This is a genomic window from Streptomyces aurantiogriseus, from assembly GCF_014649375.1.
GTDB classification, from domain to species: domain Bacteria; phylum Actinomycetota; class Actinomycetes; order Streptomycetales; family Streptomycetaceae; genus Streptomyces; species Streptomyces aurantiogriseus.
Genome location: NZ_BMSX01000026.1, coordinates 1 through 55,165 on the forward strand (window position 1 = coordinate 1; position 55,165 = coordinate 55,165).

Consider the following 55,165-nt stretch of genomic DNA (forward strand, 5'->3'; position numbering starts at 1 on the left):
GCCCACCGCTGCCACTACCGAAGAAGAACCAGCTCAGGACACGATTTCTGACTGGAGTATTAGCACGCTAGGTTGCCACTCTGGGCATCACAGTTGCTGCTCTCGGTTGCTGGGTCTGTGGCCTGACATGATCGTCTTTATGGACGTAGAGATCACATCAGCCGAGATAGGCGACATCCATCAGGTCCTAGGGGATCACCAGCGCTACTGGGGAGAGCGCGACCTCCGGTCTCTGCACCTGTTTTCCTTGGTGCACGAGTTCGGTTCAACGTGCCTGGTGGCCCGTGCCGGGGACGGGATCCGCGGGTACGTCATCGGTTTCGTCACGCCCACCGGCACGGGGTACGTGCATTTGATCGCCACGCGGGAGGATGCCCGGGGCACTGGGCTCGGTCGGCGTCTCTATGCGGCGTTCGCACAGGCCGCGCGTCGCCAGGGCGCGCAACGGCTGAAGGCGATCACGTCCGTTGGGAACACCGGCTCGATCGCCTTCCACCGCAGCCTCGGCTTCGACACGCAGATCGCCGAGGACTACGACGGCCCCGGCCGCCCCATGGTCGTCTTCGGCCGGCCGCTGCCGCCGGAAGGCGCGGCCTGGTGAGGAGTTCAACGACTTCGGGTGAGCGCGCGAGCGCTGGTCAGGTTCCGGCGCCGAGTTCGTCGATGACGGAGCGGAGGTGCTGTTCGTCGAGTTCGTAGACGGTCTCGCCGGCCTGCGGGTCGCGGGCGTGGAGGGTGTGGAACAGCGGGCCGTGCGCGCCGAGTTGAACCAGGGTGGCGGAGGCTCCGCGCACGGCCCGTTCGGTGCGGGGGGCGGCGGTGAGGTCGACGCGGCTGACGACGCCTGGGGTGACCCACACCGGCACTGTTTCCAGAAAGCCGAAGATCTGCAGGTGGAAGTGGCCACACAGGATGAGGCGGACGTCGCTGCCACGGATCGTGTCGACCAGCTCTGACGGGTTCTGCAGTCCCAGGGCCTGCTGGACTTCCACGTCCAGGGTGATCGGTGGGTGGTGGAAGACCAGGACGGTGCCGTGGGGTGCTGGTGTGCCCAGTACGTCGCGGAGCCAGTCGAGCTGGGTCCGGCTGAGGTGCCCGTACCCCTTGCCGGGCACGAGTGAGTCGAGCGTGATGAAGCGGTGGCCGTCGACCAGGCTCACGGCGGCCCGCTCTGCCTCATCGGAGGCGATCAGGGTGTCGGCTCGGTCGCTGCCGTCCGGATCGAGATGACCGCTGCCCAGCACCTTGGCGAACGCCTGGCGCTCATCGTGGTTGCCGGTGCTGTAGATCACCGGGACGTTCCGCTCCGCCGCGAACTCACGCACGATGTCGCGGGCAGCGACGTATGCCTCCGGGGAGCCGTCGTCGGCGATGTCACCGCTGACCACGATGGTGTCGACCGCGCGCAGATGCCGTAGATCGGCGAGCATCCGGCGCAGGGACTGGGTCGCGTTGACGCCGTGCTTGTTCGGTGCGTCACGGCGATCGAGGTGGGTGTCCGACAGGTGCAAGACCCGCATTCGCCAGACGCTATCGAGGCCGGCTCTGCAGGGCCAGGCGTTTGTGCGCCGGAATCTGCGGGACCGAAACGCCCTGCCCGAGAGCCATAGTGTTCAGTCGCGCACGGGCAGGCCCCCCAGAGCCGAGGCCCACCGCCGCCACCCTGCATGCGTCGCACTCTCGGCATAACGCTCGAACAATTCCTGACACCGCTGTCGAAGGACACCGCCGACGACTGTCGGTACTTGGGAGAACTCCTCCCCGGGTTGCTGCGGCCGCCACACACTGCCGACACCACCCGCCCCGTCGCTCGGGGATTCGAGCCCGTACCAGATCTCCGACACCCCCATCGTCATGGCGGCTCCCAGGCACATCAGGCACGGTTCGAGAGTCACGGCGAGAATCATCGGCTCCGGACGTTGCCCCCAGCCCAACCCCTGATCGGCCTCTGTCATTGCCAGCAACTCGGCATGCACCAGCCGCCGGTTCAGCGCCCGCTCCTGCGTATATGCGCGACCAACGACCTCGTCACCCGTGGCCACAACCGCACCGATCGGCAACTCGCCCGCCGCCAAGGCTTCCTCGGCAACGTCAATCGCCAAACCGAGTAACTGATGAGGGGTCATACGGTCGGCCTCCATGACTGTGTCAGCGCCCAGCTGGGCATTCTCCCTCGCCCCGCCCCGGCGGAGCCAGGTGCTCCGGCGGCCAGCCACGTTGGGCCGCCAGCTCGGCGGTGGGTCCTGGCAGCGTCGCACACGTCCTGCTCAGGCCCCTCCAGGCATTGCTGATCAACCGATTCACGGACCGCACAGCCGACGCACTCACTTTCTCGCGCACCTCCGGAGTGGCAGCCCTCAGCAGGTCATCAGTCTTCACGTACAGCGCAGTCGGGGGGGAGTCCAACTCTGTATGCGCACCCTGAGTTGGATCCCTCCCGTCACATTCGCAGCGGTCCGTTGATTTCGATCACTTAGTAGGCCGGCCGCTGTCCCGCCCGCAATGGTCGGACTGCCGCGCCTGGTTGGTGGGTGTGGGCTCGCGCGGCCGTGACCACTACAGCGGTGTAGTGCATCGTGAAGGTGCCGCCCAGCGCGTCGATGGCGGCCCCGATGCCCTCCAGTAGTTCTTCGAGCGTGGTAGGCGGAATCTGGCTGGCGTCACCACCCGTGCGCAGCTGGTCGAGCCACTCGTCCCGGAGGTAGGGCCGCTCCCAGTTGAACTGCCATCGTTGTGGATCGCCAAAAGCGCTGGTCTGTCGTATCCCGTCGGCTGCGTTGGTGAACAGCACTGAGTACCCCTCGATGGCGGGCTTGGCCCATGGATTGCGTTGCGAGTCGGGCATGACTCGGCGGTGGACCTCTGAGAAGGTTTTCGCTATCTCGGGGGACGGCCGGAAGACGTTCCAGAACACGGCCAGTCGGCCGCCCGGCCGCAGCACCTCGGCCGCCTTGGCCGCTCCCGCGACCGGGTCGATCCAGTGCCAGGTCTGCCCGGCTGTCACGGCGTCGAAGGTGCGGCCGGCCGGGTCCCAGGCTTCGAAGGTGGCCACCTCGGCGTCGAGTCCGCTGTGGCGTGCAAAGGCGGCCATGCGGGGGTCGACGTCGACACCCAGCACCTTGCAGCCAGCCGCTTGGAACGGCCGGGCCGATATGCCGGTGCCCATGCCGACGTCCAGGAGGTCAGGGCCGGGGCTTGCGGCGATGATCGCCTCCACCATGGCGTCGGGATAGCGGGGCCGGGCGCGATCGTAGAGTTCGGCATCCGAGCCGAACGACTCCGCTGCCTGGCGATGTTGATGTGACTCACTCTCGGAGAACGGTAAAGTGGGCATGTGCCCACTATGGGTGGGCACATGCCCACTCGTCAATCGCGTGAGTCCTTGCGGACAGAAGGAGGCGAGGCGCTGTGCCGACAGGGGTAGCCATCCGCGACGTGCGAGAGCGACTCTTCGACGCCGCCGAGTGCGTCCTGCTCCGGGACGGCCCGAGTGCGCTGACCAGCCGAGCGGTCACTACGGAGGCAGGCTGCGCCAAGGGCGTCTTGCACCGGCACTTCGCAGACTTCGACGCCTTCCTCGCCGAACTCGTCCTGGACCGCATCGCCCGGATCGACAGCCGGGCTGCTACCCTCTGCGGCCTGGCCGGGACCAGCACCGTCGCCGATAACCTCACCAGCGCGCTGACCGACCTGTTCGGCTCGGTCGCTGTCGCGATCGTCAGCCTTGTCACGTCCCGGGACGAACTGCGCGCCCGACTGCGCCTGGCCAGGCCGACCGGCGTTCCCGTTCTGACGGACGCTGCAACCGTGATCGCCACCTACCTCACCACCGAGCGCGAACTGGGCCGCATCCCAGCGGAAACCGATGTCGACACGCTCGCCCCCACACTGATCGGGGCCACGCACATGCTGTTCGCCGATCGGAAAGGCACCCCGCCAGAGATCGGAGCCGTCCGCAAAGTGGTGACCACGGTCATTGCAAGGGCTGTTTAGAGCTCGTATCTGATTCGTGTCGCTCGGGCATGGAGTGCCTGTTCAGACGTGTGATCAACTCGCGGTTGGTGGCGCGAGCGGGATGGAGCTAACGCAGTGCCTACGCGGGGCGGTTGTGAGAATCTGTGCAGCGCCCGACCGCCCACTGGCCTCAGGAAAGAGGTAGTCATGCCCCGTCGGTCCGAGCCGTCGCCTTCCCCACTGCCGTCGATCACGCTCCGAGGGCATGGCGAGAGCATCTGGCTCGAGGCCAGGGCCGTCTGGCTGCAACAGAAGGGGACGCGTCGGCGGATACCGATCGCGGCCGTCGAGGGTGCCCGGGTGACGGGTCGCGGCGGCCGGTCGGTCGAGGTGGCGCTGTGGGGCAGTGACGGTGCGCCGGGGCCGGTGTTCGTGGTGGAGGGCAGGGACGCCTCAGCGGCGGCGCGCCTCGTCGAGGTGATCAACCGCGAGCGGTCGGAGACGGCACCACCACAGGGCGGGACGCCTCTCGTCGACGTTCTGCCGACGGGGACATCGGAAGCCGTCCGGCGCAGGAAACGGCGCACGGGTGCGGAGACGTTCGCCGTCCTGGCGGTCTACCTTGGCGGTATCGCCGGACTGGCCCTGGCGGGCAGACCGTTTCAGGCGTTGTTGTGGGCGGCGGGGGTCATGCCCCTCGCCCTTGGTCTCCTTCTCGTCGGGCCCGCGGCCGTGGCGGCGCGCCAGCGGTGGGTGCTGCGGAAGCAGGGGGTCGCGGTCGTGGCTCTATTCGCCCACGGGAATGGTCAGCGTAAGTACTTCCGGTACACCGACCTGGAGGGAGGCGTGCATGAGATCCGGGCCGACTACGCGGCGCCGGGGATCGGCGGAGACCCGCAGCGCATCGAGGTCGTCTACGACCCGGAAGACCCGAACAAGGCCGTCTGCACACTGGCCGTGCGGACCCTGGTCTGGAGGACGGCAGGAGTCGTCCTCTTCGGGGTGCCGGTCCTGCTGCTCGGGGTCGGCATGACGGTGGGCCAGGCAGTGAGCCTGTTCTTTTGACAGCCCCTGGGGTGCTTCGGCGTCCGATTCCTCCGCTCGCCGGGAGACTTTGCGTCGTTGCGTCGGGCCCCACGCGCGACCTGGTCGGAGACGCCGAACCCCGAGACTTCAAGCCTGGCGCGTGGGTGGTCAACCTGGCCCGCGGCGGTGTGAACTGTGTCCCACCGGCTGAACTTCGCTCTCCGGGATGAGGCCTGCCGGGCTACGCCCTCGCGCTGATTCGCAGTCCGGTCGCAGCGTCCCGCGCCCCGGACGCGTCCACCAGCTCCAGGACCGCTGCCGGGTCGAGGACGTCGACCAAACGTCCAGACCGGACGCAGGGCGGATCTCGCCCAGCGCGGCCCGGAAGGCGGACCTTCTCTGCGTCCGGGCCGGGTCCCGGCATGGGCAACCGGGCGGCAGATCAGATCAGGCACGGGCGAGCTCCGGCAGCGTCCACGTCACGCACCATGCCTTCCACAGCGGTCGGCCACGCCCCGTCCGAGTGCTATGACCTGAGCACCGCCTCCGGCGCGGCGAAGCTATCTTCCCGTGTGACACTGCTCGCCGATCTCTTTCAGCTGAAGCAGGCCAACCGTCGGGGGCCGGCGCCTGGCAGCAGTGGCCGTCGGGCTGCTTGGGGCTTTGCACGTTGCAGTCCGGCCGCCTGGGCCAGTGATACCCGCTCGTCCTCGTCCAGATGAAGGCTGGCCAGCAGTTCGTCGTCGGCCAGTAGACGCCGCACCCATGCCGCGTCGGCAACGAATGCCGCTCGACAGAGGGCCCGTTCAGGGTGGTCGTTCTCGGGGCCGCTGACCGCCAGGTCCCACGCGTTGTCGGGGTCGGTCGGTGCGGACAGGGCGGCGGCTACGAGCACGAGCCCGAACAACTCGTTCCGGCGTGGGACCGATGGATCGGCAGCCAGTCTCAGCAGGTACGGGACGACCGCTGGCATCGTGGCGCTAATGGACATCGGCCCTGACATCACAAGCCAGTCCAGTGCTCGTTCGGCCGTCTCAGCCGCGTCGGGATCGAGCAGCCCGCGCAGGATGGCCGGGGCCATGAAGTAACCGTTGCCTGCGCACCGGGCACCCACCGTATGCTGCGCCTCCCGAGATCAGGTCGGCTGCGGCGTCGGATTCTTTGTGGAGAAGAAGTAGCCGCTGCCATCGCACCGGGAGGTGCGCTGTCGTGATCTCACTGTAGGAGGCGCAACACGGGGGGTGCGAGCCAATTAATCAGCCGCGCTTCTGCCGCTTCCAGGGCCCGGTGATGGCCAGCAGAATGCCCGGGGTCTGGATGTTGGCGAACAGGGTCTTTCCGTCGGGAGAGAAGGTGACGCCGGCGAATTCGCTGTACTCGGGCTCCTCCTCGGTGCCGATGTTCAGGTCGTTGCGGGCGATCGGGTAGGTGCGGCCGCTGTCGGTGGCACCGAACAGGTGGGAGACGCCCTCGCCGTCCTCGGCCAGGACCAGGCCGCCGTACGGGGAGACGGTGATGTTGTCGGGGCCGTCGAAGGCGCCGTCGACGGACGGGTCGGGGTTGACGCCGAGGAGGACCTTCAGGGTGAGGGTGCGGCGCTTGGGGTCGTAGAACCAGACCTGGCCGTCGTGCGCGGCGCCGGGGCTCTCCTCACGGGCGTAGGAGGAGACGATGTACGCGCCGCCGTCGCCCCACCACATGCCCTCCAGCTTGCGGGCGCGGGTGACCTCGCCGGCGCCGAACTGCTTGCGCACGGCGACTGTCTTCGCGTCGCGGTCGGGGACGTCGACCCAGTCCACGCCGTACACCGTGCCGATCTTCGTGGCGCGGGAGAGGTCGTCGACGAACTGGCCGCCGGAGTCGTAGCACTTGGGGGCCTGGAGGACGCCGGCGTCGTCGGCGAGGGCGCGGAACTTGCCGCGGCCGTACTCGAAGCCCTGCGGCGGGGTCCAGCGGAAGAAGAGGCCGTTGGGGTTCGCGGCGTCCTCGGTGAGGTAGGCGTGGCCGCGCCTGGGGTCGATGACGACGGCCTCGTGGTCGTAGCGGCCGAAGAACTTCAGCGGCTTGGGGTCGCGGTTGGCGCGGCGGTCGATGGGATCGACCTCGAAGACGTAGCCGTGGTCCTTGGTCATGCCGTTGACGCCGGCCTTGTCGGAGTTCTCCTCGCAGGTGAGCCAGGTGCCCCAGGGGGTGCTGCCGCCCGCGCAGTTGGTGGAGGTGCCCGCGATGCCGACCCACTCGGCGACCTGTCCGCCGGGGCGCACCTCGACGACCGTGCAGCCGCCGGAGGCGGCCGGGTCGTAGACCAGGCCCTCGGTGAGCGGGACGGGGTACTTCCAGTTGGCGCGCGGGCCCTTCAACTCGTGGTTGTTGACGAGGAGGGTGGTGCCGCGCGGGCCGGCGAAGGTGGCCGTGCCGTCGTGGTTGGAGGGGGTGAACTCGCCCGACTCCAGCTTGGTCTTCCCGCTGTAGGTGATGACGCGGTACGTGAATCCGGCGGGCAGCGCGAGGATGCCCTTCGGGTCGGGGATCAGCGGTCCGTAGCCGACCCCGCCGGAGGTGTCCGCCGACTCCTCCCCCGCGCTGTCGGTGTCGTAGGACGCCAGAGCGCCCGGAGCGGTGGCGAGGGCGCCGACGCTGCCCGCCAGCGCGACACCGGCGCCGGTGATCGCGGATTTTCTGGCGAAGTCCCTGCGGGTGAGCGACATGGTGTCTCCTGTGACGGTGGGTATGCCAGTGGAGGGTGGCGGACCTCGGTCGGCGACACCGTCCCGCCCATGTCTGAACGGGGGTTGAACGGCAGAGGACGGCAGGGCGCCTGCTTGCGTGAATGCGTGCCGCAGTGGTTACGGACCGATTCCGGGCAGCCGAAGAGCCGCACCGGAGAGTTGCTCAACCGCCTTGCTGCGACCGCGCTTTGAACGCGGCCTTGCGGGCCTCCTTGGCGATCCGCTTGTCCGGGTGCAGGCGTCCCATCGCCTCCAGGACGTCGGCCGTGGCCGGGTGCTCGACGCGCCAGGCCGCCGCGAAGAAGCCGCTGTGCTGCTGGGCGAGCCCCTCGACGAGGGCGCGCAGTTCCTCGGAGTTGCCCTCGGCGGCCAGCTGTGCGGCCAGGGTGTCGATGGTGAGCCAGAAGACCAGGTCCTCGGAGGGGGCCGGTACGTCGGAGGCGCCCAGCTCGGTCAGCCAGACCCGGGCGAGGCCGCCCAGCTCGGGGTCGTCGAGGACCTCCCGGACGGCCGGTTCGGCCTGCGGGCCGACCAGGGAGAGGGCCTGCTGGCAGCGGAGCCGGCGCAGCGGTGCGCCCTCGTCGGAGCCGCGGGCGGCGGCGAGCAACTCGCGGGCACCGTCGACGGGTTCGCGGCGGGCGAGCCACTGCTCGGTCTCGGCGCGGGCGGCGCGCGGCCCGTAGGAGGCGCTGCCGTCGAGGAGGGCGTCGGCGCCCTTGTCGGCGAGGTCGCCGACGGCGGGCGCCTCGAAGCCGGCCGCCAGCAGGCGCGCCCGCAGCCCGTACACGCCGAGCCGGGTCAGGCGGACCATGCCGTAGCGGGAGACGTCGGTCTCGTCGACGGCGGCCGGCTCCTCGGCAGCCTCTTCGGCGTCTCCCATGAGGGCCTCGTCGACGGGCTGGTAGGCGACGAGGCCGATCGGTTCCAGGAGCCGGAACTGGTCGTCGAGGCGCATCATCGCGTCGGAGACCTGCTCCAGTATGTCGTTGGTGGGTTCGCCCATGTCGCCGGGGACGATCACGGAGGCGGCGAGCGCGGGCAGCGGGACGGGTCCGTCGCCGGGGCCGTCCTCGCCGGCGGTGAGCAGGTAGAGGTTGCCGAGCACGCCGTCGAGGAAGGCGGCCTCGCCCTCGGGGTCCCAGCCGAGCTGGGAGAGGTCGACCTCGCCTCCCTCGTCCATCGCCTCGATCAGGTCGTCGAGGTCGGGCACGCTCGCGTCGGCGAGGACCGCCTCCAGGGCGCCGAGCCAGAGGGAGAGCACGTCGTGCGGGGAGCCGCCGGTCAGCAGGGCGAGGTCCTCGCCGGCGGTGACGGTGCCGGTCTCCTCGTCGGTGACCTCGACGAGCCCGGCGTCCACGGCGATCCGCCAGGCCTCGCTCGCGTACGCGGCGGCCTCGTCGCCGGTCAGTCCGAGCACCTCGGCGGCGGCCGGCAGCTGCTCGTCGACGAGCCCGCCGCCGGCGTCGACGCGGGTGTCGGGGCCGGCCCAGCGGGCGAGGCGGGCGGCACGGGAGAACAACGGGGTCGACAGCGCGTCGCGCGCCAGCTCCGCTTCGGGGTGCAGCCGTACGGGCGGCAGGGGGGAGCTGTCTGACATCGGCTGGTTCTCCTAGGACGTGTCGTGCCACTCAGCCACTCAGCCTAGACGGATTTCCACCTATGCCACCCGGTTCATCTCCCGGTCAGGAGTCGTACATGGCCGAAACCTTGACAACTGGCGTGACCAGGCAGGAGATTGACGCGCGTAGAAGTTGGGGGGACAGGTGTTCACTGTTTTTCTCCGCGCGTCCGTCCGCGTCCCACGCCTCACCCTCGTCCCGGCGCTCATGCACGTCCCCGGAGGGAACCCGTTGCCTAGCAGGTCTTCCGCGCGCCTCGCCGCGCTCACCGTCGCCGCCGTCTGCTCCGCGGCGTCCACCGTCGTCATCGCCGCGCCCGCGCACGCGGACTCGGTGCGCATCCACGACATCCAGGGCACCACCCGCACCTCGCCGTACGCCGGCCAGCAGGTCACGGACGTGACCGGAATCGTCACCGGCGTGCGCACCTACGGCTCCTCCAGAGGCTTCTGGATCCAGGACCCGAAGCCGGACGCCGACCCGGCCACCAGTGAGGGCGTCTTCGTCTTCACCAGCTCCACCCCGAAGGTCGCCGTCGGCGACGCCGTCACCGTCTCCGGCACGGTCTCGGAGTTCGTCCCGGGCGGCACCTCGTCCGGCAACCAGGCGCTGACGGAGATCGTCCGGCCGACGGTGACCGTCGTCTCCAGCGGCAACGCGGTCCCGGCCGCGACCGTCGTGAACGCGTGGTCGGTGCCGACGGCGTACGCCCCGGCCGGGGACCCCGCCGCGAACAACTCGATCAACGGCCTCACCCTGCGGCCCGGCAAGTACGCCCTGGACTACTACGAGTCCCTGGAGGGCATGAACGTCCAGGTCTCCGACGTCCGCGTGGTCGGCGCCACCGACCCGTTCACCGAGCTGTGGGTCACGGTGAAGCCGTGGGAGAACCGCAACCGCCGCGGCGGCACGGTCTACGGCTCCTACGACTCCCAGAACACCGGCCGGCTGCAGATCCAGTCGCTCGGCAAGGTCGCCGACTTCCCGACCGCGAACGTCGGTGACAAGCTCACCGGCGCCACCGCGGGCCCGCTGGACTACAACCAGTTCGGCGGCTACACCCTGGTCGCCAACCAGCTCGGCACACTGCAGAGCGCCGGCCTGGAGCGGGAGACGACGCAGAAGCAGAAGAACGGCGAGCTGGCGGTCGCGACGTACAACGTCGAGAACCTGGACCCGGCCGACGCCACGTTCGAGGAGCACGCCTCCGCGATCGTGAACAACCTGCAGTCGCCCGACATCGTGTCCCTGGAGGAGATCCAGGACAACAACGGCGCGAAGAACGACGGCACGGTCTCCGCCGACCAGACGGTGCAGAAGCTGATCGACGCGATAGTCGCCGCGGGCGGCCCGCGCTACGACTGGCGCGCGATCGACCCGGCGAACAACACCGACGGCGGCGAGCCGGGCGGCAACATCCGCCAGGTGTTCCTGTTCAATCCGGAGCGGGTCTCCTTCACCGACCGCGCGGGCGGCGACGCCACGACCGCCGCGGGTGTCACCGAGGTCCGCGGCAAGGCGGCCCTGACGGTCTCCCCCGGCCGGATCGACCCGGCGAACGCGGCCTTCACGAACAGCCGCAAGCCGCTGGCCGGCGAGTTCAGCTTCCGTGGCCGCACGGTCTTCGTGATCGCCAACCACTTCAACTCCAAGGGCGGCGACCAGGCCCTGACCTCGCAGTACCAGCCGGTGGCGCGCAGCTCGGAGACCCAGCGCCACCAGCAGGCCGCGCTCGTCAACGCCTTCGTCAAGGACATCCTCGACACCCAGAAGAACGCGGACGTCATCGCCCTCGGCGACATCAACGACTTCGAGTTCTCCGACACCGCCGAGATCCTCGAGGGCGACGGCGAGCTGTGGTCGGCGATCAAGTCGCTGCCGCGCAGCGAGCGTTACTCCTACGTCTACCAGGGCAACAGCCAGGTCCTCGACCAGATCCTGGTCAGCCCGTCGATCCGGCGCGGCTGCGACTTCGAGTACGACAGCGTGCACATCAACTCGGAGTTCAACGACCAGATCAGCGACCACGACCCGCAGGTGCTGCGTTTCAAGCCGTAGGGTGCGTCAACTGGGCTGGCTGAACACGCCGTTCAGCCAGCCCTTCCACGCGGCTTCGTCCGCCTCCGCGTCGGCACCGGGCGCGAAGTCGTGGACGCTGATCCCGACCGGGTATCCCCAGTGGTTGCGCCCGAAGAATCGGACCAGGGCGTGCTCGGTGCGCAGCCCGATGAAGCAGTCGTTGCGGAAGTCCACCACGGCGTCGAGGACCTGGCCCTCGGGTCCGCGGGCCTTGACGCGCGCGCCCTCGGCCGTGTCGCCCGCGAGGCCGAGGGCCCGGGCGACGGCGGTGAAGGCGTCGGGCGCCTTGGACGCGTCGGGCCCGTCGAACGTGGTGAACGCGGCCGGAAGGCCGTCGAAGCGCGTCAGGTACTGGCGCAGGGTGTGCAGATAGAAGTCGGTGTGCCGGCCCGCCGCGTCGTACTGGTTGTCCCAGTCGTCGACGAAGATGCCGCTGTGCACATAGCGCACCCAGGCGCGCCGGCCCTCGTCGCGCGGCTCGATCGTGTAGTCGAGCTGGTTGAGGGTCTGCTCGGAGATGCCCTCGACATCCTCGACGCGGTTGGTGTAGCGGTGCGGCGGGTCCCAGGCGGTGACCGTGGAGCCGAAGGGGCCCCGGCCGCCCTCGCGCGGCTCGGGTGCCTCCATCGGCCACAGCCAGCCTCCGGTCCCGGAGGTGACGGCGTCCCACACCTGCTCGGGCGTGGCGTCGACCTCGAACTCGCGGGCGATCTCGAATTCCTTGCTCGTGTCCTGCGACATGGGTGGCTCCTGAGTACTACTGGTCCAGTTCGGGGGCGGGCTCGGGCCGGTCCTTGACCGTGGGATGGACGGCGACGACGATCCGGTGGTCACGGCCGCCCTCGGCGTCGGGGGCGTCGTACTTGCGGATCAGCGCGCTCACGCCGGCCGTCAGTTCCTGGACGAAGGCCGCCCGGTCGGCGGCGGAGGCGAAGCGGACCTCGCCGTCCAGCGCGTACGTCGCCAGCCGTTTGCGGGCCTTCGCGGCGCCGGTGATCAGCGAGCCGACGTCCCGCACCAGGCGGGCGCCGAGCGCGAGCAGCCAGCGTGCGGAGAGCTGGTCGCGGAAGCGGTCCGGGTCCGGTTGCACCTCGGCGAGGGCGAGCGGCGAGATGACGTACGAAGCGGCGGTGGCGCGCATCAGCCGCTCGGTGACGTTGCCCTTGCGGCGCTCACCGGCCAGCTCGACCAGGCCGTGCCGCTCCAGGGCCTTGAGGTGGTAGTTCACCTTCTGCCGGGGCAGTCCGACCTTGCCGGCCAGCATCGCGGCCGACGCGGGGCCGGCCGCGAGCTCGGCCAGCAGCCGGGCCCTGGTGGGGTCCAGGGAGACGGCTGCGGCCTCGGGATCCTCGATCACGGTGACGTCCAGCATGCGTCCACACTCTCACCGAAAACTTTTTTTGTCCAGGGCAGCGGAGTTTTCGGTGCGAGGCCCGTCAGGTCAGTCGGGGACGAGGCCCGCCGCATGCGTGAACCGGCTGCCGGTGAAGCCCCTCACCCCGGGGTACGTCCGCACGCGCTCCCACGGCTCCTTCTCCGGTGCGGCCACCGCCTCGTCGTAGGCCTGCACGCTCTCCCACTCGGCGTAGTTGAGGACATGGGAGCCGTCGGTGCTGAGGTGGAAGTGGGCGGAGATCAGGCCGCGGTGACCGACCGGGTCGTCGGCGACGGCATCCAGCACGAGGTCGGCCCAGTCGGCGCGGTGCTCGGTGGCGGACGGTTCGAAGTCGATCCGCACGGTCACGATCAGGCCCGGGACGCGTACGTCCCCGGTGGCCCGCTCGCGGCTGCGGTGCCGCCGGTAGCGGCCGAGCCACAGCCGCTCGATGCCGGGTACGGCGGTGTCGATCTCGTCGTTGCGTTCCTGGCGGTGGGTCCGGACGAAGGCCTCGTAGGCCTGCTCGGTCCCCCACTGGGAATGGTGCAGCAGGGTTGAGCCGTCGTGGCCGGTGTAGAGGTGATAGCCGAGGAGGCCGGCCGAGGGCCAGGAGCGCCGCTCCCAGACGTGCGTGACGGCCTCGACGGCCCGGGCCTGGCGCTCGGGCGTGCCGACGCGCCAGGTGCTGAAGAAGGGGGCGCCGGTGCGCGGGTCGGCGACATCGGGATGAGTCTGCGTACGACGAGTCATGTACGCCAGGCTCCGACCTCAACCAAGATTCAGGTCAAGTGCGCGGTCTACGGCCTTCTTTCGGGAAACCGGCAGGTCGACTCCTCCCTCTGTAGCCGGACTTACGGCACCCTCGCCGGTGCTGTCGGCGGTCGCCCGCGGTGGGCGGGCGGTGCGGGAAGAGCCGTATGCCGAGGAAGGGCCCGGCACCCGCAGTGGGGGTGCCGGGCCCGGTTCCTCTCGTGTCTGCCGGGGCCTCTCGGCTACTGAGCGGCCCTGCGTCGCGCCATGATCCCCGCCGCTACGAGCACCACGCCTGCCGCCGCCACGATCACCACCGGGCGCGGATGCCGCATCGCGAACTGCACCGGCGGGCGCAGCGGCGCGGGGGCATTTTGCTCCACGGCGTGTCCGGCGCGGGACGCCCTGTCCTGCATGCCGTGACCGGCGTGAGCGGCCTTGTCCTGGAGGGTGTGCCCGGCCTCCCTCGCCTTGATCTGGACGGTGTGGCCGGCGCCCTTCGCCCGGTCCTGGACGGCGTGACCGGCGTGGGTGGCCCGGTCCTGGACGGCATGGCCGGCCCCCTTCGCCCGGTCCTGGACGGCGTGACCCGCGCGGCTCGCCTTCTCCTGGACGGTGTAGCTCGCCTGGGCGGCCGTGCTGCGGAGCTGGACCGTCATCGCGCCGGCCCGGTCCCTGAGGTCGGCCGCGCGGGCCCGTGCCCGGCCACGGATGTCCGCCATCGCCGCCAACTCCTCCACCGTGTTGCCGAGTTGAGCCCTTGTCTCCGCTATCTGCCGACGCAGCTCCACGGGGCCCCCGGCCCCGGCCGCCCCGCCGTCCGTCGCTGTCCTGTCCGTCATCGGTGCGCCCTTTCCCTGATCTCCTCGACGTCGGCCCTGACGCTGCCGAGGGCTTCCTCCGGGGTGGGGGGTGTGGCCCGGCGCAGCTGTCCGCGGCCGATCACCGCCAGCACGGCGGCGATCACGAACAGCACCGCCGTCACGATGAGCGCCGCGGCCCAGACGGGCAGCGCCAGCGAGAGAGCGGCGATGCCCGTGCCGGCGAGAGCGAGCAGGCCCGCGTAGGCGAAGGCGCCCGCCGCCCCGAGCATGCCGCCGCCGCGGCCGGCGCGGCGCCCCTTCTCGGCCAGCTCCACCTTGGCCAGGGCGATCTCCTGCCGTGCTAGCCGGGAGAGCTGTTCGGTGGCCTGGCCGACGAGTTCGCCGACCGTGTGGTGCCCGTCGTGGACGGGCCGGGTCTCCATGGTCCCGGTCACGGTGTTCCGCCTCCTCTCGGTTTCGGAAACACCCGGGTACCCCGGCGGGCCGCGCCTACCCCTGCGCACCCCCGCCCGGACCGCCCTCGCCGAGCCTCGCCAGCTGGGTCTGGAACCAGTCGAGCCTGGCCTGCAACAGGGCCGCCTCCGCGGCGAGTTCGGGCACACCGAGATCGTCGCGTGCGATGCCGTCCCCGGCCCCGCTCCGGGGCGCCACCACGACCCGCAGGCCCTCCCCGGCCAGCCGGGCGAACGCCGCCGGCGAGAGGGACGTCCGCGCGCCGACGCAGGACGCGCAGGAGGGGGCCAGGGCCCGCCGGCCCGGTCTGCCCCAGCCGGCGTCGGCGAGGGCGACGGCCGGCGCCCCGCACGCACAGGGGCCCACGGTCGCCGTACGCACGCGCTGGCGGGCGTAGCGGAAGCCGTGCTCGAAGCGGATGTAGGCGCCCAGGACGGTGACCTCCAGCAGGAGGGCCGTCCGGTGCTCGGCCGTGCACAGCAGCGCCTCGGCGGCCGCGCGGTCGTGCACGCAGTGGAAGCCGCAGTCGCAGCGTCGGTGCGGGGCCCGGTGCCGCAGGCCGTAGACGCAGGACGCGTCGGCCAGGACTCCGTACGGCAGCGCGCCGCCCAGCGACACACCGGTGAAGCCCGCCCGGGTGCCGTCCTGGGACAGCATCGGGTAGGCGATCTTGTATCCGGTCGGCGGCTCCGTCGGGCGTTCCTCGGGGAGCCGCAGTCTCATCGGGCGGCCGGGACCTCTTCGGGCGTCTCCGCTTCCGCGAGCTCCTCCGGAACGTCGAGTTCGTCGTCGGTGACGAGCGGGCGCTCCTGCGCCACTCCGGTCGCCAGTGCCTTGCCGAGCTTCATGACGCCTCCCATGAGCCGGGGTCCATGACCGTCCCGGCCATGGTGACCCATGAGGGCGGTTTTGGGCAGTGGGCCCGAGGCCGTCCCCCGCTCCGTCCGCCGCACCCCGGCAGCACACCTCAGTGCCGCTTACCAATACCTCGTAGAAGATTTAAGTGGAGCTTCACGGTTGCTCTGCCGAGACTACTCCCATGACACATCCACGCTCCTCGACCCCACCCTTCGGCCGCGCCCTCTGCGCGATGATCACGCCCTTCACCGAGGCGGGCGCACTCGACCTCGACGGCGCGCAGCGGCTCGCCGGGCGGCTGGTGGCGGAGGGCTGCGACGGGCTCGTCCTGTCCGGGACGACGGGCGAGTCGCCGACCACGACGGACGCCGAGAAGGCGGAGCTGGTGCGAGCCGTGCGGGCGGCCGTCGGCGACCGCGTGCCCCTGGTGGCGGGCGTGGGCACCGCCGACACCCGCCACACCGTCGACCTCGCCCTCGCCGCCGAGAAGGCCGGCGCGGACGGGGTGCTGGTGGTCAGCCCGTACTACAGCCGGCCCCCGCAGGACGCCCTGGAGGCACACTTCCGGGAGATCGCGGACGCGTCCGGGCTGCCCGTCATGCTGTACGACATCCCCGGACGCACCGGCACCCGCATCGAGCCGGAGACGATGATCCGGCTCGCCGCACACCCCCGGATCGTCGCCGTCAAGGACTGCGCCTACGACCTCCTCGGCACCCAGAAGGTGCTCGCTCGCACCGAGTTGGCGTACTACGCGGGCTGCGACGAGCAGATCCTCGCCCTGTACGCGGTGGGCGCGACGGGATACGTCAGCACCGTCGGGAACATCGTCCCCCGCCAACTCCGCGCGATCCTCGACAGGTTCGACGCCGGCGACACCGGCGGGGCCGCGCTCCTTCAGCAACGGGCCATGGAACTCATCGAGTTGATGATGGCCTCGGGACTGCCCGGGACGGTCACCGCCAAGGCGCTGCTGAATGCGCTGGACCTGCCGGCCGGGCCGGTCCGGCCACCGCTGCTGCCCGCGGGGCGGGAGGCGCTGGACGGCCTGCGGGGGGCCTACGAGCGGTTCGTGGGCCTGAGCGCGCCTTCGAACCCGGCGTAAATTCCGGGCGGAGCCACGTCGCTCCGCCTACGGTGACCTGATGAGTCGCCCCCTGCTCTACCTCGACGTCGACGGCCCTCTGAACCCTTACGCGGCCAAGCCGGAGCGGCGACCCGAGGGCTACACGACGATCAGGGCCGCCGTGCGGCCCGGGCGGCCGTTGCGGGTGTGGCTGCATCCCGGACATGGTGCCGCCCTGCTGGGCCTGCCCTACGAACTGTGCTGGGCCACCACTTGGATGGGCGAGGCCAACCGCTGGATCGCTCCCGTGGTCGGGCTGCCCGAGCTGCCGTACGTCGATTTCGGGGACCGGCTGCTCGCCCTGCGGAACGACCAGGTCCACTGGAAGACCGAGATCCTCGTCGCCCACGCCGCAGGGCGGCCCTTCGCCTGGGTGGACGACGAGCAGTCGTCCGCCGACGAGGCGTATGTCGCCCGCCACCATCCCGCTCCGGCTCTGCTGCACCACGTGAATCCGCGGGTGGGGCTGCGGGAGGACGACTTCACGGTGCTGGAGCGGTTCGCCGCGGGGCTGCCGGAGTGACCGCCGGTCCGGCAGATCCGGTCTGGCCGGCGGTCGAAGCCCGGAGCCCCGGCCGGCCCTGGGAAGGTCCCCTCTGTGCGCGCGCCTGCCCGGCCGGTCACCGACCTCGCACTGCTCACCGCGCACCGCTCTGACCGCAGCGACTACGGGGTGCCGCCGGCCACGGCAGCCGCGAGGTCGTCGCGGGTCGTACGCCGCGACCTTGCCGCACGCAGCCCCAGGAACACCAGCAGTCCGAACGGTGACAGCAGGATCGTGAGGACCAGCAGCGGCCCCATCAGCAGGGCGGAGATCCCCAGCCGTCTGGCCTCCCGGTACATCCACTGCCCGAGCAGCAGATCCCAGGCGATGACCTGGGCCCAGACGGCCCCCGCGCCGTCCGCGAGGGCCGTCAGATCGCGGAAGGTGTCGAGGTCCGGGCTGCGGACCGCGATCCAGAGCTCGGGGAACACCGGGACCGCCAGTGCGAGATGGACGAGCAGGACGGGCACCGCGGTCCACGGTGACCCGGCGATGCGTCCGGTCGGGCCCCAGGCCGGTGCGAAGATCATGAGCAGCCATACGGGTGCGGCCAGCCAGAAGGAGAGCTCGAAGAGGAATCCGGTCATGCGACGAGATCCTTCGAAGTGGGGGCGGCCTCAGCGTCAGTTGCCTTGCGTGAAGGGGGAGTCGGAGCCCGCAGGGATCCGTACGTCCCGAGCGTGACGGCCACCAGGATCAGGCCGACCACCCCCAGCGTCGCGCCGTCCGGGTGGATCAGCGGCTGGCCCCGCAGGGCCTGCCAGAGAACCAGGGCGAAGGCGGCGGCGTACGTTCCCGAGGCGAGCAGCACCAGGCGCAGCCGTATCCGGTCGTCGGCAAGGCGGGCGAAGCGTGGCGCGAGGGCGGTCAGCACCATGACCAGCAGCGGCAGGAGTTGCAGCGCGTGCATGCCGACGAAGTGCGGGATCCGTAGATCGCCCCCGGTCGTCGACCAGCCGGTCAGCGGCATCGAAGGACCGCCGTCCGGTACGCCCACGCTGTGCGCGCCGACCACCTTGGAGACGCCACGCCGCTGCCCCGGCGCGGGTTGGGTCATCAGGAAGCCGACACCGGCCCCGGCCAGCGCCAGGACGACGCCGGAGCGCATCGCCCAGGCGGATGCACGGTCGGCGATGCGGGCGCGGAGCAGCAGCACAACGACGGCGAGCGTGCCGAGCCACAGGATGACGACCGTGACGGCCATCGCGTTGAACAGCGCCTCGTCGAAAGGTGTTTCGTGGTTGAAGTGGCTGCGTTTCCCGCGCACCACCTGCCCGGTGATGATCACCATCTCGACGAGGCTCGCCAGCGCGACGACCGTCCCCGCCCACCAGCCCACGCGTCGTCCGCCGGGGAGGAGCGACAGCATCCAGGCCAAGGAGAGGCAGTACGCCACGAACGAGACCGCGAACTTGAACGGCTTGAACCAGATCGGGGCACCGACCAGGACGCGGTCGTCGACGGCGAGCCCCACGGCGGACACCACCGCCATCAGCACCATTGCCGCCGAGAACAGCACCAGCGGCCGATGCCATGACCGCCATGGCGCCGACGGCGGCCCCGACGGCGCAGGCCGGGAAGACGGACGTGAAGAAGACATGGCTCTACCCCCTAGAAACAGATAGCGGCGCTATCCGCTATCCGATAGCCCCACTATCTATGATGGGAGACGGGTCGGCAAGCGCCGCCCGGCCTCAGGGCGAAGATCAAGGAGTGAACCGGCAGTGCGCATTGGAGAGTTGAGCCGCAAGACCGGGGTGCCGGTGCCGACGATCAAGTACTACGTCCGTGAGGGCCTGCTGCCTCCGGGCGAGCTGACCAGCCCGAACCAGGCGATCTACGGCGAGACGCACGAGCGCCGGCTACAGCTGATCCGCGCCCTGCTCGATGTGGGCGGCATGAAGGTGGCCGACATCGCGGACGTACTGGCGGCCCTCGACGACCCGGAGCGTCCGCTGCACAAAGTGCTCGGCGCCGCCGCGGACCGCCTCGGCAGCAGGGACATCGAGCACGACGATGCCGAGTCGGCGGCCGCCCGGGCCGTCGTCGCCGACCTCATCTCCCGGCGTGGCTGGCGGACGCACGAGTCGAACCCCGCCGCCGCCGACCTGTCCAAGGTCCTTGCCGCCATGGGCCGGCTGGGCCACGGGGCGTTTGCCGAGGTGCTCGACGACTACGCCGACGCGGCCGAGCAGGTGGCCCAGGCCGACCTCAGGTACGTGGACCGGCGGGTGGCGGTCGAGGACATGGTGGAGGCCGTGGTGGTCGGGACCGTACTGGGTGAGGCGGTGTTCAGCGCGCTGCGGAGGCTGGCCCATGTGGACGCCTCGGCGAAGCTGTACGGCACGGATTGGCCGCAGGAGCGGCGGACGGAATGAGCCGACCGCAGTTCGCACAGCGCGCGGGGCAGGACGCGGCGGTCCGCCGAACCGGCCGCGTCACCGGCAGCGCACGAGCGCCCTCCCGGGCCGTCCTCGGGCCGTGGAAGGGCGCTCAATGGTGACCGACGTCGACCACTGCCCACAGCTCGGCAGCAGGTCGGAGCGGTGATCGATGAAGCGGCCGCAGGTCACGGCCGCCGGTGATCAGTTGTGGCTGTGCAGGATCTCGTTCAGGCCGCCCCACACCGCGTTGTTCGGGCGGGCCTCGACCGTGCCGGTGACCGAGTTGCGGCGGAAGAGGATGTTGGAGGCGCCGGAGAGTTCGCGGGCCTTGACGATCTGGCCATCGGGCATCGTCACGCGGGTGCCCGCGGTGACGTAGAGGCCGGCCTCGACCACGCACTCGTCGCCGAGGGCGATGCCGACGCCCGCCTCGGCGCCGATCAGGCAGCGCTCGCCGATGGAGATGATCACGTTGCCGCCGCCGGAGAGGGTGCCCATGGTGGAGGCGCCGCCGCCGATGTCCGAGCCGTCGCCGACGACGACGCCCGCGGAGATGCGGCCCTCAACCATCGACGTGCCGAGCGTGCCCGCGTTGAAGTTCACGAAGCCCTCGTGCATGACGGTCGTGCCCTCGGCGAGGTGCGCGCCCAGGCGGACGCGGTCCGCGTCGGCGATGCGGACGCCCTTGGGGGCCACGTAGTCCGTCATACGCGGGAACTTGTCGATCGAGGTCACCTGGAGGTGCAGGCCCTCGGCGCGCGCGTGGAGGCGGACCTTCTCGACGTCGTCGACCGCGACCGGGCCGAGGGAGGTCCAGGCAACGTTGGCGAGGAGGCCGAAGATGCCGTCCAGGCTCTGGCCGTGCGGCTTGACCAGGCGGTGGGAGAGCAGGTGCAGGCGCAGGTAGGCGTCGTGCGTGTCGATCGGCTTGTCGTCGAGGGAGGCGATGACCGTGCGGACCGCGACCACCTCGACGCCACGGCGGGCGTCGGGGCCGATCGCCTTCGCGGCGCCTTCACCGAGCAGCTCCACGGCCTTCTCGGCGGACAGGCGCTCGGTGCCGGACGGGCCGGGCTCGGTGGTGAGCTCGGGCGCGGGGAACCAGGTGTCGAGAACGGTGCCGTCGGCGGCGATGGTGGCGAGGCCGGTGGCCGCGGCGCCGGTGGTGCGAGGAGCAGTGGTGTCGGTCATGAGGGAAACCTAACCGGCGGGGGGCCGTGGAGGCTAACCAGCGGGGTGGCGTCTCAGGTGGCGGTATGTACGGCGCCACGCCCGGGGGCTGGACGGGGCCGTGGCGGTGGGGCGAGCCCGTCGCGCGTGGGGCGTGCTGCTGCCTGTCGGCAGGGGTGGACCTGGCTGTGGTGAGCTAGGCGACGGGCTGCGAAGCACTGTCACGGTCCGCTTCCGCCGTCCTGCGGTCGGCCGTGTTCGTGCGCTTCGCCGACAACAGGACTGCTGCGCCGGCTGTTGCTCCCAGACCCGCGCAGAGAGGCCAGAGGACGGACGGGGCCGTTTCGTAGAGAGCTCCGCCGAGAGGGGCCGCCAGGACCACTCCGCTGATGGACGCGCCCGCGTACAGGGACTGGAAGCGGCCCTGGAGGTGGTCCGGTGCCTGGTCGGCCACGTAGGCGGTGGCGGTCGTCTTGTAGAGGAGTTCGCCCAGCGTCAGCAGGGTCATCATCGCGATCGTGGTGGGTGTGGTCGTGCCCAGGAGAAGGGCGCCGTAGGCCGCACCGACCAGGAGCAGGCCGGCTCCGACGATGTGCAGGGGGGAGCGGTGGCGCAGGGCGAGGGCGGTGGGCAGTTCCAGACACAGGAGGATGCCGCCGTTGATGGCCAGCAGCGCCCCGTAGGCCTGGGTGTCCGTGCCGTGGTCCGCCAGGAAGACGGGGAAGGTCGAGTACTGCTGGCGGTAGATGATGTCGGTCACGAGGATCGCCGGCAGGAGGACCAGCAGCGTCGGCCGGGCTCGTAGGGCCGGCCACAGGGCGGCCTCGTGGTGAGCCGTCGGCTGCTTCGGGGCGGCGGCTCGGGCGGGGACCACCTGGGCCGTCCAGACCGCCAGGGCGACCGTGCCGAGGCCTTCGGCCACGTAGAGCCAGTCGTACGAGAAGTGGGTGGCGGCGAACGCGCCGAGCAGGGGGCCGAGGGTGAAGCCCCCGTTGGCTGCCGCCCGGACCACGGCGAAGGCCTGGCGGCGGGATCCTTCGGGCACGATGGCCGCGACGAGTGCGGAGTTGGCGGCCCGCTGGGCCCCGGACGCGTACTGCGCGAGGGGCAGGACGACGTACAAGGCCCACGTCGGCAGGGCCGGGACGGCGGCGAGCAGCAGTCCCGAGGTCGCGGCCGCTGCCAGCAGGACGCGACGGTGCCCGAACCGGTCGCCGTACCAGCCGCCGGTGAAGTTGCCGGCCACCAGGCCCGCGCCTCCGGCGCCGCTCAGGAGGCCCGCCTCGGCCGCGCTCAGGCCGCGTGGACCCGTGAGGTAGAGGAAGAGGAACGCGAAGGAGACGCTCACGGCCATGTTGACGAACGTGCCGCAGGCCAGCAGCCAGACCGTGCGCGGGACTTCCCGCAGTGCTCGCACCCGTCCCCCGATTCGGCCGAGTAAGTTTCTTTTGGCAACTGACTATGTCAGCATGGCAGCCTCGGGTCAACGACGCCCGAGGGACGAAGGGACGGGAGCTCATGGCCCGCAGGACGAGCCTGGAGGACTCCACCTGCGCCATCGCGCAGGCTCTGGACGTCGTCGGCGACTGGTGGACCCTGCTGATCGTGCGGGACACCGCGCGGGGGGTGCACCGCTTCGACGCGCTCCACCGTGAGCTGGGGCTGTCCCGGAAGGTGTTGACCGAGCGGTTGCGACTGCTGGTGGACGCGGACGTGCTGGCGCGGGTGCCCTATCAGGAGCGGCCCGTCCGGCATGAGTACCGGCTCACGGCTCGCGGTCGCGCCCTGTTGCCCGTGCTCGTCGCTCTTCAGGACTGGGGGGACGCCTGGGTTCTGGGGGACGGGAGCCCCACGGCCACCGCGGCGGAGGCGTCCCTGGAGGCGCGGCGGGTGCACGAACTGGTGGGCAGCCGGGTTCCCGAGCTTCAACTGGTGGACTGTCAGGGTGAGATGCGGGATCCGGTGGGGAGTGGTGCTCCTTGCACCGTTCTGTACTGCTTCCCGGGCGCCTATGCGCGTGCCGACGCCTATCCGCCGGGGTGGTCGGAGATCCCGGGCACTCCCGGCTGCACCCTGGAGTCCCGCACCTTCCGGGACCGGTACGCCGAGTTCGTCGCCGCCGGTGCCGTGGTGCACGGGGTTTCCACTCAACGCCCGGACGAGCAGGCGGCGTTCGCGCAGAAGGAGGGGTTGGGCTTCCCCTTGTTGTCGGATGCCGAGCTCGCGCTGATCACCGCGCTGCGGCTGCCGACGTTCCGGGCGGCGGGGGCGACGCGGCTGAAGCGGCTGACACTGGTCGTGGACCAGGAGCGGGTGGTGCGGGACGTGCAGTATCCGGTGACCGATGTGGTGGGGAGCGTGGAGGCGGCGTTGACGGTGGTCAGGGGCTTGCGGGCGGGATGAGGCGCCCCAGCGCCTCCCTCGCGTACCCCTCGTCGTAGGGCACGTCCGTCAGGAGGACCTGGAGGCAGATGCCGTCCATGAGGGCCACGAGGGCGCGTGCCGTCGTCGGGTCCGTGCGGGGGGCGAGGAGGTCGGCGAGGTCCTTGGCCCACTCGGCGGCCACCGGGCGAAGGGGCGGGCGGCGCAGGGCGGCCAGGTAGAGCTCGTACTCCAGCTCGACTCCGGTGCGGTCGCCGGCCAGCCACTCGCCCATCAGGGCGGCGAGTTCGGCGGCCAGGTCGGTGTGGGGGTCCGTCAGGGCGCCGCGGGCGGCGACGAGTTGGGCGAAGCCCTCGTTCGCCTGCCGGAGGGCGGCGACCATCAGGTCGTCGAGGGTCGTGAAGTGGTACGTGGTGGAGCCGAGCGGGACGTCCGCCTCGGCGGCCACCGTGCGGTGACTCAGCCCTGCCAGGCCCTTCTGCCCCACCACCCGGATCGCCGCGTCGATGATCCGTTGCCGACGGTCGGGGTCGTAGCGGCGGGGCATCAGTGCGCACCTCCCAGGTTCAGCACCACCACGCCCCCGACGATCAGCAGGATGCCGGCGGCCTTCATGAGGGTGAGGGCCTCACCGAAGAGGACGAGGCCGATGACGGCGATCGACGCGGTGCCGACGCCGGCCCAGATCGCGTAAGCCGTGCCGATCCCCACGGACTTGAGGGTCTGGGCGAGCAGGGCGAAGGAGACCACATAGCCGAGGGCTGTCAGGAGGGACGGCCAGAGTCTCGTGAAGCCGTCGCTGTACTTCATGGCGGTCGTCGCGGCCACCTCGGCGGCAATGGCGACGGCCAGCGTCAGGTATCCCATGTGTACGAGCGTACATATCGGAGCCTCACGACGGACGCGTGAGAAACCGTTCACGGCGGACGCGTGAGAAACCGTTATGGAAACCGCTCGCTCAAACTGCTACTCGGGAGTCACAGCATCCACTACTGTTTCACCGTTCACACACCGGGCCATCGCAGCCGCGGCCGCCGTCAGGGGCAACGCCGCGAGAGGAACAGCGCATGCCAGACAACAAGTCCCGGCCTTCCCTGGAACATCCTTGGGAGAATGGTTGGGCCCCGGACACCTCCCGGGCACCCGGAACGCGACGGCTGTGGCTGGCCGGCGCTCTCGCCGTGGCCACCATCGTGGCCTGCGTCACGACAATAGCCCTCAACGACCAGCCTGCTGACAAAACGTCAGCTGCTCGTGAGGGCCGGACGACGTCCGATCAGGAGACATCGTCGGGGCTGATCTCCTTCGCCTCTCCCTCCCCGAGCGGCTCGCCCACGGCGTCGTCGCCCGCGCGGAAGAGCGCGTCGCCGTCCGCCTCGGCCCCGTCCTCGTCGCCCCGGCCGAACGGCAGTTCGTCGCCGCGTACGTCCGCCGTGCCCTCCCCGGCGGCCTCGCCGACCAAGGGCGCGTCCGACCCCAAGCCCGCCGTCGTGCAGCGGTCCGTGCAGTCGGCCAACTATCCCGACCGTTACTGGCACCTGAGCAACGGTTATGTCCGGCTCGACGCCATCGGCTCCGGCCCCGAGCAACGGGAGGACTCCACCTTCACGTTGGTCAAGGGGCTCGCCAACTCCTCCTGCTACTCCTTCCTGACCTCGGACGGCACCTACCTGCGCCACCGCAGCTTCGTCCTGGTCAAGCAGCGCAACGACGGTTCGTCCCTGTTCCAGCAGGACGCCACTTTCTGCGCCCGCGCCTCCTACTCCGGCACGGTCATGCTGGAGTCGGTGAACTACCCGGGTTACTTCCTCCGTCACGAGCGCTTCCAGCTGAAGCTGGAGCGCTACGAGTACAGCGGCCAGTACCGCGCCGACTCGACCTTCCGGCTGGTGGAGGGGCTTGCCTGAGCCCCGGTGGGCAGATGAGAAAAGCGGCGGCACCCGGTGGGTGTCGCCGCTTTCTTCGGTCGGTGGACCTCAGACGTTGAAGCCGAGCGCCCGAAGCTGCTCACGGCCGTCGTCCGTGATCTTGTCCGGGCCCCACGGCGGCATCCAGACCCAGTTGATGCGCAACTCGCTGACCAGGCCGTCCGTGGCGGACTTGGCCTGGTCCTCGATGACGTCCGTCAGCGGGCAGGCCGCGGAGGTCAGGGTCATGTCGACGGTGGCCACATTGGAGTCGTCGATGTGGATGCCGTAGATCAGGCCGAGGTTGACGACGTCGATGCCCAGTTCGGGGTCGACGACGTCCATCAGGGCCTCGCGGAGTTCCTCCTCCGAGGCCGGCTTCATCTCCACCGTCTCGCTCATGCCGTCTTCCTTTCGGCGTCGGCGCCCAGCGCCTGGGCCGTCGCGTCCTTCCACGCCATCCAGCTGAGGAGGGCGCACTTGACCCGGGCCGGGTACTTGGAGACACCGGCGAACGCGACCGCGTCCTCCAGCACCTCCTCCATCGCGTCGTCCGGCTCGATCCGGCCCTTGGACTGCATCAGCTCCAGGAAGGTCTCCTGGATCCTCTGCGCCTCGGCCAGGTCCTTGCCGACGAGGAGTTCGTTCAGCACGGACGCGCTCGCCTGGCTGATGGAACAGCCCTGGCCCTCGTACGAGACGTCCTCGATCGTCGTGCCGTCGTACTTCACACGGAGGGTGATCTCATCGCCGCAGGTCGGGTTCACGTGGTGCACCTCGGCGTCGCCATCCCTCAGACCACGCCCGTGCGGGTTCTTGTAGTGGTCCAGGATGACTTCCTGGTACATCGAATCCAGCTTCATGCGATCGCTCGTCCCGTCAGCCGAAGAAGTTCCGTACGTGCTCCAGGCCGTCCACCAGAGCGTCGATCTCGGCCGGCGTGGAGTACAGATAGAACGACGCTCGTGTGGTCGCGGGAATTCCGTACCGGAGGCAGACGGGGCGGGCGCAGTGGTGGCCCACCCGGACCGCGATGCCCTGCTCGTCCAGCACCTGGCCCACGTCGTGCGGGTGGATGTCGCCCAGGGTGAAGGAGATCGCCGCGCCGCGGTCCTCGGCCGTGGTCGGGCCGATGATGCGCAGGTCCGGGACCTCGCCGAGCTTCTTCACCGCGTACTCGGTGAGCGCGTGCTCATGGGCGAGGATCTTGTCCATGCCGATCGAGTTCAGGTAGTCGATCGCCGCGCCGAGGCCGACCGCCTGCGCGATCGGGGGCGTACCCGCCTCGAACTTGTGGGGGGCCGGGGCGTACGTCGACGAGTGCATCGACACCGTCTCGATCATCTCGCCGCCGCCCAGGAACGGGGGCAGGTCCTCGAGCAGCTCCTGGCGGCCCCACAGCACGCCGATGCCCGTCGGACCGCACATCTTGTGGCCGGTGAAGGCCACGAAGTCGGCCTGCAGGGCCTGGACGTCGAGGGGCATGTGCGGCGCGGCCTGCGAGGCGTCGACGCAGACCAGGGCGCCGACCTCCTGCGCCCGGCGGACTATCGCCTCGACCGGGTTGATCGTGCCGAGGATGTTCGACACCAGCACGAAGGAGACGATCTTCGTCTTCTCCGTGATGATCTCGTCGATGTTCGACAGGTCGAGACGGCCGTCGTCCGTGAGGCCGAACCACTTCAGCTTCGCGCCCGTGCGCTGCGCCAGCAGCTGCCACGGCACGATGTTGGAGTGGTGCTCCATCTCCGTGATGACGATCTCGGTCTCGGAGTCCACGCGGTAGGGCTCGTCGGCCCAGCCCAGCATGTTCGCCACGAGGTTCAGCGACTCCGAGGCGTTCTTGGTGAAGATCACCTCGTCGCGGCTGGGCGCGTTGATGAACTCCGCGACCTTGTCGCGCGCGCCCTCGTACAGCGCCGTGGCCTCCTCGGCGAGCACATGCACGCCGCGGTGGACGTTGGCGTTGTGCTGCTCGTAGTACTCGGAGAGCACGTCGAGCACCTGGCGCGGCGTCTGCGAGGTCGCCGCGTTGTCCAGGTACACGAGCTTCCTGCCGTCGTGGATCACGCGATCCAGGATCGGGAAGTCCTTGCGGAGCGCCTCGGTGTCGAGGAGGCCCGGCAGCTGTGTCACGCGGATGCGCCACCCTTCGTGTAGGACTCGTAGCCCTCTTCCTCCAGCTTGTCGGCGAGCTCGGCGCCGCCGGACTCCACGATCCGGCCGGCCGAGAAGACGTGGACGTAGTCGGGCTTGATGTAGCGCAGGATGCGCGTGTAGTGCGTGATCAGCAGGGTGCCGACCTCGCCCGTCTCGCGGACGCGGTTCACACCCTCCGACACGACCCGCAACGCGTCGACGTCGAGACCGGAGTCGGTCTCGTCGAGGATCGCGACCTTCGGCTTGAGCAGCTCGAGCTGGAGGATCTCGTGGCGCTTCTTCTCACCGCCGGAGAAGCCCTCGTTGACGTTGCGCTCGGCGAAGGAGGGGTCCATGTTGAGGCGCTCCATGGCCTCCTTGACCTCCTTGACCCAGGTGCGCAGCTTGGGGGCCTCGCCGCGGATGGCGGTGGCGGAGGTGCGCAGGAAGTTGGAGACCGAGACGCCGGGGACCTCGACCGGGTACTGCATCGCCAGGAACAGGCCCGCGCGGGCGCGCTCGTCGACGGACATCTCCAGGACGTCCTCACCGTCGAGCAGCACGGTGCCGCCGGTGATCGTGTACTTCGGGTGACCCGCGAGCGAGTAGGCGAGGGTCGACTTGCCCGAGCCGTTGGGGCCCATGATGGCGTGCGTCTCGCCCTGCTTCACGGTGAGGTCGACGCCCTTGAGGATCTCCTTCGTGGCGTTGTCGGCCTCGACGGTGACGTGCAGGTCTCGGATTTCAAGCGTTGCCATGGGTGCCTCAGGACTCCTGGGTGAGGGAGACGAGCACGTCGTCCCCTTCGATCTTTACGGGATATACGGGGACGGGGCGCGTCGCCGGAAGGGCGTCGGGCTTGCCGGAACGGAGGTCGAAGCGCGAGCCGTGCAGCCAGCACTCGATGTGGCAGTCGTCCACCTCGCCCTCCGACAGGGAGACGTTCGCGTGCGAGCAGATGTCGTGGATCGCGAACACCTCGCCCTCGGTCTGCACGAGGGACACCGGCGTGCCGTCGAGTTCCACCCGCTTCGGGATGTCCTCCTCCAGCTCGCTCAGCCCACAGGCGCGTACGAACGAGGTCATGCGACCGCCGCCTCCAGCTCCTCTTCGATCTTGGCGATGAGGCGCTCCTCGATGTCCTGGACACCGATCTGCTGGACCAGCTCGGCGAAGAAGCCGCGGACCACCAGGCGGCGGGCCTCGTGCTCCGGGATGCCGCGGGCCATCAGGTAGAAGAGCTGCTCGTCGTCGAAGCGGCCGGTGGCGGAGGCGTGGCCCGCGCCGACGATCTCGCCCGTCTCGATCTCGAGGTTCGGCACGGAGTCCACGCGCGCGCCGTCCGTGAGGACCAGGTTGCGGTTCATCTCGTAGGTGTCCGTACCCTCGGCCTTGGCCTCGATCAGCACGTCGCCGATCCACACGGCGTGCGCGTCGTCGCCCTGGAGCGCGCCCTTGTAGACGACGTTCGACTTGCAGTGCGGGGTGTTGTGGGTGACCAGGAGGCGGTGCTCCTGGTGCTGGCCGGCGTCGGTGAAGTACAGGCCGAAGAGCTCGGCCTCGCCGCCGGTGCCGGCGTACTCGACGCGCGGGTGGAGGCGGACGACGTCACCGCCGAAGGTGACGACCACGGACTTGAAGCTCGCGTCCCGGCCGACGAGGGCGTTGTGCTGGGCCACGTGCACGGCCTTGTCGTCCCAGTCCTGGACCGAGACGACGGTCAGCTTGGCGCCGTCGCCCAGAATGTAGTCGACGTTGGCGGCGAGCACGGCGTCACCGGTGTGGTCGATGACGACGACGGCCTCGGCGAAGGCGCCCAGCTCGATCACCTGGTGGCCGAAGGCGGTCCCGCCCTCGCCGTGCACGGCGATGCGGATCGGCTCGGTGAGCACCGTCTCCTTGGGGACGGTGACCACGCCGGCCTTCTCGAACGCCGAGTAGGCCTGGGCGGCGACGCGGTCCACGGGGGTGCCCGCCCTGCCGAGCCGGGCGTCGTCGCGGCCGACGGTCTCGACGACGACGCCCGCGGGGGCGTCCACCTCGACCTTCACGCCCTCGCCGGTGGCGACGGCGGTGCCGTCGTGCAGACCGCGCAGGCGCTCCAGCGGGGTGAACCGCCACTCCTCCTCGCGGCCGTGCGGGACCGGGAAGTCCGCCACGTCGAAGGACGGGGGCGCGCTCATGCGCGAGACGACGGTCGACTCCGCGGCGACCGCGATCGAGCCCGCGGTGGTGGATCCCACGGGGATGTTCTGGGCCTCAGCCATGGCTGTCGTTGTGCTCTCTTTCCTACGTCAGTGGAGATCTCGGCCCGCCGGGAAGGGGCGGGCCGCTGCTGCCGGACGGCGGGCGGCGTCAGCCGACCGCGCCCTCCATCTGCAGCTCGATCAGCCGGTTGAGCTCCAGCGCGTACTCCATCGGCAGCTCCTTCGCGATGGGCTCGACGAAGCCGCGCACGATCATCGCCATCGCCTCGAACTCGCTCAGACCGCGGCTCATCAGGTAGAAGAGCTGGTCCTCGGAGACCTTGGAGACGGTCGCCTCGTGGCCCATGGACACGTCGTCCTCGCGGACGTCGACGTACGGGTACGTGTCCGAGCGGGAGATGGTGTCGACGAGCAGCGCGTCGCACAGCACGTTCGACTTGGATCCGGCCGCGCCCTCGCCGATCTCGACCAGACCGCGGTACGAGGTACGGCCGCCACCGCGCGCCACCGACTTGGAGACGATGTTGGAGGAGGTGTTCGGCGCCATGTGGACCATCTTGGAGCCGGCGTCCTGGTGCTGGCCCTCGCCCGCGAAGGCGATGGAGAGGGTCTCGCCCTTGGCGTGCTCGCCCATGAGGTAGACGGCCGGGTACTTCATCGTCACCTTGGAGCCGATGTTGCCGTCGATCCACTCCATGGTCGCGCCCTCGTAGGCGACGGCGCGCTTGGTGACCAGGTTGTAGACGTTGTTCGACCAGTTCTGGATGGTCGTGTAGCGGCAGCGGGCGTTCTTCTTGACGATGATCTCGACCACGGCGCTGTGCAGCGAGTCCGACTTGTAGATCGGAGCGGTGCAGCCCTCGACGTAGTGCACGTAGGCACCCTCGTCGACGATGATCAGGGTCCGCTCGAACTGGCCCATGTTCTCCGTGTTGATACGGAAGTAGGCCTGGAGCGGGATCTCGACGTGGACGCCCGGCGGGACGTAGATGAAGGAGCCGCCGGACCACACGGCGGTGTTCAGCGCGGCGAACTTGTTGTCACCGGCGGGGATGACGGTCCCGAAGTACTCCTTGAAGAGCTCCGGGTGCTCCTTCAGCGCGGTGTCCGTGTCGAGGAAGATGACGCCCTGCTCCTCCAGGTCCTCGCGGATCTGGTGGTAGACGACCTCCGACTCGTACTGGGCCGCGACACCGGCGACGAGGCGCTGCTTCTCCGCCTCGGGGATGCCGAGCTTGTCGTACGTGTTCTTGATGTCCTCGGGCAGGTCCTCCCAGGACTCCGCCTGCTTCTCCGTGGAGCGCACGAAGTACTTGATGTTGTCGAAGTCGATGCCCGACAGGTCCGAGCCCCAGTTCGGCATGGGCTTCTTCTCGAAGAGCCGCAGGCCCTTGAGGCGGAGCTTGGTCATCCACTCCGGCTCGGACTTCTTCGCGGAGATGTCCTTGACGACGTCCTCGTTCAGACCGCGCTTCGCCGCTGCACCGGCTTCGTCGGAGTCGGCCCAGCCGTATTCGTACTTGCCCAGACCCTCGAGTTCGGGGTGGGCAGTCTCCGTGGGGAGAGTCATGCGGGGTTCCTCCCGGCCGTGCTGGCAGATGCGTTGTGGGTGGTCTGGGAAATCTTGGGGATGAACGTCGTGCAGACGCCGTCGCCGTGCGCGATGGTCGCCAGTCGCTGGACGTGGGTTCCGAGCAGCTGGGAGAAGATCTCGGTCTCCGCCTCGCAGAGCTGCGGGAACTTTTCCGCGACGTGGACGACCGGGCAGTGGTGCTGGCACAGCTGCTCGCCGACCGGTGCGCTGCGCGCCGTAGCAGCGTACCCGTCCGCACTCAGGGCCTTGGCCAGTGCTTCGGTGCGCTCCTCGGGGGCGGCGGCCTCGATCGCCTCGCGGTACGCGGCGGCCTGTTCGGCGATCCTCGCGCGCGCGAAGGCGACGACGGCCTCGTCCCCGCCGAACCGCTCCTGGATCCAGCGGAGCGCGTCGGCGGCCAGCTGGTCGTACGACTGGTCGAAGGCGTCGCGGCCGCAGTCGGTGAGGGCGAAGACCTTGGCGGGGCGCCCGCGCGTCCGCGCTCCGTACACCCGCTGCTCGCGTGCCTCCACGACGTCGTCGGCGACCAGTGCGTCGAGGTGCCGGCGTACGGCGGCCTGGGTGAGCCCCAGCCGTCCGGCCAGCTCGGCGACGGTCGACGGCCCGTGGTCCAGGATGGACCGCGCGACCCGGTTGCGCGTCGAACGCTCACCGGTCGCTAGCTCCTCCTGAGGGGCCCCCGTGGGGGTCTCCCGAGCCTCGCCGACGTTTTTCACAACGCCATTGTTGCGTAATTCCTCAGAGGCAGGCAAGCCGCGTCCGGACGACCGGACGGTGCCCTACGTCACTTAGGCATACCTAATCTGACCTGCGGAAACGATCTTTGATCGATCACAGCAGCGCATAAATCACTGGCACCGCGGATCCCCGGCGAGGACACTCGCGAACCATGCCCACACCCCCTCCGACCGGCCCACTTGTCACCCGGGACACCCTTGCCGCAGAGCTGCGCCGACTGGGTGTCGAAACGGGAGAAACCCTCCTCGTCCACTCGTCGCTCAGTTCCCTCGGCTGGGTCTGCGGAGGCGCCGTCGCGGTCGTCCAGGGACTGCGGGACGCGCTCGGCCCGGGCGGCACGCTCGTGGTCCCCACCCAGTCCGGCGACCTGTCCGACCCGGCGGTGTGGGGCAATCCGCCCGTACCGCGGGAGTGGTGGGAGCGGATCAGGGCCACCATGCCGCCGTACGACCCGCTGATCACTCCCACCCGTGGGGTCGGCGTGATCCCCGAGACCGTCCGCACCTGGCCCGGCGCGCTGCGCAGCGCGCATCCGCAGACCTCGTTCGCGGCGCTCGGTCCCCGGGCTGCGGAGATCGTCGAGGGGCACGCCCCGGACTGCCGGCTCGGCGAGCGCAGTCCCCTGGCCCGGCTGGAGAAGCTGGACGCGCGCGTCCTGCTGCTGGGGGCCGGTTACGACAGCTGCACGAGCTTCCATCTCGCCGAGTACCGGATCGAGTCCCCCCTCGTGGCCGTGGGCCGTCCCGCTCCCGGTGGAGGCTGGGAGGTCGTCACCGAGGTGTCGATCGATTCGGATCGGTTCGACGAGCTGGGCCATGACTTCGAACGGGACCGGCCCGTCGTACGGGGAACGGTGGGCGCGGCCGACGCGCGCCTGTTCCGTGTGGCGGACGCGGTGGCCTACGCCGAACGGTGGCTGCCACTGCACCGGCCCCGCGGGGAGGAGATCCCGCTGCCGCCGGCCTGAAAGCCCGCCCTGCGGGGCCCGGGCGGTCGATCCTCCACCCGCCGGTCTGCGCCCTCTTCCGCGAACCTAGACTCTGGAGCCATGCGAACTGAGCCTGTCGTCCGGGTCCAGGCCCTGGTGAAGCGGTACGGGACGAAGACCGCGGTGGACGGCCTCGACCTGGTGGCCCGGGCGGGCGTCACCGCCGTCCTCGGCCCCAACGGCGCCGGCAAGACGACGACCATCGAGACCTGCGAGGGGTACCGCAAGCCGGACTCCGGCACCGTGCGCGTCCTCGGCCTCGACCCGGTGAGACAGGCCTTCGACCTGCGGCCCCGGATCGGCGTGATGCTGCAGTCCGGGGGCGTGTACTCGGGCGCGCGGGCCGACGAGATGCTGCGGCACGTCGCCAGGCTGCACGCCCATCCGCTGGACGTGGACGCGCTCATCGAGCGGCTCGGGCTCGGCAGCTGTGGCCGGACCACGTACCGGCGGCTGTCCGGCGGGCAGCAGCAGCGGCTCGCGCTGGCGATGGCCGTCGTCGGGCGCCCGGAGCTGGTGTTCCTGGACGAGCCGACGGCCGGTCTCGACCCGCAGGCCCGCCGCGCCACCTGGGACCTGGTCCGCGACCTGCGCGCCGACGGCGTCTCCGTCATCCTGACCACCCACTACATGGACGAGGCCGAGCAGCTCGCCGACGACGTGGCGATCATCGACTCCGGCCGTGTCATCGCCCAGGGCTCCCCCGAGGAGCTGTGCCGCGGCGGCGCCGAGAACACGCTCCGCTTCACCGGCCGCCCCGGCCTGGACATCGGCTCCCTGCTCAAGGCCCTGCCCGCGGACTCCTTGGCCGCCGAGCTGACGCCGGGCTCGTACCGGGTGAACGGCAAGGTCGACCCGCAACTGCTGGCGACGGTGACGTCGTGGTGCGCGCAGCACGGAGTGATGCCGGACCGCATCGCGGTGGAACGGCACACCCTGGAGGACGTGTTCCTGGAGCTCACAGGGAAGGAGCTGCGCTCATGACGCCGCCACGCACAGAGCACTGCTGGGGGTCCGGCCCGCGGCGCAGCCGCAGTCAGGTTCAGCGTCCCCCGGGAAGACCCAGCCTGGAGCCGACCGGCAAGGAGCTGCGCTCGTGACCGCCACTGGTACCTACACCCCCAAGCCGGGTGCGGCACCCCTCCCCCGCATGATCGCGGCCCAGGCGGCGCTGGAGACGAAGATGCTCCTGCGCAACGGCGAGCAGTTGCTGCTCACCGTCGTGATCCCGGCCCTGCTGCTGGCGCTGTTCAGCTCGGTCGACATCGTCGACACCGGCGAGGGCGAGGCGGTGGACTTCCTCGCCCCCGGCATCCTCGCGCTCGCCGTGATGTCGACCGCGTTCACCGGCCAGGCGATCGCGACCGGCTTCGAACGCCGGTACGGCGTCCTGAAGCGTCTGGCGTCCTCCCCGCTGCCCCGCTGGGGCCTGATGGCCGCGAAGACGCTGTCCGTGCTGGTCATCGAGGTCCTCCAGGTCGTCCTGCTGACCGTGATCGCCTTCGCGCTGGGCTGGTCCCCGCACGGCAACCCTCTCGCCGTCCTGCTCCTGCTGGTCGTCGGCACGGCCGCCTTCTCGGGCCTCGGCCTGCTGATGGCGGGCACCCTGAAGGCCGAGGCGACGCTGGCCGCCGCCAACCTGGTCTTCCTGCTGCTCCTGGTCGGGGGCGGGGTCGTCGTGCCGCTGGACAAGTTCCCCTCGGCCGCCCAGGACGTCCTGGGTCTGCTGCCGATCTCGGCGCTCTCCGACGGCCTGCGGGACGTGCTCCAGCACGGGGCGGGGATGCCGTGGGGCGACCTGGGGATCCTGTCGGTGTGGGCGGTCGTCGGCCTGGCGGCGGCCGGGAGGTTCTTCCGCTGGGAGTGAGGCACCGGGCCCCTCGTGAAAGCGTGCACAAGCGGCCCCTTACGATGGAACGCGTGCCAAACGTGACCCGCGCCGACGCCGTAGCGGCCGTCCGCAACCCCCTCGCCTTCATCGCCGAACGCTGGACCCCCACCCCCCGGACGGTCCGGCGAGCGGCCCTCGCCGCGCTCGTGATGTCGGTGCTCATCGTGGTCACCGGCGGTGCGGTGCGGCTCACCGGTTCCGGGCTCGGCTGCCCGACCTGGCCCAAGTGCACCGACGACTCGCTCACCGCCACCAGCGAGATGGGCTTCCACGGCGCCATCGAGTTCGGCAACCGCCTGCTGACGTACGTGCTGTGCGCGGCGGTCGGCTGGGCGATCATCGCCGCCCGCTCCGAGAAGCCGTACCGGCGCGGCCTCACCCGGCTGGGCTGGGCGCAGTTCTGGATTGTGATGAGCAACGCGGTGCTCGGCGGGATCGTGGTCCTCGTCGGCCTCAACCCGTACACGGTCGCCGCGCACTTCGTGGCGACGTCGGCGCTGATCGCGGTCGCCACGGTGATGTGGCAGCGCACCCGGGAGGGTGACGCGACGCCCCGCCCGCTGGTCGGCAAGTCGGTGCAGCAGCTGGTGTGGTTCCTGATCGCGGCCACCGTGCTGCTCATCCTGGTCGGCACGGTCGTCACCGGCGCGGGCCCGCACGCGGGCGACTCCAGCGAGGTCGAGCGAATGCCGCTGGACTGGGAGACGGTCAGCAAGGTGCACGCCGTACTGGCCTGGATCGTGGTGTCGCTGACGTTCGCCCTGTGGTTCGTCCTCAAGGCGGTCGACGCCCCCAGGAGCCCGCTGCACCGCACCCGCGAGCTGTTCGTGGTCCTGCTCGCCCAGGGTGTCCTCGGCTACGTCCAGTACTTCACGGATCTCCCCGAAGTCCTGGTCGGCCTGCACATGCTGGGCTCGGCCCTGGTGTGGATCGCGGTCCTGCGGGTGCTGCTGGCGCTGCGCGAACGCCCCGAGGCGCCGGCCGACCTGCCGGGCCCGGCGGCGGAGGCGACGCTGGCCTCCCGCGCCTAGAAACGCGTCCGGAACGCGTCCGTCGTACGCGTAGGTCATCACCGTCGTACGCGGAGGTACGGACGGTCTCTCACCCCAACCCGTAGACCCTCCGCGCGTTCCCCGCCGCCACCAGTCCCGCGACCCGCTGGGCGTCCGTGAGGGACCACGCTCCCTCCCTGACCCAGGTGCCCAGGACCCGGCCCAGGGCCTCGCGGAACAGGCGGGCGCCCACCACATGGAGTTCGGGGAGGCCGTGGGCGCCGCTGGAGAAGAGGATCTTGCCGAAGGGGGCCAGTTCCAGGATCTCGGCGAGGATCGTCGCCGCGCGGGCGCCGGTGCGGACGAGGGCGGCGCCGGAGTCGGCGTAGACGTGCGGGAAGACGCCGGCGAGGTGGGCGGCGTGGCGGTGGTAGGGGTAGCCGTGCAGCAGGATCAGGTCGGTGCCGAGGCCGGCCGTCGCGCGGACGAAGTCCGTCAGGAGGACGGGGTCGGTGCGGTCGACGCGCAGGCCGGGCTCGCCGAGCCCCGCGTGCAGTTGCAGGGGCAGTCCCGAGGCGACCGCGATCCACAGCAGATGTCGTAGCAGCACGGGGTCGCTGAGCTCCCCGCCGACCCGGCGGGCGGCCAGCCAGCGGCCCGCCGCGCCCCGCACCTCGCCCGGCCCGGGCGGCTCGGGCGCGAGCGCGAGGCCGTGCCGGACACCGGCCACGGAGGTGAAGGCGACGGCGTGCGCGGCGGCGCCGTGCACCGCCTCGGCGAGGTTGGCGAGGAAGGACTCCACGGTGCCGGAGGTGTCGGCGACCTGTTCGGCGAGGAGCTCCAGGCGCACGATCTCGCGCGCCTCGGCGCCGCCCGCGGAGGCGATCTCGTCGGGGCCGGTGAGATCTCCGGGCAGGCCGGTGTCGACGAGGTAGGTCGTGATGCCACTGCCGCGCAGCAGCCGGCGGCCCGTCTCCAGTACGCCGAGTTCACGACGCCGGGCGAGATAGCGGGCGGGTGGGCAGTGCGGCTCGAGGCCGAGAAGCGGGGGGCACCAGCGGCGTACCGCGAAGCCCGTCTGGGTGTCGAAGAGGGTGGTGCCGGCCGCGGGCGGGCCCTCGGTACGGGCCAGCTGGGCCTCGAAGGTACCGAGACCCAGCTCCGTTCTCAGGACGCCGTGGCAGTACTGGTCCACCAGGGACGGCGTTTCGATCATCCGGGACTCCCCCGACGGCTGGACCGTGTGCTCTGCGTACTCCTCACACGGCCTAACGGGTGAACCCGGTGTCAGGTGTTGCTCAGGTGTTGGACGGACCGCCGACCTGGATCCCCGCCATCCGCGTCCACTCGTACGGCCCGGTCTTCACCTTGGCCGCGAACTCTCCGTCGAACGCCTCGTGGACGGTGATCCCGGCCTTCTCCACGGCCTTCTGAGCGATCTCGACCGAGGGCGCCACGAGGTCGCCCCAGCCGCCGTCCTCGCCGACGAGCACGATGCGGGCGCCGCGCTCCCCGATGTACGCGACCTGGCCCTCGGCGCCGCCGTGCGCCTTGGCGAAGGTGCTGATCTGCTGGGCGAGCCGGGCCACCTTGCGCCCGTCCTTCGCGTCAACCTGCTTGGTGTCTGCCATGGTCAGGATGCTACCGACGGGTAGATCAAACGGCGACGGCCGGGGTGCGTGGCCTTGACCACGCACCCCGGCCGTCCGGCGTCACAGGATCTACAGGATCTAGCGGAGGAAGGGGTCCACCGCCACCGCCACGAACAGCAGCGAGACGTAGGTGATGGACCAGTGGAACAGCCGCATCTCCTTCAGCTTCACGCCCGTCGCCTCCGCCTTCGCGCGGTTCTGCAGGGCGTGCGCCTCCCACAGCCACCAGCCGCCGGCGGCCAGCGCGACCGCGGTGTAGAACCAGCCGGTGTAGCCGAGCGGGGTCAGCAGCAGCGAGACGGCGACCATCACCCAGCTGTAGATGACGATCTGCTTGGCGACGACCTTGTTGGAGGCGATGACCGGCAGCATCGGCACGCCCACGCGCGCGTAGTCCTCCCTCACCTTCATCGACAGCGGCCAGTAGTGCGGCGGCGTCCAGAAGAACATGACGAGGAAGAGGACGACCGGCGCCCACGACAGGGAGTTCGTGACCGAGGACCAGCCGATGAGCACCGGCATGCAGCCGGCGATGCCGCCCCACACGATGTTCTGCGAGGTACGGCGCTTGAGGATCATCGTGTAGACGACGACGTAGAAAAGGAGTGCGCCGAGGGCGAGCCAGGCCGACAGCCAGTTGACGGTCAGGCCGAACAGGAGGGTGGAGACCACCGCGAGGGTGATGCCGAAGGCAAGGCACTCGCGCGGGCTGACCATGCCGGTGACCAGCGGGCGCTGCGAGGTGCGGTCCATGAGCGCGTCGATGTCGCGGTCGATGTACATGTTCAGCGCGTTGGCGCCGCCCGCGGAGAGGTAGCCGCCGATGCACGTGAGCAGCACCAGACCGAGGTCGGGCACACCCTGCTGCGCCAGAAACATCACCGGAACGGTGGTGATCAGCAGCAGCTCGATGATCCGCGGCTTGGTCAGCGCCACGAACGCCATGACGCGGGCCCCTACCGGCCGCCGACTCGGGCTCTGGCTCGTCCCGATTACCCCCGCTGGACGGGATTCAACGGCCGTCACGCACACCCCTGACAGAGACATCCCAGCAAGCCTCCCCTGTGAAGTCCCGGTAAAGGCTCGCGCGTACCACGCCACTGTAGACGTTGCCCATACCTCGTCCTTCGCGGGGGTGGGGTCGTGTTGGCAGGGGCCGCCCGGGGGTGCGTGAGGGGCCCGCTCATCGGTCGTACTGAGGCTCGATTGAGCAGTCAGATGAGCGGCTCCGTATTCATGTGCCGAATGCGATTCGAGCCAGTCGGGAGGCGGACGCCGAGGAGTCCCGGCAGTCTGGAATGACTCGAAAAAACGCACGTCCCTCCGGGGGTAGGCTCGACAGCGGCCGGTGGGCACCCAGTGCACCGGCAGCCGGTGGGCGCGCGCCCAGAACAGCCGGTATTCGACATGTGGAGAGGAGCCCTGACTCAGGGTGAGCACCAAGCCGACCACCACAGACCTCGAGTGGACCGAGTTGGACCAGCGGGCCGTGGACACCGCCCGCGTCCTGGCCGCCGACGCCGTACAGAAGGTCGGCAACGGCCATCCCGGTACGGCGATGAGCCTGGCGCCTGCCGCCTACACCCTCTTCCAGAAGGTGATGCGGCACGACCCCGCGGACGCCGACTGGGTCGGCCGCGACCGCTTCGTGCTGTCCGCCGGCCACTCGTCCCTGACCCTCTACACCCAGCTGTACCTGGCCGGCTTCGGCCTGGAGCTGGATGACCTGAAGGCCTTCCGTACGTGGGGCTCGAAGACCCCCGGTCACCCCGAGTACGGCCACACCGTGGGCGTCGAGACGACGACCGGCCCGCTGGGGCAGGGTGTCGCCAACGCCGTCGGCATGGCGATGGCCGCCCGCTACGAGCGCGGTCTGTTCGACCCGGACGCCCCGCAGGGCGAGTCCCCCTTCGACCACTTCGTGTACGTCATCGCCGGTGACGGCTGCCTGCAGGAGGGCATCTCCGCCGAGGCGTCCTCGCTGGCCGGCCACCAGCAGCTCGGCAACCTGGTCCTGCTGTGGGACGACAACCACATCTCGATCGAGGGCGACACCGAGACGGCCGTCTCCGAGGACACCGTCAAGCGGTACGAGGCGTACGGCTGGCACGTGCAGCGCGTCGCCCCGAAGCCGGACGGCGACCTCGACCCGCACGCCCTCTACAACGCGATCGAGGAAGCGAAGAAGGTGACGGACAAGCCGTCCTTCATCGCGATGCGCTCGATCATCGCCTGGCCCGCGCCGAACGCGCAGAACACCGAGGCCGCGCACGGCTCGGCGCTCGGTGACGAGGAGGTCGCGGCCACCAAGCGTGTCCTGGGCTTCGACCCGGAGCAGACCTTCGAGGTCTCCGACGAGGTCATCGGCCACACCCGGCAGGCCCTGGAGCGCGGTGCCCAGGCGAAGGCGGAGTGGGAGAAGTCCTTCCAGCTCTGGCGCGACAACAACCCCGAGCGCGCCGCCGAGTTCGACCGTGTCGCCGCGGGCGAGCTGCCCGCCGGCTGGGAGGACAAGCTCCCGGTCTTCGAGCCCGGCAAGGGCGTCGCCACGCGTGCCGCGTCCGGCAAGGTGCTCCAGGCGCTCGGCGCGGTCATCCCCGAACTGTGGGGCGGCTCCGCCGACCTGGCCGGGTCGAACAACACGACGATCGACAAGACGTCGTCGTTCCTCCCCGCCGGCAACCCGCTGCCGGAGGCCGACCCCTACGGCCGCACCATCCACTTCGGCATCCGCGAGCACTCCATGGCCGCGGAGATGAACGGCATCGCGCTGCACGGCAACACGCGTGTCTACGGCGGCACGTTCCTCGTCTTCTCCGACTACATGCGCAACGCGGTGCGGCTGTCGGCCCTGATGCACCTGCCGGTGACGTACGTGTGGACGCACGACTCCATCGGCCTCGGCGAGGACGGCCCCACCCACCAGCCCATCGAGCACCTCGCCTCGCTGCGCGCGATCCCGGGTCTGAACGTGGTGCGTCCGGCGGACGCCAACGAGACCGCGATCGCCTGGCGCGAGATCCTCAGGCGCTGGACGAAGGAGTTCGGCAAGGGCGCCCCGCACGGCCTCGCGCTGACCCGCCAGGGCGTGCCGACGTACGAGCCCAACGAGGAGGCGGCGAAGGGCGGTTACGTCCTGTTCGAGGCCGAGGGTGGCGACGCTCAGGTCATCCTCATCGCCACCGGTTCCGAGGTGCACGTGGCCGTCGAGGCGCGTGAGCGGCTCCAGGCCGACGGGGTGCCGACGCGGGTCGTGTCGATGCCGTCCGTGGAATGGTTCGAGGAGCAGGACCAGGGGTACCGGGACAGCGTCCTGCCGCCCTCCGTGAAGGCCCGGGTCGCGGTCGAGGCGGGCATCGGCCTCACCTGGCACAAGTACGTCGGGGACGCCGGCCGCATCGTTTCCCTGGAGCACTTCGGTGCTTCGGCCGACGGCAAGGTCCTTTTCCGCGAGTACGGCTTCACTGCCGAGAACGTGGCCGCCCAGGCCCGGGAATCCATCACCGCCGCCCAGCGCTGACGCTCATATACGACACGTAGGAGATGTAATTCCATGACAGACGCACTCAAGCGCCTCTCCGAGGAAGGCGTCGCGATCTGGCTGGACGACCTGTCGCGCAAGCGGATCACGTCCGGCAACCTCGCCGAGCTGATCGACCAGCAGCACGTCGTGGGCGTCACCACCAACCCGTCGATCTTCCAGAAGGCGATCTCCCAGGGCGACGGCTACGACCAGCAGCTCTCCGACCTCGCCGCCCGCAAGGTCACCGTCGAAGAGGCCATCCGCATGATCACGACGGCGGACGTCCGCGACGCCGCCGACATCCTGCGCCCCGTCTTCGACGCCACCGGCGGCCAGGACGGCCGGGTGTCGATCGAGGTCGACCCGCGGCTGGCCCACCACACCAAGGCGACGGTCGCCGAGGCCAAGCAGCTGGCCTGGCTGGTCGACCGGCCCAACACGCTGATCAAGATCCCGGCCACCAAGGCGGGCCTGCCGGCCATCACCGAGGTCATCGGCAACGGCATCAGCGTCAACGTCACCCTGATCTTCTCGCTGGAGCGCTACCGCGAGGTCATGGACGCCTACCTGGCGGGCCTGGAGAAGGCGCAGGCCAAGGGCCTGGACCTCTCCCTGATCCACTCGGTGGCGTCCTTCTTCGTGTCCCGCGTGGACACCGAGATCGACAAGCGGATCGACGCGCTCGGCACCGACGAGGCCAAGGCCGCCCGTGGCAAGGCAGGCGTGGCCAACGCGCGCCTGGCCTACCAGGCGTACGAGGAGGTCTTCTCCTCCGACCGCTGGAGCGCGCTGGAGAAGGCGGGCGCCAACAAGCAGCGTCCGCTGTGGGCCTCCACCGGTGTGAAGGACCCGGCGTACAAGGACACCCTGTACGTGGACGAGCTGGTCGCGCCGAACACGGTGAACACCATGCCGGAGGCGACCCTGTTCGCCACCGAGGACCACGGTGAGATCCGGGGCAACGCCGTCGCCGGGACGTACGAGCAGGCCCGCGCCGATCTCGACGCGGTCGAGAAGCTCGGCATCTCGTACGACGACGTGGTCCAGCTCCTCGAGGACGAGGGCGTCGAGAAGTTCGAGGCGTCCTGGAACGACCTGCTCAAGTCGACCGAGGCGGAACTTCAGCGCCTCGCCCCTTCGGAGGGCTGAGAATTTGTCCCCTCTTTCCGGTTCCGGAGCGAATCCGCTCCGTGACACCGCAGACCGACGGCTCCCGCGTATCGCGGGGCCGTCGGGCCTGGTCATCTTCGGCGTCACGGGCGATTTGTCACGAAAGAAGCTGATGCCCGCGGTGTACGACCTCGCCAACCGGGGTCTGCTGCCGCCGGGCTTCTCGCTGGTCGGGTTCGCCCGCCGCGAGTGGGCCAACGAGGACTTCGCACAGGTGGTCCACGACGCGGTCAAGGAGCACGCCCGCACGCCCTTCCGCGAGGAGGTCTGGCAGCAGCTCATCCAGGGCATGCGCTTCGTCCAGGGCACCTTCGACGACGACGACGCCTTCGAGCGGCTGCGCTCGACCATCGAGGAGCTGGACAAGGCGCAGGGCACGGGCGGCAACTTCGCCTTCTACCTGTCGGTGCCCCCGGGTGCCTTCCCGGTGGTCATCCAGCAGCTGAAGAAGCACGGGCTGGCGGACCAGAAGGGCGGCTCCTGGCGGCGCGCGGTCATCGAGAAGCCGTTCGGCCACGACCTGAGGTCGGCCGAGGAACTCAACGCGATCGTCCACGAGGTCTTCGCCCCGGACCAGGTCTTCCGCATCGACCACTACCTGGGCAAGGAGACGGTCCAGAACATCCTGGCGCTGCGTTTCGCCAACACGATGTTCGAGCCGATCTGGAACCGGTCCTTCGTGGACCACGTGCAGATCACCATGGCCGAGGACATCGGCATCGGCGGCCGCGCGGGCTACTACGACGGCATCGGCGCCGCCCGTGACGTCATCCAGAACCACCTGCTGCAGCTGTTGGCGCTGACCGCGATGGAGGAGCCGGCCTCCTTCGACGCGGACGCGCTCGCCGCGGAGAAGACCAAGGTGCTGGGCGCCGTGCGGCTGCCGAAGGACCTGGGCCGTGACACCGTGCGCGGCCAGTACGCGGCCGGCTGGCAGGGCGGCGAGAAGGCGGTCGGGTACCTCCAGGAGGAGGGCATCGACCCGAAGTCCAAGACCGACACCTACGCCGCGATCAAGCTGGAGATCGACAACCGCCGCTGGGCGGGCGTCCCCTTCTACCTGCGCACCGGCAAGCGCCTCGGCCGGCGCGTCACCGAGATCGCGGTCGTCTTCCAGCGCGCCCCGCACTCCCCCTTCGATCACACGGCGACGGAGGAGCTGGGCAAGAACGCGATCGTGATCCGCGTCCAGCCGGACGAGGGTGTGACGGTCCGCTTCGGCTCCAAGGTGCCGGGCACCTCGATGGAGATCCGGGACGTGTCCATGGACTTCGCCTACGGCGAGTCCTTCACGGAGTCCAGCCCGGAGGCGTACGAACGCCTCATCCTGGACGTGCTGCTCGGCGACTCGAACCTCTTCCCGCGCACCGAGGAGGTCGAGCTGTCCTGGAAGATCCTCGACCCGATCGAGGTGTACTGGGACCAGAACGGCAAGCCCGCCCAGTACCCGGCCGGTACGTGGGGACCCGTCGAGGCGGACGAAATGCTCGAGCGAGACGGACGGAGCTGGCGCCGGCCATGAAGATAGACCTCACGGACACCACGGCCAGCAAGATCAACAAGGCGCTGGTGCAGGGCCGCCGGGCGATCGGCACCCCGGCCGTGGGCATGGTCCTCACGCTGGTCATCGTCACCGACGAGGAGAACGCGTACGACGCCCTGAAGGCCGCGAACGACGCGTCGCACGAGCATCCCTCGCGCACGCTCGTGGTCATCAAGCGCGTCTCCCGCTCCCCCCGGGACCGCACCCAGTCCCGCCTCGACGCCGAGGTGCGGGTGGGCGCGGACGCGGGCACCGGCGAGACGGTCGTGCTGCGGCTGTACGGCGAGGTGGTGGACCACGCGCAGTCGGTGGTGCTGCCGCTGCTGCTGCCGGACGCGCCCGTCGTCGTGTGGTGGCCGGTGAACGCGCCGCTCGACCCGGCCAAGGACCCCCTGGGCGCACTGGCCCAGCGCCGTGTCACCGACACCTACGCCGCCGAGCAGCCGGTACGGGATCTGGCGGCCCGCTCCGAGACCTACACCCCCGGCGACACGGACCTGTCGTGGACCCGCATCACGCCCTGGCGTTCGATGCTCGCCGCGGCCCTGGACCAGGTCACCTGCGAGGTGGAGTCGGTCGAGGTGGAGGGCGAGGAGTTCAACCCGAGCTGCGAGCTGCTGGCGATGTGGCTCGGCGACCGGCTGAACGTCCCCGTCCAGCGCTCGCTGTCCGGCGGGCCGGGGCTGACGGCGGTGCGCATGACGACCGACTGCGGCCCGATCGTGCTGGACCGGGCCGACGGCTCGCTGGCCACGCTCTCCATCGAGGGCCAGCCCGACCGTGCGGTGGCGCTCAAGCGCCGGGACACGGCCGAGCTGATCGCGGAGGAGCTGCGCCGGCTGGACCCGGACGACACCTACGCGTCGGCGCTGCGGTTCGGGGTGGAGCGGCTGAACACCTCGAACGGCAAGGGCACCAAGGGTGGCGAGACGCCGGCCGTGGAGCCGGCCGCCGACGCTCAGGAACCGGTGGCCGGCCCGCAGGAACCGGGCGCCGATGCTCCGGAACCGGTGGCCAAAGGAGAAGCGGTCGCGGTCCCCGCTCCCGTCGAAACGGCTGCGAAAGCACCCGCGAAGGAAGCGACGGCGCAGGCTCCGGTGAAGAAGGCGGCCGCGAAGTGAGTGCTCCGCAGCTCGTCGTGCACCGCGACAAGGATCTGATGGCGCAGGCCGCCGCGGCCCGCCTGATCACGAAGATCGTGGACGCGCAGGCCTCCCGGGGCCACGCGTCCGTGGTCCTCACGGGCGGCCGCAACGGCAACGGCCTGCTGGCCGCGCTGGCCGCCGCGCCCGCCCGGGACGCCATCGACTGGGGCCGAATCGACCTGTGGTGGGGCGACGAGCGCTTCCTGCCCGAGGGCGACCCGGAGCGGAACGTCACGCAGGCCCGCGAGGCCCTGCTGGACTCGGTCCCCGTGGACCCGAAGCGCGTGCACGCCATGCCCGCGTCGGACGGTCCGTACGGCGCCGATGTGGAGGCCGCCGCGGAGGCCTACGCCGAGGAGCTGGCCCGCGCGGCCGACCCCGAGAACCACGGCCCCGTCCCCACCTTCGACGTCCTGATGCTGGGCGTCGGCCCGGACACCCACGTGGCCTCGCTCTTCCCGGAGCTGCCGGCCGTACGGGAGACCGAGCGCACGGTGGTCGGCGTCCGCGGCGCGCCCAAGCCCCCGCCGACCCGCGTCACCCTCACCCTCCCGGCGATCCGGGCGGCCCGTGAGGTGTGGCTGCTCGCGGCCGGCGAGGACAAGGCACAGGCGGCCGCCATCGCCCTGTCGGGCGCGGGCGAGATCCAGGCTCCGGCAGCCGGCGCCCGGGGTCGCTCCCGCACCCTGTGGCTCCTGGACTCGGCGGCGGCTTCCCAGCTGCCGAGGTCGCTGTATCCGCCGGCCTCCCCCTGAGACCGGCACGGATGAGGGCGGCGGGTTTCTCGGCCCGCCGCCCTCTCTTCGTCGGCCGGTCACTTCACCGAGCCCGCCATCACCCCCTGCACAAAGTGCCGCTGGAAGGCGAAGAACACGGCCACCGGCACCACCAGGGACACGAACGCCCCCGGTGCCAGCACGTCGATGTTGCTTCCGAACTGCCGTATCTGGGACTGGAGCGCGACCGTCAGCGGCTGTGCGGAGCTGTCCGCGAACAGCAGTGCCACCAGCATGTCGTTCCACACCCACAGGAACTGGAAGATGGCCAGGCTGGCGAGAGCCGGCCGGCCCACCGGCAGGACCAGGCGTGTGAAGATCCGCCACTCGCTGCCGCCGTCCATCCGGGCCGCCTCCAGCATCTCCTTCGGGATCTCGACGAAGTAGTTGCGCAGCAGGAACACCGCGAACGGCAGCCCGTACGCCACGTGGAAGAGCACGACACCCGGAATGGTCCCGAACAGCCCCAGCTGCCCGAAGAGTTTGGCGACCGGCAGCAGCCCGATCTGCACCGGCACCACCAACAGCGCGACCACGACCAGGAAGACCGCGTCCCGGCCGGGGAAGTCCAGCCAGGCGAAGGCGTATCCGGCGAGTGCCGCGAGGACCACGACCAGCACGGTCGTCGGCACCGAGATCAGGACGGTGTTCCAGAACGCCTGGGTGATCCCGGCGTTCTTCAGCAGCGCCGAGTAGTTGTCGAAGGACAGCTGCCCGGGACTGGTGAACACCGTCCACCAGCCGCCCTTCGCGGTGTCCTCGGCGGAGCGCAGCGAGGACAGGAACAGGCCGGCCAGGGGGGTCATCCACACCAGGCCGACCACCACGAGGAAGGCCTGGACGAGTCCGTTGCCGAGGTGGCGCCTGAGGGCGTTCATCGCTGACTCCTTCGGAAACGGCGGACGTTGAAGACCATCGCCGGGACGACGAGCAGCAGGAGCAGCACACCGAGCGCGCTGCCCAGTCCCTGGTTGTTGCCGCCGCCGAACGACACCAGCCACATCTGTGTCGCGAGGACGGTCGCGTCCTGCTGCACCGGCCCGGGCGCGATGATGTAGACGAGGTCGAAGACCTTCATCACGTTGATCACCAGGGTCACGAAGACCACGGTCAGCACGGGCGCCAGCAGCGGGACCGTGATCCGCCGGAAGATCTGCCACTCGCCCGCGCCGTCCATCCGCGCCGCTTCCAGCGCGTCCCGGGGCAGCGTCGCGAGCCCGGCGCCGATCAGCACCATCGCGAAACCGGTCCAGATCCACAGGTACGCCCCGATGATCGCCGGCGTGACCAGCGCCGGCCCGAGCCAGGAGATCCCGTCGTACGGCGGCGCGAAGTTCGACGCCGGGAGCCGCACCGTGTACGAGCCCGCGTCCAGTCCCGAGAAGCGGAAGGAGCCGTCCGACGCCGTCGTCGTGCCGGCGACCGTCCGCCCGTCGCGCACCGCCTCGACCTTCATCTCCGGCAGCCCGCTCTCCCGGCGGTCGACCCTGCCCCGTTCCCCTCCCCCGCCAGGGGTGAAGTCCAGGTAGACCACGCCGCGCAGTTCGTCCGGCGCCGCCTCGCGGCCGGCGGCCGCGTAGGCGGGCTCGGCGTCCGTGGGCAGGTCCTTCGGTGGGACGCCGACCAGCGCGAGCGCCACCGAGTCGCCCGGGGACACGCTCGCCCCGGTCCGGTACGAGCCGTCCTCCCCCGCGGTCAGCCCCTGGCCGTCGCGCGCCCGGGCCGTCGGATACGCCGAGGTGCCGGTGAAGGCGTCGTGGACGGAGACCACGGCGGCGTTCAGCACACCCTTGTTCGGATCCTCGTCGTAGGCCAGCCGGAAGATGATGCCCGCCGCGAGGAAGGAGACCGCCATCGGCATGAACAGCAGGAGCTTGAACGCCGTCGCCCAGCGGATCTTCTCCACCAGCACGGCGAGGATGAGCCCCAGTCCGGTCAGCAGGGCGGGTGCCACGACGACCCAGATGGCCGTGTTCCGCACGGCCTTGAGCGTCGCCGGGTCGCGGAACATCTCGGCGTAGTTCTCACCGCCCACGAAGCGGGTGCCGGACGCGTCGAAGAAGCTGCGGCCGATCGAGAAGAGCACCGGGTAGACGACGAGGGCGCCCAGCAGGAGCAGCGCGGGGAGAGCGAACAGCAGGGCGACGATCCGCCCCCGCCGCCGCAGGCGCCGCGCACGGTCGGCGAGGCCGACGACAGGCGGTGGAGCCGCCTCTTTCACCAGGGTCGCGGTCATGACCGGTCAGCCCTTGTAGGCCTTGGCCGCCGCGGCTTCCAGCTCGGCCGCGGTCGCCTTCGGGTCGGACGGGTCGCGCAGGAAGTCCTGCAGCAGCTTCCACTCGCCCGCGCCCTTCGTGCCGCCGAACGCGGCCGGCGCCTGGTCGGACATGTCGAAGCGGACCGAGTCCCCGGCGTCGACGAGCGACTTGGCGGTGGCGCGGGTGACGTCGTCGCCGTACGAGGCGAGGTCGAGCTTCTTGTTCGGGGACAGGAAGCCGCCCGCCTCCGCCCACACGGCCGCGGCCTCGGGGGTGGCCAGGTACTCCAGGAGCGCCATGCCGGCCTTGGCGTTCTTGCCGTCCTTGAGGACGACCGCCGCGTCGCCGCCGCTCACCACGGGCGCCTCGCCACCGCCGACCGCCGGGAACGGGAAGAAGTTCGCGTCCTGGCCGATCACCCTGCCGAACTGGTCCTTGGCGACCCCGGCGACGAAGTCGCCCTCGTAGACCATGCCCGCCTCGGGCTTCGGCCCGAACACCTTCTCCACGGATCCCGGGAAGTCCGTGTTCAGGGCCTCCTTCTGGCCGCCCGCCAGCAGCTGCTTGTCCTTGAACAGCTTGCCGAGCGTGGTGAGCGCCTCGACCACGGAGGCGTCGGTCCACTTCAGCTTGTGGGCGGCGAGGGCGTCGTACTTCTCGGGTCCGGCCTGGGAGAGGTAGATGTTCTCGAACCAGTCGGTGAGGGTCCAGCCGTCCTGCCCCGCGACCGAGAAGGCGGCCAGGCCGGAGTCGGAGACCGTGTGCCCGGCCTGCAGCATCTCGTCGTACGTGGTCGGCGGCTTGACGCCGGCCTGGGTGAGGGCCTCGGGGCTGTACCAGACCGTCGACTTGTGGGCGGCCTTGAAGTACAGGCCGTACAGGGTGCCGTCGACGCTGCCGTACGTCTTCCACACGGGGGCGTAGTTGGCGTCGACGGCACTCCGGGTCGTCCCCGACAGCGGCTGGAGCCAGCCGTTCTCGGCGAACTGCTGGAGCACCCCGACCTGCGGGACCATCACCACGTCGGGGGCGTTGCCGCCCTCGATCTTGCTGCCGACGACGGTGGAGACGTTGTCCCCGGTGGACACGAACTGGGTCTTGGCGCCGGTCTTCTCGCTGAACGCGTCCAGCACCTTCTGGAAGTTCTTCTGCTCGCTGCCGGACCAGACACCGGCCACGGTGACGGTCTGGCCGCTGAGCGCCTTGTCTCCGCCGCCCGCAGCGACCGGGTCGCCCGATCCGCAGGCGGTGGCGCCGAGCGCCAGGGCGAGGGCGGTGCAGCCGGTGAGCAGGGTCGTACGTCGTCGCATCATCGTTGATGTCCCTTCGGGGAGTGGGGAGTTGACGGGAGTCAGAGGTCGCTCGGCCACCAGGCCGAGGTCGAGCCGGGCAGCACGCCGGCCGGGCAGGGACCGCTGGACAGCAGGGGGGTGCCGGAGACCGGCGCGGGGGTGGGTGCCGTACCGAAGTTGACGGCGCAGACGAGGCCGTCACCGCGGGCGAAGGCGAGGACACCGGGTGGGCTGTCCAGCCAGCGCAGCGTGCCCTCGCCCAACTGGGGCAGCGCGGCGCGCAGTTGGAGGCCGTCGCGGTACAGGTGCCAGAAGGAGCGGGTGTCGGCGAGGGCGCGGTCGGTGGCGTACTCGGCGAAGTACTCCGGCTGCGGCAGCCACGGCTTGGCGCCCTCCGCGCCGGAGGTGAAGCCGAACGGCGAGGCCTGTCCCGACCACGGCAGTGGGACGCGGCAGCCGTCGCGGATGCGGGCGCGGCTGCCGGTGCGCCGGAAGATCGGGTCGGTGAGCACGTCGTCGGGCAGGTCGACCACCTCGGGCAGGCCCAGCTCCTCGCCCTGGTAGACGTACGCGGCGCCGGGCAGCGCCAGCATCAGCAGGGCGGCGGCGCGGGCGCGGGCGGTGCCGAGTCCGCTGCCCTCGGTGGCCGGTTCTCCGTAGCGGGTGACGGTGCGGACCTGGTCGTGGTTGTTGAGGACCCAGGTGACCGTCGAGCCCGTGCCGGCGATGTCCTGCATGGCCTCGGAGATGACCTTGCGGAAGGCGTCGGCGTTCCAGGGCGCGCTCAGCAGGTCGAAGAAGAAGGCCTGGTGGAGCTCGTCCGGGCGGACGTACCGCGCGTGTTCGCGGGCCGTCGGGACCGAGACCTCGCCGACCAGGAGCCGTTCGCGGCCGTCGCGTGCCGTGTACTCCTCGCACACCGCCCGCCAGTGCCGCCACACGTCGTGCACCTCGGGCTGGTTCCAGGCGAGCGGGTTGACGGAGTCGCGGGTGCGGGCGTCGGCCTCGGGGTCCGGGGAGTCGGGCAGGTCCGGGTGCTTGAAGAGGCCGGCGGCGACGTCGATGCGGAAGCCGTCGACGCCCCGGTCCAGCCAGAAGCGGAGGATCCGGTCGAACTCGGCGGCCACCTCGGGGGTGCGCCAGTTCCAGTCCGGCTGTTCGGGGGTGAACATGTGCAGGTACCACTGGCCGGGGCGTCCGTCCGGTTCGGTGACTCGGCTCCAGGCGGGGCCGCCGAACATGGCGTGCCAGTTGTTGGGCGGCTCGGAGCCGTCCGGGCCGCGGCCGTCGGCGAAGTGGAAGCGGGCGCGGGCCGCGCTGCCGGGAGCGGAGGCGAGCGCCTCGCGGAACCACGGGTGCTCGCTGGAGCAGTGGTTGGGGACGATGTCCAGCAGCACCTTGACGCCGAGCCGCCGGGCGGCCGCCACCAGCAGGTCGAACTCGGCAAGGTCGCCGAAGAGCGGGTCGACGTCGCAGTAGTCGGCCACGTCGTAGCCGTGGTCGTGCTGCGGGGACGGATAGAAGGGGCTCAGCCAGATCCCGTCCACGCCGAGCTTCTTCAGGTACGGCAGCCCGGCCCGGACCCCGGCGAGGTCGCCGATGCCGTCGCCGGTGCTGTCCAGGAAGCTGCGGACGTACACCTGGTAGATCACCGCGTCGCGCCACCAGTGGTGCCTGTTCAACCCATTTGCCTGTCTCTGTGAAGGGCAGCAGTTATGCATGCATGTTAAGTAGCGGTATCGCGAGGGTGTCAATGAACAGGCAGAAGATTCCGGAGAGCTTGGTACTGAAATCCAGACTTATCCGGGCATCTTGAAGCGAGATGAGACGTCCGCGTTACCTAACAAGTAACTAGGAGCCCTGTCGGCGAGCGAGCGCGGCGAGCTCCCGCGCCAGACGCCGCACCGCAGCCGCAGGCGTCTCGTGCCCGGTCATCGCGTCGTGCACGACCGCCTGCACCACCAGGCTGACCTGGTCGTACCGCGGACTCTTGGGGCGCGGCGCGGCCGCGAGCACGCTCTCGCGCAGGGTCGGCAGATAGGGGAACGCCCGGATCAGCTCGGGGTCCTCGTACAGCGCGGCACGTACGGGCGGCAGGGCGCCGCGCGTGAGGACCTGGCGCTGGACGGGCTCGCTGGTGAGATAGGCGATCAGACGCGCGGCCGAGTCGGGGTGCCGTGCGTGGGTGTTGACGGCCAGGTTCGAGCCGCCGAGGACGCTGGTGCCCGGGCCGTCCGGGCCCGGCAGCGGTACGGCGCCGATCCGCCCGGCGACCGCGGAGCCCCGGGCCGAGGCGACGACGTAGGCGTACGGCCAGTTGCGCAGGAAGAGCAGCCGGCCGTCCTGGAAGGCCTGCTTGGACTCCTCCTCCTTGTAGGTCAGCGCCTGCTTCGGTATCCACCCCTCGCGCACGCCCCGGGCGAGGAACCCGATGCCCTCGCGCGCGGCGGCCGAGTTCACGGTGACGCGCTCCCCCTCGTCGCCGAGGATCGTGCCGCCCGCCGAGTAGACGGCCTCGGCCGCGTTGACGGTGAGGCCCTCGTACGGCAGGAACTGGCCGGCGTAGCCGTCGAGTCCGTACTTCGGGGCGATGGTCTTCGCGGCCCGCTCCAGCTCGGCCCAGGTGCGCGGCGGCGGGACGCCCTCCTTGGCGAGGATGTCCTTGCGGTACAGGAGGAGGCCGGCGTTGGTGACGTACGGGACGGCGTACAGCCGTCCGTCGTAGGTCGCCGTGTCCACGACCGGCGACAGGAACGTCTCGAGCGGGAAGCGGTCCCGGGGCAGCGGGCGGATCCAGCCGGCGGCGGCGAACTCGGACGTCCAGCTCACGTCGATGTTGAGGACGTCGAAGCGGCTGCGGTCGCCGTCGCGCAGGTCGGTGGCCATCTGCGCATGGGTCTCGTCGGCGGAGTCCGGCAGTTCGACGAGCGTGACCCGCTCGCCGGGGTGGGTGCGGTTCCAGCCCTGGAGCAGCGGGCCGAGATAGCCGGTGAGGTCTCCGGCGGTGGCGAGCGTCAAGGGTCCGCGGCCGCCTGCCGTGCCCTCCTCCGCCCGGGCACCCGAGGCGATGTAACCGGTCATGACCACGACGAGAACGAGGAGGCCCCTACCGGCGGCGCGTATCCACCGCATAGGTTCCTCCTTGCACACCCGGCGCCGGGCATCTTCGCCCGGAGTCAGAGGCCATGTATACCTGTTAGGTATGGGCGATACTAGGGCCTGGAGCACATTACGTAGACAGGAGGACTGCACACGTGCGCCTGCCCCTCCTGGCTCTCCTCGCGCGCGGCCCCGCCCACGGCTACGAGCTCAAGCAGGACCTTGAGCAGATGCTGGGCTCCGCGTACCCTCAGCCGAACGTCGGCCAGATCTATGTGACCCTCGGCCGCCTCGAGAAGCAGGGACTGATCGAGGGCGAGGACGTCGAGCAGTCCAGCCGGCCCAACAAGAAGGTCTACCACCTCACCGACACCGGGCGGGAGGCGCTGCGCGCCTGGTTCGAGGAGCCCGAGGACGAGCCGCGGGTGCGGGACGAGTTCTTCATGAAGCTGGCTCTCGCCCCGCAGACCGGTCTCGCCGACCAGATCGCCCTCATCAACAAACAGCGGCGCCAGTACCTCAACACCATGCGCGACCTGTCGAAACTGGCGGCCGCCGAAGACCGGAACAACCGCATCGCCCAACTGCTGATCGAGGGCGCGATGCTGCACCTGCAGGCCGACCTCGACTGGCTGGAGCGGTGCCAGGAAGAGCTGGAGGAGCTGGAGTGAGCGACCGCCCCACTCCCGTGCTGCGCGCCGAGGGACTGGTCAAGACCCACCACGGCGAGGGCGCCCCGGCCCATGCCGTGCGCGGGGTCGACCTGTGCGTACGCCCAGGCGAGTTCGTGGCGATCACGGGTCCCTCCGGCGCCGGGAAGTCGACGCTGCTGCACCTGCTCGGCGGGCTGCAGCGGCCGGACAGCGGCAGCCTCTGGCTGGACGGCGAACGCACGGACGCCTACAGCGAGGCGCGCTGGGCGGTGGAGCGCAGGAAGCGCATCGGAATCGTCTTCCAGTTCTTCAATCTGGTGTCGAACCTGTCGGTCGCCGACAACGTCGAGCTGCCCGCGCTGCTCGCCGGGGTGTCCCCCCGGCAGGCCCGCGCCGAGCGGGAGGGGCTGCTGGCCGAGCTGGGGCTCGCGGGCAAGGAGCGCAGCATGCCGGGCGAGCTGTCCGGCGGTGAGCAGCAGCGGGTCGCGCTGGCCCGGGCCCTGGTCAACCGTCCGCCGCTGCTGCTCGCCGACGAGCCCGCGGGGAGTCTGGACAGCAGGGGCACCCGCGAGGTGATGCGGCTGCTGTCCCGCTTCCACCAGCGGGGCCAGACCATCGTGCTGGTCACCCATGACGCGCGGCTGGCGAGCGCCGCGGACCGGGTGATCAGCTTCTTCGACGGGCGGATAGCCGACGACGCGGCACTGGACGGCAGGCCGTCGCGGGGCACCGGGATATCCGGTGTGCTGGAGCTGAAGGACTGACATGCGGGTCCACGACCGTCCCGGCACCCTGTCCGAGCGGAGGGGCTGAAGCCGTGCGAGCCACCTTGCGCTGGGCCCACTCCGATCTGCGCACACACCGCGGCGAGGCGCTGTTCCTCGTGCTCGCCACGGCCGGCATCGTCGCCTCGCTGCTGCTGGCCACGGCGCTGTTCGGGTACGCCACCAACCCCTGGCAACGGGTGTTCACCCAGGCGCGCGGCGGCCACGTGTGGATCCACACCGGCCCGACTGCCGCGGCGGACAAGCTCGCCTCGCTCGACGGCGTCGAGTCCGTCGCGGGCCCCTACCCCACCGCCTCCGCCATCCTGACCTCCCGCGGCGCCCGCGCCTCCGTCGAGCTGCGCGGCACGTCCGAGCGGCCCGCCGTCGGCCGGCCGCTGCTCACCTCCGGCCACTGGCTGGACCCCGCGACCCCCGACGGCGTGGTGCTGGAGAGCCGCCTCGCCCGCGCCCTGCTGGCCGGGCCCGGCGACACGGTCACCGTGCCCGGCACCGCACGGAAGCTGACCGTCGTGGGCGTCGCCGACAGCGCCGAGCCGCGCTACCGGCCGGGCGGGGAGCCCGGGCTGGTCTGGGCGCTGCCGGCGGCCGTGCCCGGCCCCGGCGGGCAGGTGATCGGGCTGCGCCTGACGGACCCCGACGACACGGACTACGCCGTCCAGCGCGCCGTCACCCTGCTGGGCGCCGGCGCGATCGGCGAGGTCTCCACCTGGAAACAGGCGCGCGCCGAGGCCCAGGGCGACAACCGGCTGCTCGGGCAGGTGCTGGGGCTGTTCGGCCTCGGCGCGCTGGTCGCCGCCGGACTCGCCGTGCACGGGGCGATCGGCACCCGTATCCGGGGCCACCTGCGGGACATCTCCGTCCTGAAGGCCATCGGCTTCACACCCGGCCAGGTCGTCCGCGTCTTCCTGCTCCAGCACATCGCCTACGCGCTGCTCGGCGCCGTGGCCGCGGCGGCGCTCACCCAGACGCTGGGCCGCCGTGTCCCCGGGCGCCTCGGCGACGCCGTCGGTGTCTGGCAGGGGCTGCCGGGGCACACCGTGGCGCTGTTCGCGGTGCCGGTGGGGGCGGTGCTGTTCATCGGCGCGACCACCGGGCTCGCCGCCTGGCGGGCGGGACGCGTGCCTCCGGTGCCGGTGCCGCGGCCCGCGGCTCCGGCGGGCGGACGGCCTCCGGGCCTGGCCCGCCGTGCGCTCGGGCTGCGCCTGCCGCCCGCTCTGGTCCTGGGCTGGCACAAGGCCTTCACGCGCCGGCTGCGGTCGCTGGCGACGGTGGCCCGGCTCGCGCTGCCGCTGCTGCTGATCGTGGTCGCGTTGAGCGCCTGGACGACCATCGACCGCTTCCACAGCCGGCCCGAGCAGACGGGTCTCCCGACCGCGCTCACCGTCCACGCGGACGCCGGCCTGACCGACCGGGAAACACGCACTGTGCTGGAGCGCGACCCGCAGGTTGCTGCCGCCTACCCGGGCGTGGAGGTGGCGGCCCTGGTCCCGGGCCAGACGGCCACGATCGCCCTGCGCGGCCTCGGCACCCGCCA

57 protein-coding genes (1 of these 57 cut by a window edge) are annotated in these 55,165 nt (G+C 70.6%); 21 read left to right on the forward strand and 36 right to left on the reverse strand.

The features are described from left to right. Positions 1-127: 127 nt before the first annotated feature. Entirely contained in the window at positions 128-601 is a 474-nt protein-coding gene (locus IE263_RS39125; protein ID WP_189942858.1) for a GNAT family N-acetyltransferase, read from the forward strand. 37 nt (positions 602-638) lie between these two features. Here the strand turns inward: IE263_RS39125 and IE263_RS39130 are convergent, their stop codons facing one another. The 3 genes from IE263_RS39130 to IE263_RS39140 form a co-directional block, all read right to left on the reverse strand. Next, entirely contained in the window at positions 639-1,520 is an 882-nt protein-coding gene (locus IE263_RS39130) for a metallophosphoesterase family protein (RefSeq protein WP_189942859.1), read from the reverse strand. 93 nt (positions 1,521-1,613) lie between these two features. After that, positions 1,614-2,126, reverse strand: coding sequence for a nucleoside deaminase (locus tag IE263_RS39135; RefSeq protein WP_189942860.1), 513 nt, complete (start codon positions 2,124-2,126; stop codon positions 1,614-1,616). A 347-nt stretch (positions 2,127-2,473) separates the two neighbouring features. Continuing rightward, positions 2,474-3,334: a class I SAM-dependent methyltransferase gene (locus IE263_RS39140; RefSeq protein WP_189942861.1), complete on the reverse strand. Its 861-nt coding sequence runs from the start codon at positions 3,332-3,334 to the stop codon at positions 2,474-2,476. A 74-nt stretch (positions 3,335-3,408) separates the two neighbouring features. Between IE263_RS39140 and IE263_RS39145 the strand changes: the two genes are divergently transcribed. Both IE263_RS39145 and IE263_RS39150 read left to right on the forward strand, forming a co-directional pair. Beyond that, positions 3,409-3,993 carry a TetR/AcrR family transcriptional regulator gene (locus IE263_RS39145; RefSeq protein ID WP_189942862.1) on the forward strand — a complete coding sequence of 195 codons (585 nt, stop codon included), beginning with the start codon at positions 3,409-3,411 and terminating at the stop codon, positions 3,991-3,993. 168 nt (positions 3,994-4,161) lie between these two features. Further along, positions 4,162-5,019 carry a hypothetical protein gene (locus IE263_RS39150; protein ID WP_189942863.1) on the forward strand — a complete coding sequence of 286 codons (858 nt, stop codon included), beginning with the start codon at positions 4,162-4,164 and terminating at the stop codon, positions 5,017-5,019. A 556-nt stretch (positions 5,020-5,575) separates the two neighbouring features. On the opposite strand, the gene IE263_RS39155 is transcribed toward IE263_RS39150, so the two are convergent. From IE263_RS39155 to IE263_RS39165, 3 genes are all read right to left on the reverse strand, one after another. Continuing rightward, on the reverse strand, positions 5,576-6,061 hold the full coding sequence (locus IE263_RS39155; RefSeq protein WP_229911403.1) for a hypothetical protein: 486 nt from the start codon (positions 6,059-6,061) through the stop codon (positions 5,576-5,578). 175 nt (positions 6,062-6,236) lie between these two features. Next, a complete protein-coding gene (locus IE263_RS39160) occupies positions 6,237-7,688 on the reverse strand; it encodes an alkaline phosphatase PhoX (RefSeq protein WP_189942864.1) in 1,452 nt (483 codons plus the stop codon). A gap of 184 nt (positions 7,689-7,872) precedes the next feature. Beyond that, positions 7,873-9,306, reverse strand: a complete 1,434-nt coding sequence (locus IE263_RS39165) for a hypothetical protein (protein ID WP_189942865.1) — start codon at positions 9,304-9,306, stop codon at positions 7,873-7,875. Between the two features lie 253 nt (positions 9,307-9,559). On the opposite strand from IE263_RS39165, the gene IE263_RS39170 reads away from it, so the two are divergent. Continuing rightward, complete coding sequence (locus IE263_RS39170) at positions 9,560-11,386, forward strand: DUF8508 domain-containing protein (RefSeq protein WP_189942866.1); 1,827 nt, start codon at positions 9,560-9,562, stop codon at positions 11,384-11,386. A gap of 6 nt (positions 11,387-11,392) precedes the next feature. Here the strand turns inward: IE263_RS39170 and IE263_RS39175 are convergent, their stop codons facing one another. The 7 genes from IE263_RS39175 to IE263_RS39205 form a co-directional block, all read right to left on the reverse strand. Further along, the gene (locus tag IE263_RS39175) at positions 11,393-12,148 is read right to left on the reverse strand and encodes an SRPBCC family protein (protein WP_189942867.1); all 756 of its coding nucleotides are present in this window, start codon (positions 12,146-12,148) and stop codon (positions 11,393-11,395) included. A 16-nt stretch (positions 12,149-12,164) separates the two neighbouring features. Continuing rightward, positions 12,165-12,779, reverse strand: a complete 615-nt coding sequence (locus IE263_RS39180; protein WP_189942868.1) for an ArsR/SmtB family transcription factor — start codon at positions 12,777-12,779, stop codon at positions 12,165-12,167. 69 nt (positions 12,780-12,848) lie between these two features. After that, complete coding sequence (locus tag IE263_RS39185; RefSeq protein WP_189942869.1) at positions 12,849-13,535, reverse strand: antibiotic biosynthesis monooxygenase; 687 nt, start codon at positions 13,533-13,535, stop codon at positions 12,849-12,851. A gap of 242 nt (positions 13,536-13,777) precedes the next feature. Further along, complete coding sequence (locus tag IE263_RS39190) at positions 13,778-14,377, reverse strand: DUF3618 domain-containing protein (RefSeq protein ID WP_189942870.1); 600 nt, start codon at positions 14,375-14,377, stop codon at positions 13,778-13,780. Further along, entirely contained in the window at positions 14,374-14,793 is a 420-nt protein-coding gene (locus IE263_RS39195; protein WP_189942871.1) for a phage holin family protein, read from the reverse strand. Before IE263_RS39195 ends, IE263_RS39190 begins: the two co-directional genes overlap by 4 nt. 55 nt (positions 14,794-14,848) lie before the next feature. Next, a complete protein-coding gene (locus IE263_RS39200) occupies positions 14,849-15,535 on the reverse strand; it encodes a hypothetical protein (RefSeq protein ID WP_189942872.1) in 687 nt (228 codons plus the stop codon). Beyond that, positions 15,532-15,672, reverse strand: a complete 141-nt coding sequence (locus IE263_RS39205) for a hypothetical protein (RefSeq protein ID WP_189942984.1) — start codon at positions 15,670-15,672, stop codon at positions 15,532-15,534. The genes IE263_RS39200 and IE263_RS39205 overlap by 4 nt, the downstream gene beginning before the upstream one ends. Positions 15,673-15,851: 179 nt before the next feature. Here IE263_RS39205 and dapA point away from each other — a divergent pair, with 179 nt between their 5' ends. Both dapA and IE263_RS39215 read left to right on the forward strand, forming a co-directional pair. Next, complete coding sequence (gene dapA, locus IE263_RS39210) at positions 15,852-16,775, forward strand: 4-hydroxy-tetrahydrodipicolinate synthase (protein WP_189942873.1); 924 nt, start codon at positions 15,852-15,854, stop codon at positions 16,773-16,775. Between the two features lie 40 nt (positions 16,776-16,815). Then, on the forward strand, positions 16,816-17,319 hold the full coding sequence (locus IE263_RS39215) for an HAD domain-containing protein (RefSeq protein ID WP_189942874.1): 504 nt from the start codon (positions 16,816-16,818) through the stop codon (positions 17,317-17,319). A 143-nt stretch (positions 17,320-17,462) separates the two neighbouring features. Here the strand turns inward: IE263_RS39215 and IE263_RS39220 are convergent, their stop codons facing one another. Together IE263_RS39220 and IE263_RS39225 are read right to left on the reverse strand one after the other, a co-directional pair. After that, entirely contained in the window at positions 17,463-17,927 is a 465-nt protein-coding gene (locus tag IE263_RS39220; protein WP_189942875.1) for an ABA4-like family protein, read from the reverse strand. Continuing rightward, positions 17,924-18,841, reverse strand: coding sequence for a hypothetical protein (locus IE263_RS39225; protein ID WP_189942977.1), 918 nt, complete (start codon positions 18,839-18,841; stop codon positions 17,924-17,926). The genes IE263_RS39220 and IE263_RS39225 overlap by 4 nt, the downstream gene beginning before the upstream one ends. 223 nt (positions 18,842-19,064) lie before the next feature. Between IE263_RS39225 and IE263_RS39230 the strand changes: the two genes are divergently transcribed. After that, entirely contained in the window at positions 19,065-19,718 is a 654-nt protein-coding gene (locus IE263_RS39230) for a MerR family transcriptional regulator (protein WP_189942876.1), read from the forward strand. A gap of 207 nt (positions 19,719-19,925) precedes the next feature. Here the strand turns inward: IE263_RS39230 and dapD are convergent, their stop codons facing one another. Both dapD and IE263_RS39240 read right to left on the reverse strand, forming a co-directional pair. Continuing rightward, the gene (gene dapD / locus IE263_RS39235; RefSeq protein ID WP_189942877.1) at positions 19,926-20,915 is read right to left on the reverse strand and encodes a 2,3,4,5-tetrahydropyridine-2,6-dicarboxylate N-succinyltransferase; all 990 of its coding nucleotides are present in this window, start codon (positions 20,913-20,915) and stop codon (positions 19,926-19,928) included. 175 nt (positions 20,916-21,090) lie between these two features. Continuing rightward, positions 21,091-22,311 (reverse strand): MFS transporter, encoded by a 1,221-nt coding sequence (locus tag IE263_RS39240; protein ID WP_189942878.1) that lies wholly within the window; start codon positions 22,309-22,311, stop codon positions 21,091-21,093. Between the two features lie 101 nt (positions 22,312-22,412). Between IE263_RS39240 and IE263_RS39245 the strand changes: the two genes are divergently transcribed. Further along, on the forward strand, positions 22,413-23,297 hold the full coding sequence (locus tag IE263_RS39245) for a winged helix-turn-helix transcriptional regulator (protein ID WP_189942879.1): 885 nt from the start codon (positions 22,413-22,415) through the stop codon (positions 23,295-23,297). Here the strand turns inward: IE263_RS39245 and IE263_RS39250 are convergent. The 3 genes from IE263_RS39250 to IE263_RS49825 form a co-directional block, all read right to left on the reverse strand. Then, the gene (locus IE263_RS39250) at positions 23,275-23,823 is read right to left on the reverse strand and encodes a TetR/AcrR family transcriptional regulator (protein WP_189942880.1); all 549 of its coding nucleotides are present in this window, start codon (positions 23,821-23,823) and stop codon (positions 23,275-23,277) included. The genes IE263_RS39245 and IE263_RS39250 overlap by 23 nt on opposite strands. After that, entirely contained in the window at positions 23,823-24,143 is a 321-nt protein-coding gene (locus IE263_RS39255) for a DMT family transporter (RefSeq protein ID WP_189942881.1), read from the reverse strand. Before IE263_RS39255 ends, IE263_RS39250 begins: the two co-directional genes overlap by 1 nt. 409 nt (positions 24,144-24,552) lie before the next feature. Further along, positions 24,553-24,756 (reverse strand): hypothetical protein, encoded by a 204-nt coding sequence (locus tag IE263_RS49825; RefSeq protein WP_308430801.1) that lies wholly within the window; start codon positions 24,754-24,756, stop codon positions 24,553-24,555. Between the two features lie 10 nt (positions 24,757-24,766). Here IE263_RS49825 and IE263_RS49830 point away from each other — a divergent pair, with 10 nt between their 5' ends. Continuing rightward, the gene (locus IE263_RS49830; protein ID WP_308430802.1) at positions 24,767-25,183 is read left to right on the forward strand and encodes an AbfB domain-containing protein; all 417 of its coding nucleotides are present in this window, start codon (positions 24,767-24,769) and stop codon (positions 25,181-25,183) included. 69 nt (positions 25,184-25,252) lie between these two features. Here IE263_RS49830 and IE263_RS39265 read toward each other — a convergent pair whose 3' ends face one another. The 8 genes from IE263_RS39265 to IE263_RS39300 form a co-directional block, all read right to left on the reverse strand. After that, positions 25,253-25,585 carry a metal-sulfur cluster assembly factor gene (locus IE263_RS39265; RefSeq protein WP_073942328.1) on the reverse strand — a complete coding sequence of 111 codons (333 nt, stop codon included), beginning with the start codon at positions 25,583-25,585 and terminating at the stop codon, positions 25,253-25,255. After that, positions 25,582-26,046: a Fe-S cluster assembly sulfur transfer protein SufU gene (sufU, locus tag IE263_RS39270; protein ID WP_189942883.1), complete on the reverse strand. Its 465-nt coding sequence runs from the start codon at positions 26,044-26,046 to the stop codon at positions 25,582-25,584. Before sufU ends, IE263_RS39265 begins: the two co-directional genes overlap by 4 nt. A gap of 16 nt (positions 26,047-26,062) precedes the next feature. Beyond that, entirely contained in the window at positions 26,063-27,319 is a 1,257-nt protein-coding gene (locus IE263_RS39275; RefSeq protein WP_189942884.1) for a cysteine desulfurase, read from the reverse strand. Further along, entirely contained in the window at positions 27,316-28,080 is a 765-nt protein-coding gene (gene sufC, locus IE263_RS39280; protein ID WP_189942885.1) for a Fe-S cluster assembly ATPase SufC, read from the reverse strand. The genes IE263_RS39275 and sufC overlap by 4 nt, the downstream gene beginning before the upstream one ends. Positions 28,081-28,087: 7 nt before the next feature. After that, entirely contained in the window at positions 28,088-28,408 is a 321-nt protein-coding gene (locus IE263_RS39285; protein ID WP_189942886.1) for a non-heme iron oxygenase ferredoxin subunit, read from the reverse strand. Then, the gene (gene sufD / locus IE263_RS39290; protein ID WP_189942887.1) at positions 28,405-29,589 is read right to left on the reverse strand and encodes a Fe-S cluster assembly protein SufD; all 1,185 of its coding nucleotides are present in this window, start codon (positions 29,587-29,589) and stop codon (positions 28,405-28,407) included. Before sufD ends, IE263_RS39285 begins: the two co-directional genes overlap by 4 nt. Positions 29,590-29,677: 88 nt before the next feature. Continuing rightward, positions 29,678-31,099, reverse strand: coding sequence for a Fe-S cluster assembly protein SufB (gene sufB / locus IE263_RS39295; protein ID WP_189942888.1), 1,422 nt, complete (start codon positions 31,097-31,099; stop codon positions 29,678-29,680). Beyond that, positions 31,096-31,839 carry a helix-turn-helix transcriptional regulator gene (locus IE263_RS39300; protein WP_189942889.1) on the reverse strand — a complete coding sequence of 248 codons (744 nt, stop codon included), beginning with the start codon at positions 31,837-31,839 and terminating at the stop codon, positions 31,096-31,098. The genes sufB and IE263_RS39300 overlap by 4 nt, the downstream gene beginning before the upstream one ends. Positions 31,840-32,012: 173 nt before the next feature. Here IE263_RS39300 and IE263_RS39305 point away from each other — a divergent pair, with 173 nt between their 5' ends. The 4 genes from IE263_RS39305 (at position 32,013) to IE263_RS39320 (ending at position 35,771) form a co-directional block, all read left to right on the forward strand. Beyond that, the gene (locus IE263_RS39305) at positions 32,013-32,828 is read left to right on the forward strand and encodes an AAC(3) family N-acetyltransferase (protein WP_189942890.1); all 816 of its coding nucleotides are present in this window, start codon (positions 32,013-32,015) and stop codon (positions 32,826-32,828) included. Between the two features lie 81 nt (positions 32,829-32,909). Continuing rightward, positions 32,910-33,833 (forward strand): ABC transporter ATP-binding protein, encoded by a 924-nt coding sequence (locus IE263_RS39310; RefSeq protein ID WP_189942891.1) that lies wholly within the window; start codon positions 32,910-32,912, stop codon positions 33,831-33,833. Positions 33,834-33,999: 166 nt separating this feature from the next. Beyond that, positions 34,000-34,716, forward strand: coding sequence for an ABC transporter permease (locus tag IE263_RS39315; protein WP_229911410.1), 717 nt, complete (start codon positions 34,000-34,002; stop codon positions 34,714-34,716). Between the two features lie 44 nt (positions 34,717-34,760). Further along, the gene (locus IE263_RS39320; protein WP_189942893.1) at positions 34,761-35,771 is read left to right on the forward strand and encodes a COX15/CtaA family protein; all 1,011 of its coding nucleotides are present in this window, start codon (positions 34,761-34,763) and stop codon (positions 35,769-35,771) included. A 70-nt stretch (positions 35,772-35,841) separates the two neighbouring features. Here the strand turns inward: IE263_RS39320 and IE263_RS39325 are convergent, their stop codons facing one another. The 3 genes from IE263_RS39325 to IE263_RS39335 form a co-directional block, all read right to left on the reverse strand. Continuing rightward, the gene (locus IE263_RS39325) at positions 35,842-36,948 is read right to left on the reverse strand and encodes an amidohydrolase family protein (RefSeq protein WP_189942894.1); all 1,107 of its coding nucleotides are present in this window, start codon (positions 36,946-36,948) and stop codon (positions 35,842-35,844) included. An 82-nt stretch (positions 36,949-37,030) separates the two neighbouring features. Then, the gene (locus tag IE263_RS39330; RefSeq protein WP_189942895.1) at positions 37,031-37,363 is read right to left on the reverse strand and encodes a hypothetical protein; all 333 of its coding nucleotides are present in this window, start codon (positions 37,361-37,363) and stop codon (positions 37,031-37,033) included. Between the two features lie 99 nt (positions 37,364-37,462). Beyond that, entirely contained in the window at positions 37,463-38,416 is a 954-nt protein-coding gene (locus tag IE263_RS39335; RefSeq protein ID WP_189942978.1) for a heme o synthase, read from the reverse strand. 400 nt (positions 38,417-38,816) lie between these two features. Here IE263_RS39335 and tkt point away from each other — a divergent pair, with 400 nt between their 5' ends. The 5 genes from tkt to pgl are packed head-to-tail and all read left to right on the forward strand — an operon-like array spanning position 38,817 to position 45,520. Next, positions 38,817-40,904 carry a transketolase gene (gene tkt, locus IE263_RS39340; protein ID WP_189942896.1) on the forward strand — a complete coding sequence of 696 codons (2,088 nt, stop codon included), beginning with the start codon at positions 38,817-38,819 and terminating at the stop codon, positions 40,902-40,904. Positions 40,905-40,937: 33 nt separating this feature from the next. Further along, positions 40,938-42,056: a transaldolase gene (tal, locus tag IE263_RS39345; protein WP_189942897.1), complete on the forward strand. Its 1,119-nt coding sequence runs from the start codon at positions 40,938-40,940 to the stop codon at positions 42,054-42,056. Positions 42,057-42,060: 4 nt separating this feature from the next. Continuing rightward, on the forward strand, positions 42,061-43,599 hold the full coding sequence (gene zwf / locus IE263_RS39350; protein WP_189942898.1) for a glucose-6-phosphate dehydrogenase: 1,539 nt from the start codon (positions 42,061-42,063) through the stop codon (positions 43,597-43,599). Continuing rightward, positions 43,596-44,741, forward strand: coding sequence for a glucose-6-phosphate dehydrogenase assembly protein OpcA (opcA, locus tag IE263_RS39355; RefSeq protein ID WP_189942899.1), 1,146 nt, complete (start codon positions 43,596-43,598; stop codon positions 44,739-44,741). The genes zwf and opcA overlap by 4 nt, the downstream gene beginning before the upstream one ends. Continuing rightward, complete coding sequence (gene pgl, locus IE263_RS39360; protein WP_189942900.1) at positions 44,738-45,520, forward strand: 6-phosphogluconolactonase; 783 nt, start codon at positions 44,738-44,740, stop codon at positions 45,518-45,520. Before opcA ends, pgl begins: the two co-directional genes overlap by 4 nt. Positions 45,521-45,579: 59 nt before the next feature. On the opposite strand, the gene IE263_RS39365 is transcribed toward pgl, so the two are convergent. The 5 genes from IE263_RS39365 to IE263_RS39385 form a co-directional block, all read right to left on the reverse strand. After that, a complete protein-coding gene (locus IE263_RS39365; protein ID WP_189942901.1) occupies positions 45,580-46,419 on the reverse strand; it encodes a carbohydrate ABC transporter permease in 840 nt (279 codons plus the stop codon). Then, positions 46,416-47,777, reverse strand: a complete 1,362-nt coding sequence (locus tag IE263_RS39370; RefSeq protein WP_189942902.1) for an ABC transporter permease subunit — start codon at positions 47,775-47,777, stop codon at positions 46,416-46,418. The genes IE263_RS39365 and IE263_RS39370 overlap by 4 nt, the downstream gene beginning before the upstream one ends. A gap of 6 nt (positions 47,778-47,783) precedes the next feature. After that, positions 47,784-49,112 carry an ABC transporter substrate-binding protein gene (locus tag IE263_RS39375; protein ID WP_189942903.1) on the reverse strand — a complete coding sequence of 443 codons (1,329 nt, stop codon included), beginning with the start codon at positions 49,110-49,112 and terminating at the stop codon, positions 47,784-47,786. Between the two features lie 38 nt (positions 49,113-49,150). Continuing rightward, positions 49,151-50,812 (reverse strand): glycoside hydrolase family 13 protein, encoded by a 1,662-nt coding sequence (locus tag IE263_RS39380; protein WP_189942904.1) that lies wholly within the window; start codon positions 50,810-50,812, stop codon positions 49,151-49,153. 130 nt (positions 50,813-50,942) lie between these two features. Further along, positions 50,943-52,223 carry an ABC transporter substrate-binding protein gene (locus tag IE263_RS39385; protein WP_189942905.1) on the reverse strand — a complete coding sequence of 427 codons (1,281 nt, stop codon included), beginning with the start codon at positions 52,221-52,223 and terminating at the stop codon, positions 50,943-50,945. A gap of 122 nt (positions 52,224-52,345) precedes the next feature. Between IE263_RS39385 and IE263_RS39390 the strand changes: the two genes are divergently transcribed. The 3 genes in view from IE263_RS39390 to IE263_RS39400 are tightly spaced (at most 53 nt apart) and all read left to right on the forward strand, a layout consistent with a single transcriptional unit that may run on beyond the window. Continuing rightward, entirely contained in the window at positions 52,346-52,861 is a 516-nt protein-coding gene (locus IE263_RS39390; protein ID WP_189942906.1) for a PadR family transcriptional regulator, read from the forward strand. After that, positions 52,858-53,607 carry an ABC transporter ATP-binding protein gene (locus tag IE263_RS39395; RefSeq protein WP_189942907.1) on the forward strand — a complete coding sequence of 250 codons (750 nt, stop codon included), beginning with the start codon at positions 52,858-52,860 and terminating at the stop codon, positions 53,605-53,607. Before IE263_RS39390 ends, IE263_RS39395 begins: the two co-directional genes overlap by 4 nt. A gap of 53 nt (positions 53,608-53,660) precedes the next feature. Beyond that, on the forward strand, positions 53,661-55,165 hold the 5' portion of the coding sequence (locus tag IE263_RS39400) for an ABC transporter permease (protein WP_189942908.1). It continues 778 nt past the right edge of the window; only the first 1,505 of its 2,283 coding nucleotides appear in the window; it begins with the start codon at positions 53,661-53,663; its stop codon lies off the right edge, out of view.

What these genes read in the sequence shown, in the direction of transcription:
- sufB (WP_189942888.1), bottom strand. Translation starts at nt 31,099, where the DNA reads ATGACTCTCCCCACGGAGACTGCCCACCCCGAACTCGAGGGTCTGGGC.
- IE263_RS39150 (WP_189942863.1), top strand. Translation starts at nt 4,162, where the DNA reads ATGCCCCGTCGGTCCGAGCCGTCGCCTTCCCCACTGCCGTCGATCACG.
- IE263_RS39310 (WP_189942891.1), top strand. Translation starts at nt 32,910, where the DNA reads ATGCGAACTGAGCCTGTCGTCCGGGTCCAGGCCCTGGTGAAGCGGTAC.
- dapA (WP_189942873.1), top strand. Translation starts at nt 15,852, where the DNA reads ATGACACATCCACGCTCCTCGACCCCACCCTTCGGCCGCGCCCTCTGC.
- IE263_RS39190 (WP_189942870.1), bottom strand. Translation starts at nt 14,377, where the DNA reads ATGACGGACAGGACAGCGACGGACGGCGGGGCGGCCGGGGCCGGGGGC.
- IE263_RS39215 (WP_189942874.1), top strand. Translation starts at nt 16,816, where the DNA reads ATGAGTCGCCCCCTGCTCTACCTCGACGTCGACGGCCCTCTGAACCCT.
- IE263_RS39380 (WP_189942904.1), bottom strand. Translation starts at nt 50,812, where the DNA reads ATGCATAACTGCTGCCCTTCACAGAGACAGGCAAATGGGTTGAACAGG.
- IE263_RS39385 (WP_189942905.1), bottom strand. Translation starts at nt 52,223, where the DNA reads ATGCGGTGGATACGCGCCGCCGGTAGGGGCCTCCTCGTTCTCGTCGTG.
- IE263_RS39135 (WP_189942860.1), bottom strand. Translation starts at nt 2,126, where the DNA reads ATGACCCCTCATCAGTTACTCGGTTTGGCGATTGACGTTGCCGAGGAA.
- opcA (WP_189942899.1), top strand. Translation starts at nt 43,596, where the DNA reads ATGAAGATAGACCTCACGGACACCACGGCCAGCAAGATCAACAAGGCG.
- IE263_RS39220 (WP_189942875.1), bottom strand. Translation starts at nt 17,927, where the DNA reads ATGACCGGATTCCTCTTCGAGCTCTCCTTCTGGCTGGCCGCACCCGTA.
- IE263_RS39375 (WP_189942903.1), bottom strand. Translation starts at nt 49,112, where the DNA reads ATGATGCGACGACGTACGACCCTGCTCACCGGCTGCACCGCCCTCGCC.
- IE263_RS39180 (WP_189942868.1), bottom strand. Translation starts at nt 12,779, where the DNA reads ATGCTGGACGTCACCGTGATCGAGGATCCCGAGGCCGCAGCCGTCTCC.
- IE263_RS39255 (WP_189942881.1), bottom strand. Translation starts at nt 24,143, where the DNA reads ATGGGATACCTGACGCTGGCCGTCGCCATTGCCGCCGAGGTGGCCGCG.
- IE263_RS39370 (WP_189942902.1), bottom strand. Translation starts at nt 47,777, where the DNA reads ATGACCGCGACCCTGGTGAAAGAGGCGGCTCCACCGCCTGTCGTCGGC.
- IE263_RS39175 (WP_189942867.1), bottom strand. Translation starts at nt 12,148, where the DNA reads ATGTCGCAGGACACGAGCAAGGAATTCGAGATCGCCCGCGAGTTCGAG.
- IE263_RS39245 (WP_189942879.1), top strand. Translation starts at nt 22,413, where the DNA reads ATGGCCCGCAGGACGAGCCTGGAGGACTCCACCTGCGCCATCGCGCAG.
- IE263_RS39285 (WP_189942886.1), bottom strand. Translation starts at nt 28,408, where the DNA reads ATGACCTCGTTCGTACGCGCCTGTGGGCTGAGCGAGCTGGAGGAGGAC.
- IE263_RS39265 (WP_073942328.1), bottom strand. Translation starts at nt 25,585, where the DNA reads ATGAGCGAGACGGTGGAGATGAAGCCGGCCTCGGAGGAGGAACTCCGC.
- IE263_RS39315 (WP_229911410.1), top strand. Translation starts at nt 34,000, where the DNA reads ATGATCGCGGCCCAGGCGGCGCTGGAGACGAAGATGCTCCTGCGCAAC.
- sufU (WP_189942883.1), bottom strand. Translation starts at nt 26,046, where the DNA reads ATGAAGCTGGATTCGATGTACCAGGAAGTCATCCTGGACCACTACAAG.
- IE263_RS39165 (WP_189942865.1), bottom strand. Translation starts at nt 9,306, where the DNA reads ATGTCAGACAGCTCCCCCCTGCCGCCCGTACGGCTGCACCCCGAAGCG.
- IE263_RS39160 (WP_189942864.1), bottom strand. Translation starts at nt 7,688, where the DNA reads ATGTCGCTCACCCGCAGGGACTTCGCCAGAAAATCCGCGATCACCGGC.
- sufC (WP_189942885.1), bottom strand. Translation starts at nt 28,080, where the DNA reads ATGGCAACGCTTGAAATCCGAGACCTGCACGTCACCGTCGAGGCCGAC.
- IE263_RS39225 (WP_189942977.1), bottom strand. Translation starts at nt 18,841, where the DNA reads ATGGTGCTGATGGCGGTGGTGTCCGCCGTGGGGCTCGCCGTCGACGAC.
- IE263_RS39205 (WP_189942984.1), bottom strand. Translation starts at nt 15,672, where the DNA reads ATGGGAGGCGTCATGAAGCTCGGCAAGGCACTGGCGACCGGAGTGGCG.
- IE263_RS39130 (WP_189942859.1), bottom strand. Translation starts at nt 1,520, where the DNA reads ATGCGGGTCTTGCACCTGTCGGACACCCACCTCGATCGCCGTGACGCA.
- IE263_RS39365 (WP_189942901.1), bottom strand. Translation starts at nt 46,419, where the DNA reads ATGAACGCCCTCAGGCGCCACCTCGGCAACGGACTCGTCCAGGCCTTC.
- IE263_RS39330 (WP_189942895.1), bottom strand. Translation starts at nt 37,363, where the DNA reads ATGGCAGACACCAAGCAGGTTGACGCGAAGGACGGGCGCAAGGTGGCC.
- IE263_RS39325 (WP_189942894.1), bottom strand. Translation starts at nt 36,948, where the DNA reads ATGATCGAAACGCCGTCCCTGGTGGACCAGTACTGCCACGGCGTCCTG.
- IE263_RS39155 (WP_229911403.1), bottom strand. Translation starts at nt 6,061, where the DNA reads ATGGCCCCGGCCATCCTGCGCGGGCTGCTCGATCCCGACGCGGCTGAG.
- IE263_RS39185 (WP_189942869.1), bottom strand. Translation starts at nt 13,535, where the DNA reads ATGACTCGTCGTACGCAGACTCATCCCGATGTCGCCGACCCGCGCACC.
- IE263_RS39305 (WP_189942890.1), top strand. Translation starts at nt 32,013, where the DNA reads ATGCCCACACCCCCTCCGACCGGCCCACTTGTCACCCGGGACACCCTT.
- dapD (WP_189942877.1), bottom strand. Translation starts at nt 20,915, where the DNA reads ATGACCGACACCACTGCTCCTCGCACCACCGGCGCCGCGGCCACCGGC.
- IE263_RS39320 (WP_189942893.1), top strand. Translation starts at nt 34,761, where the DNA reads ATGGAACGCGTGCCAAACGTGACCCGCGCCGACGCCGTAGCGGCCGTC.
- IE263_RS39125 (WP_189942858.1), top strand. Translation starts at nt 128, where the DNA reads ATGATCGTCTTTATGGACGTAGAGATCACATCAGCCGAGATAGGCGAC.
- IE263_RS39200 (WP_189942872.1), bottom strand. Translation starts at nt 15,535, where the DNA reads ATGAGACTGCGGCTCCCCGAGGAACGCCCGACGGAGCCGCCGACCGGA.
- IE263_RS39250 (WP_189942880.1), bottom strand. Translation starts at nt 23,823, where the DNA reads ATGCCCCGCCGCTACGACCCCGACCGTCGGCAACGGATCATCGACGCG.
- sufD (WP_189942887.1), bottom strand. Translation starts at nt 29,589, where the DNA reads ATGGCTGAGGCCCAGAACATCCCCGTGGGATCCACCACCGCGGGCTCG.
- tal (WP_189942897.1), top strand. Translation starts at nt 40,938, where the DNA reads ATGACAGACGCACTCAAGCGCCTCTCCGAGGAAGGCGTCGCGATCTGG.
- IE263_RS39140 (WP_189942861.1), bottom strand. Translation starts at nt 3,334, where the DNA reads ATGCCCACTTTACCGTTCTCCGAGAGTGAGTCACATCAACATCGCCAG.